Source organism: Enterobacter sp. D2, from assembly GCF_034427575.1.
In the GTDB taxonomy this organism is placed as follows: domain Bacteria; phylum Pseudomonadota; class Gammaproteobacteria; order Enterobacterales; family Enterobacteriaceae; genus Enterobacter; species Enterobacter cloacae_M.
On record NZ_JAXQPP010000001.1, the window covers coordinates 967,260 to 1,023,365 of the forward strand.

Genomic DNA, 56,106 nt, shown 5'->3' on the forward strand with positions numbered 1-56,106 from the left:
GGAGGCGCTGACGCTGCCGCCAGGGCTGTTCACCCGCAGGACGATCGCTTTCACTTTTGGATCCAGGCGAGCATCGCGGATTTGTGACGCGGTAGTATCGCCGCCCACGTTCCCCGGAGTCTCCTGGCCGTCCATGATGGCGCCGTTGGCAAACACCACCGCGACGCTGTTACCGCTGTCATCAGGCTTTTTCGTCGAGTAATCATACATGCTGATGGCGCTGTAATTTTTGTCCTCTTTGCTCCAGCCAAACTGTTTGCTAAGGGATTTTTCAATCTCGGCGCTGGTGCCCAGGGCATCAACCAGTTTGTTATCGAGCGCATATTTTGCGGTATCACCGTCAACCTTACGCAGGCCATCCAGCACGCCCTGTGCGCCCGGGAACGCCTGCTCAGGCGTAATCTGGCGGTTGGCGGCAACGGTGCCGAGATAGTTCTGCCACAGCTCGCCAATCCAGCGGCTGTCCGCTTCACGGGCGGCAGGAGACATGTCGTCGCGGATAAACGGCTCGACGGCGGATTTGTACGTGCCGACGCGGAAGACGTGGGTGGTAACCTTAAGCTTGTCGAGCAGGGACTTATAGTACAGGCCGTTGGTGGCAAAACCGTGCAGATCCACCGTACCCTGCGGAGAGAGCCAGATCTTATTGGCGAAGCTCGCCAGATAATATTGCCCCTGGCTGTAGCTGTCGCCCACGGCAATCACCGGCTTGCCGCTGTCGCGGAATTCGCGCAGCGCTTTACCGATGTACTGCATTGAAGGCTGATCGCCGCCGGCAAAATCTTTCAGATCCAGCACGATCCCAGTGATGTTCCGGTCGTCTTTGGCCTGGCGGATGGTATCGACGATATCGAACAGGGAGTTTTCCTGCAGACGGTCTGACGTCGCGCCAAACAGCTGGCGGCTGATTGCCCCCAGACGGTTGCTGGCGGACGGTTTATCAACGATAACGCCGGTGATATCGAGTAACAGGGCCCCGCGAGTCGAATGCTGCGCCTGATTCGCGTTGCTGATATGCATCCAGATGCCCGCGCAAACCAGAACCAGGAAGATGAAGAAGATGTTCATCACCAGGTTGCGGACGAAGTTGAGCAGTCTCCACGTCCATTTAAAGAAACCGGCAATGATTCGCCAAAGGGTTCGCATGTATTCTCCCTAACCAGAAAATGACTGTTTCCGTCGCCACTGGACGGTAATGTTGGGTTATCGTAATGACCCAACCGCCACTTGTCAGCAGGAATCGCCTGCCAGGCTGTAACAAAATCTGCGGTCGTGTTAATTTTGTGAGTAAATTTCAAGAAAGGAGTTAACCAATGGACGCACTCGAACTGCTTGTTAACCGCCGTAGCGCTTCCCGTCTGGCCGAACCTGCCCCGGCAGGCGAGCAGCTGGAGAACATTCTGCGTGCCGGCATGCGTGCCCCCGATCACGGCACGCTGCAGCCGTGGCACTTCTTTGTGATTGAAGGCGAAGGCCGCGATCGTTTCAGCCAACTGCTGGAGCAGGGCGCGATTGCCGCCGGGCAGGATGAGAAAGGTATCGACAAGGCGCGCAATGCCCCGTTCCGCGCCCCGATGATTATCGCCGTCGTGGCGAAATGCCAGGCTGACCATAAGGTGCCGGTCTGGGAACAGGAAATGTCCGCAGGCTGTGCGGTGATGGCGATGCAAATGGCCGCCGTCGCGCAGGGCTTTAACGGTATCTGGCGTACCGGTGCGCTGACCGAAAGCCCGGCGGTCCGTGACGGTTTTGGCTGCGGTGAGCATGACAAAATTGTCGGTTTCCTCTATCTCGGCACCCCGCAGCTTAAAGCCTCCAGCACCATCAGCATTCCGGACACCACGCCTTTCGTCAGCCATTTCTGATAACGCACCTAAACTGTCTGGATTCTGAGCATCTGCCGCAGAATTCAGACAGTCATACTTACCTCTTTATGGAATGAGCGCTACCATAGCGCGATTGAGATGACAGGAGACGTCCATGAGCGAGCAAACCATTCGTTTAACGCAGTACAGCCACGGAGCCGGTTGCGGTTGTAAAATTTCGCCGAAAGTGCTGGAGACCATCCTGCACAGTGAACAGGCGAAGTTTGTCGACCCGAACCTGCTTGTCGGCAACGAAACGCGTGACGATGCTGCAGTTTATGACTTAGGTAACGGCACCAGCATTATCAGTACTACCGACTTCTTTATGCCGATTGTCGACAACCCGTTCGACTTCGGGCGCATTGCGGCCACCAACGCCATCAGCGATATCTTCGCGATGGGCGGTAAGCCGATCATGGCGATTGCCATTCTGGGCTGGCCGATCAACACCATCCCGCCGGAAGTGGCCCGTGAAGTGATTGATGGCGGTCGTTTTGCCTGCCAGCAGGCGGGGATTGCGCTGGCCGGCGGTCACTCTATTGATGCGCCCGAACCGATCTTCGGCCTGGCCGTCACCGGCGTAGTGCCGACCGAACGCGTAAAGCGCAACAGCACCGCGCAGGCGGGCTGTAAATTGTTCCTTACCAAGCCGCTGGGTATTGGCGTGCTGACCACCGCCGAGAAAAAATCCCTGCTGAAACCGGAGCACAAAGGTCTGGCAACCGAAGTCATGTGCCAGATGAACCTCGCCGGTGCGGCGTTTGCCAATATCGACGGCGTGAAGGCGATGACCGACGTCACCGGTTTTGGTCTGCTGGGGCACCTCTCTGAAGTGTGTCAGGGCGCGGGCGTGCAGGCGCAGGTCTGGTATCAGGACGTGCCGAAGCTGCCGGGCGTGGAGGAGTATATTGCTCAGGGCGCGGTGCCGGGCGGTACCCAGCGCAACTTCGCCAGCTACGGTCACCTGATGGGCGAAATGCCTGCGGAGTGGCGCAACCTGCTGTGCGATCCGCAAACCTCCGGCGGCCTGCTGCTGGCGGTCACGCCGGAATCGGAAGCCGAGGTTCAGGCAACGGCCGCCGAGTTCGGCATCACCCTGACGGCAATCGGCGAGCTGGTGACCGCGCGCGGCGGTCGTCCGATGATTGAGATCCGTTAATTCGATGCGGTTGTTTATTGCCGAAAAGCCGAGCCTGGCCCGCGCCATCGCCGACGTGCTGCCTAAACCGCATCGCAAAGGTGACGGCTTTATCGAATGCGGTAACGGGCAGGTGGTCACCTGGTGTATTGGTCACCTGCTTGAGCAGGCGCAGCCGGACGTCTACGACAGCCGCTACGCCCGCTGGAATTTAAACGATCTGCCCATCGTGCCGGAAAAATGGCGCCTGCAGCCCCGACCTTCAGTCACCAAACAGCTCAACGTGATCAAGCGCTTCCTGCATGACGCCGCTGAAATCGTGCACGCAGGTGACCCGGACAGGGAAGGGCAGCTGCTGGTGGATGAGGTGCTGGACTATCTTGAACTGGCGCCGGAAAAGCGTCAGCAGGTGCAGCGCTGCCTGATCAACGACCTCAACCCGCAGGCGGTGGAGCGTGCGATCTCGCGCCTGCGCGCCAACAGCGAGTTTATTCCGCTGTGCGTCTCGGCGCTCGCCCGCGCGCGCGCCGACTGGCTGTACGGCATCAATATGACCCGCGCCTACACCATACTCGGGCGCAACGCGGGCTATCAGGGCGTGCTCTCCGTGGGGCGCGTGCAGACGCCGGTGCTGGGGCTGGTGGTGCGTCGCGATGAAGAGATTGAGAACTTCGTCGCCAAAGATTTTTTTGAAGTGAAAGCGCATATCGTCACGCCTGAAGACGAGCGCTTTACCGCCGTCTGGCAGCCGAGCGACGCCTGCGAATCTTACCAGGATGAAGAGGGGCGCTTGCTGCACCGTCCGCTGGCGGATCATGTGGTTAACCGCATTACCGGCCAGCCGGCTATCGTCACCAGCTATAACGATAAACGGGAATCAGAACCCGCGCCGCTGCCGTTCTCTCTGTCGGCCCTGCAGATTGAGGCCGCGAAGCGCTTTGGCCTCAGCGCGCAGAACGTGCTGGACATCTGCCAGAAGCTCTACGAAACCCATAAGCTCATCACCTACCCGCGTTCGGACAGCCGCTATCTGCCGGAAGAGCACTTTGCCGGTCGCCACTCGGTGATGAACGCCATCGGCGTGCACGCGCCGGATCTGCTCCCGCAGCCTGCGGTAAACCCGGACACCCATAACCGCTGCTGGGATGATAAAAAAGTCGATGCCCACCACGCGATTATCCCGACGGCCCGCGCCAGCATCGTCAACCTGACCGAGAACGAAGCGAAGGTCTATCACCTGATTGCCCGTCAGTACCTGATGCAGTTCTGCCCGGACGCGGTATTCCGCAAGTGCGTGATTGAGCTTGAGATTGCCAAAGGTAAGTTTGTCGCCAAAGCGCGTTTCCTCGCAGAAGCGGGCTGGCGTACGCTCCTCGGCAACAAAGAGCGTGATGAGGAGAACGACGGCACGCCGCTGCCGGTGGTCGCCAAAGATGACGAACTGCTGTGCGAGAAGGGCGAAGTGGTTGAACGTCAGACCCAGCCTCCGCGCCATTTCACCGATGCGACGCTGCTGTCGGCGATGACCGGGATCGCCCGGTTCGTTCAGGATAAAGATCTGAAGAAGATCCTGCGCGCCACCGACGGTCTGGGAACGGAAGCGACGCGAGCGGGGATCATCGAGCTGCTCTTTAAGCGCGGCTTCCTGGAGAAAAAGGGACGCTATATCCACTCAACGGAGCCGGGCCGGGCGCTAATCCACTCTCTGCCGGAGCTGGCCGCCAGGCCGGACATGACCGCGCACTGGGAATCGGTGCTGACGCAGATCAGCGAGAAGCAGTGCCGCTATCAGGACTTTATGCAGCCGCTGGTCGGGACGCTTTATCAGCTGATCGATCAGGCGCGCAGCACGCCGGTGAAAACGTTCAGAGGCATGGTTGCGCCCGGTGGCGGCGCGAAGAAACCGTTCAAGAAGAAAAAGAGCGCGGCCTGACACACGTTTTTCTCCCCTCTCCCGGTGGGAGAGGGCCGGGGTGAGGGCACCCGGCCGCACGCGATAAACCTTAAATCACGCCCTGACCAATCATCGCATCCGCCACCTTCACGAACCCGGCGATATTCGCCCCGCGCACGTAGTTGGTTTGCGACGCCTCGCCGCCGTACTCCACGCAGGCATGGTGAATATCCAGCATGATGTGGTGCAGGCGCGCATCCACTTTCTCCGCCTTCCAGCCGAGACGTGCGGCGTTTTGCGCCATCTCGAGGCCGGAGGTCGCCACGCCGCCCGCGTTAGCAGCCTTGCCCGGCGCAAACAGCACGCCCGCTTCCAAAAACAGGTCCGTCGCATCGATAGTGGTCGGCATATTTGCCCCTTCGGCCACCGCTTTTACGCCGTTGCTAATCAGGGTACGCGCGGCGTCCGCATCCAGCTCGTTCTGCGTGGCGCACGGCAGGGCGATATCCACCGGAACGCCCCACGGCTGTTTCCCTTCCAGGTAGGTCAGGCCAAACTCCCGGGCATAATCCGCCACGCGGCCATCGCGGCTGGCTTTGATTTCACACAGGCGCGCCAGCTTCTCTGCCGTGAAGCCCGCTTCATCCACCACCGTGCCGCTGGAATCAGAGGCGGTCACCACGCGAGCGCCAAGCTGCATCGCTTTCTCAATCGCGTACTGCGCCACGTTACCGGAGCCGGACACCGCGACGCGCATGCCTTCAAAGCCTAAACCGTGACGCTTGAGCATCGCCTCGGTGAAGTAAACCAGGCCGTATCCTGTCGCTTCCGGGCGGATCAGGCTCCCGCCAAACGACAGCCCCTTGCCGGTAAAGACGCAGGCGCTGTTGTTGGATAGCTTTTTCATCATCCCGGCCATAAAGCCCACTTCACGTCCGCCCACGCCGATATCACCGGCAGGAACGTCGGTATCCGGGCCGAGGTGGCGGTAGAGTTCGGTCATCAGCGCCTGGCAGAAGCGCATCACTTCCCCTTCGCTTTTGCCTTTCGGGTCGAAATCGCTGCCGCCTTTCCCGCCGCCCATCGGTAGCGTGGTGAGGGCGTTTTTAAAGGTCTGCTCGAAGCCGAGGAATTTCAGAATCGACAGGTTCACGGACGGATGAAAACGCATGCCGCCCTTAAACGGGCCAATCGCCGAGTTAAACTGAACGCGCCACGCGCGGTTAACCTGTACCTGGTTGCGATCGTCAACCCACGTCACGCGGAACTGGATCACGCGCTCTGGCTCGATCATGCGTTCAAGCAGAGACATCTGGCGATAACGCGGGTTTTGTTCAAGGAAGGGCCACAGGGTGGTCATAACTTCACGCACGGCCTGAGCGAACTCGCTTTGGTGCGGGTCGCGCTGCTGAACATGGGCAAGGAAACTTTCCAGAGAGCGTGTCTGATCCATAGATATAAGAACCTCTTATCGTATTTTATGTTTATTACTTATGCGATTTGTGTTGTTTTTTTGACTATACCACCCGTACCGCTTTGTGAGGCAAGCAGAAATTTATGACGAAAGGGAAATTAATGAGAGGGCGGGCGTCATAACGAAAAGCGATGAAGAGATAAATTAAAGGTTCGGCTCTGGTTTACCGTTATAGTCAATATCAGGACACAACAGGAAGACAAGTCGATGAACCGTTATGTGATGACCGCGTTATGTTTGATGTTTACCGCTGGCGCTCAGGCTGACCGCATTCGTCCGGATGTGGAAGTGAATGTGCCGCCGGAAGTGTTTAGCTCCAGCGGCCAGAATCAAACGGTGCAGCCCTGCAATCAGTGCTGTATCTATCAGAATCAGAACTACTCGGAAGGGGCCGTTGTGAAAGCGGACGGCATTCTGCTGCAGTGCCAGCGCGACGAGCGCGCCATCAGCACGAACCCGCTGGTCTGGCGTCGCGTAAAATAATAAACGCTTCCAGCAGCGGAATATCCGCGGGGGCTAAGGGGTAGCCAAACGCCTCTTCCGGCGTACACCACGCCAGCGCGCTGTGGTAGTGCGCCGTGATATCGCCGCGGAAAGCAGGAACGTGCCAGGCATGCAGGTTAATCAACCGCTGAGAGACTTCCCGCTGGTGGCTTGCCACGTATTGTCCCGGCAGGGCGTCAATGCCCAACTCTTCACGCAGCTCGCGGATAAGCGCTTCTGGCTGGGTTTCTCCGGCCTCGACTTTACCGCCTGCAAATTCCCACATTCCCGGCTGGTCGGCGTGGGCAGGGCGCTGCGCCAGTAAAATGTTGCCGTCTTTTTCGATGATGGCGGCAACGACATCGAGTGTTTTCAGCATGGTCGTCAATAATTAATAGCGAAAAAAGACATATTATCGTGCCCTTTCTCAGAGTCCAGTAAACAGGAGAATCAGGTGAAAGAGTCCCCCGCCTGGGTTGCCCCCCTCGAATCCCTTCCCGCCAGCCTTAAACCGATAGCCGCCATGCAGAAAAAGCATTTTGGCGCGGTACTGAATCCCACCCGCTGGTGGGGGCGAATGCCGCGTCTGTTCTGGCTGGTGGCGCTGTTTGTCGGCTTTCTGGAGCGTCGTCGCGCGCGCCTGACGCCCGCGCTGCGTTCGCTACTCATGACGCGGGTATCCCAGCTCTGTCACTGCGCTTTCTGCATTGATGCCAACAGCCTGCGTCTGGCCGAGCGCTGCGGCACGCTGGATAAGGTTCAGGCCGTGAGCGACTGGCAGGATTCCGCCTTGTTCACCGAGCAGGAGCGCGCGGCGCTGGCCTACGCCGAGGCGATGACCGCCACGCCGCCCCGGGCGGATGAGGCAGTCAGAACGGCGCTGAAACGCCACTTCACGGACGATGCCATTACCGAGATGACGGCGCTGATTGCGTTTCAGAATCTCTCCGCCCGTTTTAATGCCGCGCTGGATATTCCGGCGCAGGGGCTGTGCGCCACGTTTAGCGAGACTCCCCATGCTTGACCGTCACCTGCATCCGCGGGTAAAGCCCGTTCTGAATCGTCTGGTTTCCGTGCTGGATAAGCCGGGCATCACGCCCGACGGATTAACCCTGACCGGGTTTGCCATCGGCGTGCTGGCGCTGCCGTTTCTGGCCCTCGGCTGGTATCCGGCTGCGCTGGCTGCCATCGTGCTTAACCGCCTGCTGGATGGTCTGGACGGCGCGCTGGCGCGCAGGAGAGGGCTGACCGATGCGGGGGGATTTCTTGATATCGCGCTCGATTTTCTGTTCTACGCCCTGGTGCCGTTTGGCTTTGCGCTCGCGGCTCCCGCAGAGAATGCGCTGGGGGCCACCTGGCTGCTGTTTGCGTTTATCGGTACCGGCAGCAGCTTTCTGGCGTTTGCGGCGCTGGCGGCGAAGCACGACATCGACAACCCCGGCTATGTGCACAAGTCGTTTTATTACATCGGTGGGTTAACGGAAGGGACGGAGACCATCGCGCTGTTCGTGCTGTGCTGCCTGTTCCCGGCGCACTTTACGCTGTTCGCATGGGTATTCGGCGCGCTGTGCTGGCTGACCACCACAACGCGCGTCTGGAGCGGCTATGTGACGCTGAAGTCACTCAGCCCTTAGAGAGCGCTCTCTGGCCCGCGCTCTCCGGTGGTGACCGGGTTCTGCGGGTGACTGCTCCATTCGTACCAGCCGCCATCATAGACGGCGACATTCTTCCAGCCCATCGCCCGGGCGTACATAAAGGTTTCTGACGCGCGCCACCCGGTGCCGCAGTAAAACGCGACGTGCTGTTCCGGCAGAATATTCCAGCGCTTCCACTGGGCGGCGATATCGTCCGCGCTGCGCATGGTGCCATCCGGGTTATGGAAATCTTCCATATGGGTCGCGTCGCTGCCCGCATGACCCCAGCGGGCACCGGCAATTTCACCTTTTGGCTTGATGTAGCTGTAGCCGCTGGTTTCGCCGATGAACTCCGGCCACGAACGAATGCTGACCAGGGAGGCATCCTGACGGTGCAGCATCCCGCGCGCCTGTTCCATATCAACCATCAGCTGCGGCTGGCCGGGGATCGGCGCGCCAAAATCGAGGGCAGGCGCCACTTTGCCGGGCGTGCCGCGTTCAACCGGCAGGCCTGCATCGGACCACGCCTTCCAGCCGCCGTCGAGAATACGCACATCCTTCACGCCCGCATACAGCATGATCTGCGCCACGCGCGCGGCGGCGTAAACGTCACGGCCATACAGAATGACGGTGGTGTCGTGACGGATCCCGTGCTTCGCCAGCATCGCTTTCAGCTTGTCGTCGGAGACTTTATTCCACAGCGGCTCGCTTTCCACCTCGTTGGTGTCGATGTAGCCCGCGCCGGGAATGTGGTTTAGCAGGTAAAACTTCGGTGCGCCCCAGGCGGCTTCAATCACTTTCCAGTCACCCGCCGGCGCGGCGGTCACGGGTTTACCCTGCTGGAGGCGGTGGATCCACTGCGGGTAAACCAGCTGTTCAAAGTGAGGCAGGCGCTGAAGGCGGTCGGGCGTCTTCAGAGCGTCGCTGAGCAGCGAGACGTTGCGGTATCCGGCTTTCTCCAGGCGGGATTTCACCGCCAGGTTATTGTTCTCGTCGCCGTACAGGGCGATGGCCGTCGCGGGCGTAAGCTGATGCTGTTTTGCCCAGCTCGCAATCTGCTCGTCGCTCATTGCGCCCAGCCAGGCGGCAGCCAGGTTGAGTGCGGCGGGTTCATGCCCGGAGGGGCCGCTGAGGGTCTGCGGCCAGCCGTTATAGAACGCGCTGGGGCGGGTGTCGACAGGCGTGCCGTGCTGTGCCTGAAGCTGGGAGAGCGTCATCGCGTTGGCCAAATCAGCCGCCAGAGAGGAAAAGGACGCGAGGCCGCAGAGCAGGGCCAGCGCGGTCAGTTGAGAAACACGTTTCATCGAATAACCTGACGTCAGTAAAAGAGGGGGGCATTGTCGTCTCTCCCGAAACGGAAAACATTGCGTTAGCACATTATTGCCAGCGAGAAATGTCAATCAGCTCGCCGCCGGGCGGAATATCGTCCTCATCGTGCGTGACCAGCACCACCGGGATATTGCGCGCGCGGACGGCGTCAAAAACCCATGTCCGAAACGTCGTGCGCAGCGTTTTATCGAGGCGGCTGAACGGTTCGTCCAGCAGCAGCGCCTGCGGCTCTGCGAGCAGGGCCCGCAGCAGGCTGACCCGGGCACGCTCCCCGCCGGAGAGGGTGGCCGGATCGCTGGCGTAATGACCGCTCAGCCCGGCGGAATCCAGCGCCTGCTCGACCGCTTCCCGACGCGCTCTCCCGACGATCCGCGCAGGCAAGGCCAGCAGCAAATTTTGCCCGACGCTGAACTGTTCAAACAGCAGCGCATCCTGAAAGAGAATGCCCAGCCCGCGGGCTTCAACGGGAAGGCCGTCGCAGCGACGCGCGTCGAGCCACAGTTCGCCCCGCGCCTGGAAATCGTCTGACAGCGCGCCGACCATCCACGCAAAAAGGGTCGATTTGCCGCTGCCGGACGGCCCCATCAGGGTAACGATCTCCCCGCGAGGAACGCAAAAATTGACCTCGCGGAAAAGCGGTTCGATGGTGAGATCTTTAACCTTCAGCATTAACGTAATCCTTGACGGTAGCGGCCCGCGAGCCGGGATAACAGGGCGGCAAGACCGAACACCGTGCCCGTGACCAGCAGTAATCCCAGCGCCCGGTTAGCGAGGGTCGGGATGCTGCCCCCGCTGCTGAGCGCGACGGTTTCGGTGGTCAGCGTGGCGAAGCGCCCCGCGCCAAGCCAGAGCGTCGGCATGTATTGCGCCATGCTGACGGAAAAACCAATAGCAAAGGCCAGCAGAGCCGGGCGCACCAGCAGGGGGCATTTCAGCAGTAAGAATATTTTCGCCCGTCGCCAGCCGAGCGTTCTGGCGGTAAGAATAAGCCTGGGATCGATCCGCCGCCAGGCGGGCTGCAGAACCAGCAGCATCCACGGCAACACCCACAGCAGATGGCTCCAGAGCACGGCGGCATAGCGCCCGTCGAGCCCCAGACGCAATGCAATAAAGTATTGCCCGGTGACGAGCGGCAGCGCCGGAAGGGCGAGCGGTGACCACACCCACGCTGCGCCGCGCTGCGGTCCCCATTCCAGCCAGAGAAAAATGACGATGAGGGCGATCAGGCTCGACAGCAGGCCGAAGGAGAGGCTGGTCCCCACGGAACCCACGTCGCCCCCTTGCGCCAGCATCAGCAGTACCGCAGCGCACAGGATGCCGCACGCGGGCAGTAACCCGCTGAGTGCCCGCTCAGGCAGGACGCGCTGAGACCTTCGGCGCGTCCCCGCGAGTTCCGGAATTGTGCGACGCCATACCCTCCAGAGGACGTATCCGAGGGCGGCAAGCGCGACCAGCAGCAGAAGGAGAAGCAGGCACAACAGCGTTCCTTTTGCCTGCTGCTGCGCGTCGCCCTGGCTTAGCCACTGCCAGGCCAGCACGGCCAGGGTGGGCGGGTTGCCGGGCCCGAGAACGATCGCCACGTCCACGATCGAGAGCGACCATGCCAGCACCGCCAGCATCACCGCGCCGAGGACAGGCGCGATCGCCGGGAGGATCAGCCAGCTGAGCGTCTGATAACGCCCGTAGCCAAAGGTCTGCAGGACGATCTTCTGCTGCGCGAGCCGTTGTTCCGGCAGTACGGCGTAAATGGCCCACAGCACGAACGCGCTCTCTTTGACCGCGAGCGTCAGGCCCAGCCCGACGCCGTAGCGGTCAAACGGAGCCGTACAGAAGGTACAGAGCTGATAAAACAGACCGCCCTCGGCAAACAGCAGTAACGCGCTGGTGGCGAACGCCACATGGGGGATCGCCAATAGCCAGGGCAGCCGGGTCGTGAGGCGCCGCCAGCGTTGACCTGGCCACAAAAGGCAGACGAAGAAAAGGGCAATCAGCAACGCCCCCAGCGTGGCGATGAGCGTTGAGACCAGCGTGGCGACGGTCGCCTGCGGTAGCTGCGGATCGTTCAGCAGCCGCTGCCAGTTTGTCGCAGAAAGCGCCGGTGCGAACAGCATCACGCCGGCGGGCAGGATCGGCAGATAAATCACCGCCATCGCCAGCCAGACAAGCCCGCTCAGCGGGTGCCGTAACGACGCAGCCATTCCTGCTCCAGCGCGTTCACCCAGGCGGACTGCGGCTCTGCAAGCACCTGCGGCAGCCCCTGAGGCGTATGGGCCAGCAGCTGTTTCGCTTCCTCTTCGGGCAGCGTTTTCGCATCCAGGACGCTCGGGTCTCCCCAGATGGCCGGGTCGGCCTTGCGGATTTGCGCCTGCGGTGACAGCAGGAAATTAGCGACCACCTTTGCGCCCGCGCTCGCGCCGGCATTGGCCGGGATAGCCACAAAATGGATGTTGCCGAGCATCCCGCTCTGGAAACCAAAGCTGTAGCTGTCGGCGGGCAGTTCGCCGCTCGCCACTTTCTGCTGCGCATGCGCCGGGTTAAAGGTCAGCGACAGGTTCAGACTGCCGCTGGCAAGCAGGGCATCCATTCGGGCTGGCGAGAGAGGGAAATCTTTTCCTTCGCGCCACAGCAGCGGGTGCAGCTTATCGAGGTAAGCCCAGAGCGGCGCCGTAACCTCAGCAAACGTTGCATCGGGCGCTTTTTGTAAAGCCTCAGGGCGATCGGTGAGCGTCAGCAGCAGCTGCTCAAGAAATGCCGTGCCGGTAAAATCGGGTGGGCGGGGATAGCTGATCTTACCCGGGTGCTGCTGCGCGTAGGCCTGCAGCGCCTGCGGATCCACCTGCGGCGTCGGCATGCTGGCTTTGCGGGCGATAAAGGTTAGCTGCGCGCCGCCCCACGGGGATTCCGCCCCGTCGGTTGGAATCGCAAAATCTTCCATGACGGGTTTACGGGTATCGACATAGCGCCAGTTTGGCAACGTCTGCGCCCATCCGGTTTGCAGCAGGTTCGCCTCTTTTAACGTGCGGAAATTTTCGCCGTTGACCCACAGCAGGTCAACCGAGCCGTTGGCCTTACGCCCCGCGGCGGCTTCCGTCTGGATCCGTTTTACCGCATCGGCGGCGTCCTCCAGCGGGACAATTTTTAGGGTAATGGCGTAGTGCGTTTGCATCTCACCGCTGACCCACTCAAGGTAGCGGTTGACCGCCGGATCGCCGCCCCAGGCGTTAAACCAGACGGTCTGGCCTTTGGCCTGCTGTTGGATAGCGTGCCAGCTTTCGGCGGCACAGAGGGGGGCTGCCAGCAGCAGACCGGTCAGGAACGCGCAAAAACGCACACGGCGCATAATGCCTCACTTTTTAACAGACGGGAGATAACGGGAAAACAGCCGGCGCGTCGCCAGCGGCAATAACCCCAGTAGTGTAAAGGCGATTAGCATGCCCGGCGACAAAATATCGCGCAGCGACGCCACTTTCCCCAGCTCGCGTCCGGCGTTTAGAAAGACCACCGTCGCGGGCAGCATGGCGACCTGGCTGACCCACCAGTAGCGATATACGCCAATGCGGGTCAGCCCCATCAGCAAATTCACCAGGAAAAACGGGAACAGCGGCATCAGGCGCAGGGCAAAAAGATAGCCCGCGCCGTCATGCGCCATACCGGTGTTCACCGTTTTCATCTGCTGAGCAAACCGCCGCTGGACCCATTCGCGCAGCAGATAACGGCTGGCGAGCATCGCAAGCGTCGCCCCGAGCGTGGAGGCAAACGAGACCAGAAGGGTGCCTTCCCACAGGGGAAATAACGCTCCGCCCAGCAGGGTGAGGATAGCCGCACCGGGGATCGACAGGGCGGAGACCGCCACGTAGAGGGCAAAAAAGATCAGCGCGCTTCGCAGCGGCGCGTGGTCAACATGGGAGATGAGTGCCTGCTGGTGGGTTTTAATCCCGTCCAGGGAGAGTGTGCCTGGGGGAAGTATGACAAACGTCAGAATAAATGCGCCCAGAAGGGCGCACAGGAAAGCGAGTTTTCGAATGTTCACGCGTCATTACAGCTTGAATTTAGCCCACACCGGCGCGTGGTCAGACGGTTTTTCCATGCTGCGGATCTCGTAGTCGATCCCGGTTTCGATGCAGCGCTCTGCCAGCGGCGAACTGGCGAGCAGCAGGTCGATACGCAGGCCGCGGTTGTCGTCAAAGCCTTTTGAGCGGTAGTCAAACCACGAGAAGCGATCCTGCGTGTCCGGGTTGGCGGTACGGAAGGTATCCACCAGCCCCCAGTCCAGCAGGCGCTGCATCCACTCGCGCTCTTCCGGCAGGAAGGAGCATTTGCCGGTACGCAGCCAGCGTTTGCGGCTGTCTTCACCGATGCCAATATCCAGATCGGTCGGGCTGATATTCACATCACCCATGATCAGCACCGGATTGTCTTTGTTCAGTTCGGTGGTCAGATAGTCCTGCAGATCCTGATAAAACTTGGCTTTAGCCGGGAATTTGGTCGGATGGTCGCGGCTCTCGCCCTGGGGAAAGTAACCATTAATCACGGTGATGTTCCCCAGCGGGGAAGGCAGTTCCGCCATGATGATGCGGCGCTGTGCTTCTTCGTCATCGCCGGGAAACCCGCGGCGGACTGAAACTGGCGTCTCTTTGGTCAACAGCGCAACGCCGTAATGGCCTTTCTGCCCATGATAGAAGACGTTGTAGCCGAGCTTAGCCACCTCTTCGAGGGGGAACATGTCGTCGTGAACCTTGGTCTCCTGCAGACCGATCACATCTGGCTGATGTTGTTCAACGATAGCTTCAAGCTGATGAGGGCGGGCGCGCAGGCCGTTGATATTAAAAGAGACAAATTTCATAGTCGCTGCCAGTGCAAGGTGAATAGTGCATGGATGGTAGCAGAATTTGCGTCAACTGTTACCGGGTTCGGCCAATAACTGCGACAGATAATGCCGGTGGTGCAATATTTGCACCATTCTGACGCGCATCGCCCTCAAACAGGGCGTAAATGACCGATAAATTTCGCGAGCGATCACAATTCCAGAATTATATTTGGCCTGTGCATACTCTTTCTGATTTTCATGCGGCAAAGCGCCGCTTGTCGTAAAAATATTCACTTTTTATGCACTAAAAGTGAATAACTCCATATTGTAACTTATTGATATTCTGTTACCTCAACCCGTTTATGCAATTTTATCGCTGGCTGGCACGAAGGCTGCAATCTACATTCACAGTGCAAACACTCAATTATTTAACATTCAAATAACTTTTTATTTACCGGATGAGGTCGCTATGTCTCTGTCAATTACGCGTGAAAATTTCGATGAATGGATGATGCCGGTTTACGCTCCGGCGGCTTTTATTCCGGTTCGTGGGGAAGGCTCGCGCCTGTGGGATCAGCAGGGTAAAGAGTATATCGACTTTGCAGGTGGGATTGCGGTCAACGCGCTGGGGCATGCGCACCCTGCGCTGCGTCAGGCGCTGAATGACCAGGCGGCGAAGTTCTGGCATACCGGCAACGGCTTTACCAACGAGCCCGCGCTGCGCCTGGCCAAAAAACTGATCGACGCGACGTTTGCCGAAAAGGTCTTTTTCTGTAACTCGGGGGCGGAAGCCAACGAAGCGGCACTGAAGCTGGCGCGCAAATATGCGCACGATAAATTTGGTGCCCACAAGAGCGGCATCGTGGCGTTTAAAAACGCCTTCCACGGGCGCACGCTCTTTACCGTCAGCGCGGGCGGCCAGCCTTCCTACTCGCAGGATTTTGCCCCGCTGCCGCCGGATATTCGCCACGGTATCTATAACGATCTGCAGTCCGCCAGCGAGCTGATTAACGACACCACCTGCGCGGTGATCGTCGAGCCGATGCAGGGCGAGGGCGGCGTGCTTCCGGCGCAAAAAGCCTTCCTGCAGGGGCTGCGCGAGCTGTGCGATCGCCACAACGCGGTCCTGATTTTCGACGAAGTCCAGACCGGCGTGGGCCGCACCGGCGAGCTGTATGCCTATATGCACTACGGCGTGACGCCGGACGTGCTTTCGACCGCCAAAGCGCTCGGCGGCGGCTTCCCGATTGGCGCGACGCTGACCACCAATAAATTCGCCAGCGTGATGACCGTGGGCACCCATGGCACCACCTACGGCGGCAACCCGCTGGCCACCGCCGTTGCCGGGCAGGTTCTCGACATCATTAACACGCCTGAGGTGCTGAAAGGCGTTAAGCAGCGTCACGACTGGTTTGTCGAGCGCCTGAATGCCATCAACGGCAAAACGGGGCTGTTTAAAGAAATTCGCGGCCTGGGGCTGTTAATCGGCTGCGAGCTCACCGCCGAGTTTGCCGGAAAAGCTAAACTTATTTCACAGGAAGCGGCAAAAGTGGGCGTGATGGTGCTGATTGCCGGTGCCAACGTGGTGCGTTTTGCGCCCGCGCTGATCGTCAGCGAGGAAGAGGTGCAAAACGGTCTGGACCGTTTTGCGCTGGCGTGTGAAAAAGTGAAATCCGGGGTGTCATCATGATGGTCATCCGTCCCGTTGAGCGCGGCGATCTCGCCGGGCTCATTCAGCTTGCCGGTAAGACGGGAGGCGGGCTGACCTCGCTTCCTGCCGATGAAAAAACGCTGTCGGCGCGCATTGAGCGCGCCCTGCAAACCTGGCAGGGGACGTTGCCAAAAAGCGAACAGGGGTATGTGTTCGTGCTGGAAGACACCGACACGGGGACCGTGGCCGGGATCTGCGCCATTGAAGTGGCCGTCGGGCTTAACGACCCGTGGTACAACTACCGCGTCGGCACCATGGTTCACGCCTCGAAAGAGCTGAACGTTTATAACGCGCTGCCCACGCTGTTTCTCTGCAATGACCACACGGGCGCCAGCGAGCTGTGCACGCTGTTCCTCGACCCGGCGTGGCGCAAAGAGGGCAACGGCTATCTGCTCTCCAAATCGCGCTTTATGTTTATGGCCGCCTTCCGCGATCGCTTTAACGAAAAAGTGGTTGCTGAGATGCGCGGCGTGATCGACGACACCGGCTACTCGCCGTTCTGGGAGAGCCTGGGCGAGCGCTTCTTCTCGATGGAGTTCAGCCGGGCGGACTATCTCTGCGGCACCGGCCAGAAAGCCTTTATCGCCGAACTGATGCCGAAGCATCCTATCTATACCCATTTCCTCAGTCCGGAAGCGCAGGCGGTGATTGGCGAAGTCCATCCGCAGACCGCGCCTGCCCGCGCGGTGCTGGAGAAAGAGGGGTTCCGCTACCGGAACTATGTCGACATCTTTGACGGCGGCCCAACGCTTGAGTGCGATATCGATCGCGTGCGTGCGATCCGTAAAAGCCGTCTGGTTGAGGTCTCTGAAGGTCAGCCCGCGCCGGGTGACTGGCCCGCCTGTCTGGTGTCGAATGAAAATTACGCCAACTTCCGCGCCATGCTGGTGCGTACCAACCCGAAATGTGAACGTCTGGTGCTGACGGCTGCAGAACTGGATGCCCTGAAATGTAACGCCGGCGATACGGTTCGCCTGGTGCGTCTCTGCCCTGAGGAGAAAACAGCATGACATTATGGATTAACGGTGACTGGGTCACGGGCGAAGGCGAAGAGCGTGTAAAGAGCAATCCGGTTGGAAAAGAGGTGCTCTGGAAGGGGCATGACGCCAGCGCCGCGCAGGTAGAACAAGCCTGCCAGGCCGCGCGCCGCGCCTTTCCGGCGTGGGCAAAACAGCCTTTCGCCGTGCGCCAGGAAATTGTTGAAAAGTTTGCCGGGCTGCTGGAGGCAAACAAGGCCGAACTGACGCGCATCATCGCGTCTGAAACCAGTAAACCTCGCTGGGAAGCGACAACCGAAGTGACGGCGATGATCAACAAAATCGCCATTTCGGTGAAGGCGTACCACACCCGCACCGGCGAACAGCACACCGACATGCCGGATGGCGCGGCCACGCTGCGTCACCGTCCGCACGGCGTGCTGGCAGTGTTTGGCCCGTATAACTTCCCGGGACACCTGCCGAATGGCCATATTGTGCCTGCGCTGCTGGCGGGCAATACCGTCATCTTCAAACCGAGCGAGCTCACGCCACTCACCGGCGAGGCGGTGGTCAAACTCTGGGAACAGGCCGGCCTGCCGCCGGGCGTGCTGAACCTGGTGCAGGGCGGGCGGGAAACCGGTCAGGCGCTGAGCGCGCTGAGCGATATCGACGGTCTGCTGTTTACCGGCAGCGCCGGTACGGGCTATCAGCTGCACCGCCAGCTGGCAGGGCAGCCGGAGAAAATCCTGGCGCTGGAGATGGGCGGCAACAACCCGCTGATTGTGGAAGACCCTGATGATATCGACGCCGCGGTGCACCTGACGATTCAGTCCGCCTTTATTACCGCCGGACAGCGCTGTACCTGCTCCCGCCGCCTGCTGGTGAAGCGGGGCGCACAGGGGGATGCCTTCCTGAAACGTCTGGTTGAAGTGAGCGCGCGTCTGGTGCCTGCCGCATGGGATGCCGACCCGCAGCCGTTTATCGGCGGGCTGATTTCCGAACAGGCCGCGCTGAACGTGCTTAAGGCCTGGCAGGACCACGTCGCGCGCGGCGCGAAAACCCTGCTGGAGCCGAAGCCGGTTCAGCCGGGTACCTCGCTGCTGACGCCGGGCATTGTAGAGATGAGCGGCGCAAGCAACGTGCCGGATGAAGAGGTCTTTGGCCCGCTGCTGTGCGTCTGGCGTTACGACGATTTCGATGCGGCCATTGCGATGGCGAACAACACCCGCTACGGCCTGTCGAGCGGTCTGATTTCACCGCATCGCGAGAAGTTTGAACAACTGCTGCTGGAAGCGCGCGCCGGGATTGTGAACTGGAATAAACCGCTGACCGGGGCCGCGAGCACCGCGCCGTTCGGTGGTGTAGGCGCGTCGGGCAACCATCGCGCCAGCGCGTGGTATGCCGCCGATTACTGCGCGTGGCCGATGGCGAGCCTGGAAACCCCGGCGCTGACGCTGCCGGAGACGCTTAATCCGGGGCTGGATTTTACCGGAGGGGATCGTCATGAAAGCGCGTGAGGTTAACTTTGACGGGCTGGTGGGGCTGACGCACCACTATGCCGGTCTCTCTTTTGGTAATGAAGCCTCGACGAAGCACCGTTTTCAGGTCTCCAACCCGAAGCTGGCGGCGAAGCAGGGGCTGCTGAAGATGAAGGCGCTGGCGGATGCCGGTTTCCCGCAGGCGGTGATCCCGCCGCAGGAACGCCCGAACGTGGCTGTCCTTCGTCAGCTCGGCTTTAGCGGTACCGATGAGCAGGTCGTCGAAAAAGCGGGTACGCAGACGCCGCACCTGCTCTCCGCGGCAAGCTCCGCCTCCTCTATGTGGGTGGCAAACGCCGCGACCGTCGCGCCGTCAGCCGACACGCTGGATGGCAAAGTTCATCTGGCGGTGGCGAACCTGAACAATAAATTCCACCGCGCCACAGAAGCGGAAACCACCGAGCGTGTGCTGCGCGCCATTTTCAACCATGACGCCCATTTTGAGGTGCATCAGGCTCTGCCGCAGGTGGCGATGTTTGGCGACGAAGGCGCGGCCAACCATAACCGCCTGGGAGGCGACTATGGCGACCCGGGCCTGCAGCTGTTTATCTACGGGCGAGAAGAGGGGGGCCACGCCGCGCCAACCCGTTATCCTGCTCGTCAGACGCTGGCGGCCAGCCAGGCGGTTGCTCGCCTGAACCAGGTCAATCCTTCCCAGGTGGTTTTTGCCCAGCAAAACCCGCATGTGATTGACCAGGGCGTGTTCCATAACGACGTGATTGCCGTTTCTAACCGCCAGGTGCTGTTCTGCCACGAGCAGGCGTTTGCCCATCAGGAGAAGCTGCTCGCCACGCTGCATGAGCGCGTGCGCGGCTTCACGCCAATCCAGGTGCCAACGGAGGCGGTGAGCGTGCAGGACGCGGTTGAAACCTATCTGTTCAACAGCCAGCTGCTGAGCCGTGACGATGGCAGCATGATGCTGGTCCTGCCGCAGGAATCACGGGATCACAAAGGCGTGTGGCGCTACCTGACGGAGCTGGTGAAGGCCGATAACCCGATTGACGAACTGCGCGTGTTTGACCTGCGCGAAAGCATGGCCAACGGCGGCGGGCCAGCCTGTTTACGTCTGCGCGTGGTCTTGACTCAGGACGAAATGCAGGCGGTGAACCCCGCGGTCATGATGAACGATACGCTCTTTACGCGGCTGAATGACTGGGTCGATCGCTACTATCGCGATCGTCTGACGCAGGCGGATCTGGTTGACCCGCAGCTTCTGCGTGAAGGACGCGAGGCGCTGGACGCGTTATCGACAATCCTGCAGCTGGGATCGGTTTACCCGTTCCAGCGCTAAAGGAGTGGATATGGAAAATTTACTGGCGCTGACCCTGGCCGATGAGACGCCGGAACAGAAAGAGGGGGACGGCCCCTCATTTCGCTGGCGGTGGCTGGGGCGCGGGGTGCTTGAGCTGACGCCGACCGTAAAAAGCGATCTCTCGCTGCTGCTTTCAACGGGTATCCACGGGAATGAAACCGCGCCCGTTGAGATTGTTGATCTGCTGCTGCGTGCGCTGTATCGCAATGAGATCGAACTAAAGTGCCGCGTGCTGGTGGTGCTCGGCAATCCCCCTGCGCTGGCGCAAAACAAACGGTATCTGGTGAGCGACATTAACCGCATGTTCGGCGGCCGCTGGTCGCAGTTTCCGCAGAGCGATGAAACGGCGCGGGCAGAGTGGCTGGAGAACGTCGTGACCGCGTTTTTTGCCGCCGCGGGGCCGGCGCGCTGGCATCTGGATCTGCACACGGCAATCCGCGCGTCTTACCACGTACGCTTCGGCGTTCTGCCGCAGCGCAGTCAGCCGTGGGATGAAGCGTTCCTGAGCTGGCTAGGTGACGCCGGGCTGGAGGCGCTGGTATTTCATCAGTCGCCGGGCGGAACCTTTACCCATTTCACCTGTGAACGTTTCGCTGCGCTGGCCTGCACGCTGGAGCTGGGAAAAGCGCTACCGTTCGGCCAGAACGATCTGACCCGCTTTGCGCCTACGCATCTCGCCCTTCGGGCGCTGCTGGGAGGAACGGCTCCCGAGCACGCGCATGAGCCCGTTGAGCGGTATCGGGTCGTACAGCAGATCACGCGCCGCAGCGATGCTTTCCAGCTCCACATGGCCGCGCACACCCTGAACTTCACCCCGTTCCGCAAAGGGGCGCTGCTGGCAGAGGATGGCGAGGAACGTTACGAGGTGCAGAACACCACCGAGTATGTCTTGTTCCCTAACCCCACCGTCGCGTTTGGCCTGCGGGCCGGGCTGATGCTGGAAAAAATATCCTGAACCTCTCCCCTCTCATCATCCGGGAGGGGGGGTAAAAAACTTTTCTTAACGATTAAAGCGCTTGCGCTTATTTTGCAGAATATTCCTGGTGAATTGCTTTATTATTGATCTGCACTTCGCTATACTTTTGCTAAATCTCTTTAAAATCATCGAATTGAACATTTTTTGTTGCAACTCTCCACGCTTTATCCTTATTTCCTCCACATTTGGCGAAAATTTGTTTTTTACACTTTCATTGTTTTACCGTTGCTCTGACTAATTGACGATAAACCCCGTAAAGTTAATCTCGTCAACACGGCATAGCGCCGAAGAATAACTGAAAGAAAGGAAATAAATTATGCGTAAGTTTACTGCACTGTTTGTTGCTTCTACCCTGGCTCTGGGCGCTACCAGCATGGCGTTCGCCGCAGATACTGCGACCACTACGACTGCCGCGCCTGCTGAAGGCAAAATGATGATGCATCATAAAGGTCCGGGTATGCACAACGAGATGATGATGTTTAAGGATCTCAACCTGACGGATGCGCAGAAGCAGCAGATCCGCGACATCAGAAAAGGTGAACGCGACCAGATGAAACGTCCTCCGCTTGAAGAGCGCCGTGCGATGCATGACATCATCGCCAGCGACAGCTTCGATAAGGCGAAAGCCGAAGCGCAGATCGACAAAATGGCCGAGCAGCACAAAGCCCGCATGCTGGCTCACATGGAAACCCAGAACAAGATCTACAACATTCTGACCCCGGAACAGAAAAAACAATTTAATGCGAATTTTGAGAAGCGTCTGACAGAACGTCCGGCGATGGAAGGTAAAATGCCAGCACCAACCGAATAATCGGTTCACACTCTTAAGACCGCCGGGATCCTGTCCACAAAAGCGCAACCGCTGTGGACAGGACCGGCGGTTTTTCTTTCCTGCCCTCTTGCCTGCCGCCGCCAGCGCGGTATCCTCCTGTAGTCGCTTCAGAGAATGTTTGCAGAGTCATGGCGTTAGAATTTTTATTAACGTTCCGCTAAGGCCTGCCCGCTCTGCTGCCGATACTGTTTCTGTGAATACCCAACGATAACAAACAAGACAGCAACGATAGCGATATCCTTGCCCTGGCACGGGTTGTGCCATTCAGGAGTGGTGATGGAGTTCTTTGATATCCGTAAGATGCCGGTCAGCCTCTGGCGCAATGGTGCTGGCGAAACGCGTGAGATTTGCTGCTTCCCTCCCGCGACGCGCGATTTTCACTGGCGCGCCAGTATCGCGACGATTGCCAGCAACGGCGAATTCTCCTCGTTTCCCGGTGTTGACCGGGTGATTACCTTGCTGGAAGGGGGAGAGGTGACGCTGGACGCGGGTCAGGCGTTCTCCCATACCCTCAAGCATCATCAGCCCTACAGTTTTGCCGGCGATTTGCCGGTGAAAGCGCTGCTTTCAGATGGGCGGATGGCGATGGACTTTAATATCATGACCCGGCGCGACTGCTGCCGGGCGAAGGTGCGCGTTGCTGACCGAACCTTTACCACCTTTGGCTCACGCGGGGGCGTGGTGTTCGTGCTAAGCGGGGCGTGGCAGCTGGGCGATAAATTGCTGACGGCCGATCAGGGTGCCAGCTGGGAGGAGGGTACCCATACGCTGCGTCTGCTGGAGGCTCAGGGTACCTTATTGTTCAGCGAAATCACGTGGCTGCCGGGTCATTGAGCACAATGATCTCAAACTTTCCTGCCAGGACCGGTTTACAGAGAATTTTGTAGCCATCGTGGTCAAATCCGGCGGGCGTGCGCAGCAGGGTTGCCGCGTCGTTGAGGTCGTCGACAGCGCCCAGCCAGAGCCAGTTATTGACGATGTGATACTGGGTCATGGCCTCGCCCACTTCTTTTAGCGCAACGGCGCTCTCCCAGGGCCAGCAGTTTACGCTGATGGCCGCCAGACCGGTGAGAAGCCGGGCGTGATGCGCCTCAACGCTCTCTTTCCCGCAGCAGGCACCGGCGCAGCGCTTCAGCGCGGATCGAAAACAGGCGCGTCCGCGGGTAGTTGCCTCCAGACCTAAAAGGCTGTAGCAAAGCTGTAAATCGTCCGCCAGCGTCTGCAGCGCCTGGAGCGCGGCGCGTTTATTGGCGAACAGCCCATAGAGATTCGGGGCATGAGAAAAATCGACGTCGCGCGCGTAGACGACCTGCGGCTTGCCATCGTTTATCTGCAGCGAGCAGAGCTGACGGTTGCGGCGCAGGCGCTTATTGAACAACGGCTGTTGTTCTTTGATCAACCGCGCCTCCAGCAGCAGCGCGCCCATTTCTCCCGCCGTCTGGAACCAGGTAATGCGTCGCGACTGGCGCAGCATGGCGGCCTCGTCCGGCGTACGCAGATGGGATAACACCCGGCTGCGAATGTTAACGCTCTTGCCGATATAGAGCGGCAGGGTGTCGCTTTCACCGTGAAAGATGTACACGCCCGGCTGTTTAGGCAGCGCCTCAAGCCAGGGGCGAAGGTGTTCGGGATATTCGTAGATAGCCGCCGCTTCAAACTCAAGACGCGGGGCGGATTGACGCCTGCTCACATACTGCTCCATATACTGTTCAGGTATACAGTGTAGCAGGAGTGTGGTGGTTAAAAAAGAGCCGGGTGGCGGCTACGCCTTACCCGGCCAGGACGTGCGGCCTGATGCCCTCACCCCAACCCTCTCCCACGGGAGAGGGCGCAAACATTAAAAGCGGTAACCTGGTTACCGCTTTGCTTTATTTTTTCCAGAAGTCGTCAAACACCGTAATTGGCGTATGGCGCTTGTGCTCGGTTTTCAGATACCAGCCTTCGATGATTTTCGCGGTACCTTCATCCAGCTTTTTGCCTTCCAGATAATCATCAATGTTGTCATAGGTGACGCCAAGGGCCGCTTCATCCGGCAGGGAAGGGCGATCGTCTTCAAGGTCCGCTGTCGGCGCTTTCTTATACAGATGCTCAGGACAGCCCAGCGCGGCCAGCAGCTGCTTACCCTGACGCTTGTTAAGACGGAAGATAGGGTTAATATCGGTGCCGCCGTCGCCGTATTTGGTGAAGAAACCGGTGATCGCTTCTGCCGCGTGGTCGGTGCCGACGACAACGCCTTTGGTCATCCCGGCGATGCTGTACTGCGCTTTCATGCGTTCGCGGGCTTTCTCGTTGCCGCGAACAAAATCGCTCAGCTCAATGCCCGCTTCGCGAAGCGCCTGCTCGCTTGCCAGCACCGAGCCCTTAATATTAACGGTCAGCACGCGGTCAGGCTGAATGAAGGCAATGGCATCCTGGCAATCTTGCTCGTCCGCCTGTACGCCATAAGGAAGACGCACCGCGATAAACTGCAGTTTCTCATCGCCCGTCTCTTCGCGAAGCTCTGAAATCGCCATCTGGCAGAGTTTACCGGTCAGGGTAGAGTCCTGGCCGCCGCTGATGCCCAGCACCAGGGATTTCAGGAACGCGTTCTTTTTTAAGTACGATTTTAAAAAATCCACGCTGCGGCGGATCTCTTCATGTGCATCTACCGTAGGCTTCGCGCCCAGTGCCTGAATAATCTCTTGTTGCAGAGCCATCACGCCCTCCATATGCAGTACATAAACAGAATGTGTTAGCTGTTAAAACTAACCCTTTGGGCGAGAAACGACAAGGATCACAGTTTCGAGTGCGCTAATTTGCGCCGATTTAGCAGGTTATCGTTGTTTTATTAGAATTTTCCGAAATTCGTCTGGCGTAATCCACAAAGTTGAACAATAGTACTTTTTATCCCATGCTTAGATAACACGCTGATAAACAAGAGGACGGAATATGAACAAGAACGTAGCAGGAATTCTTAGCGCAGCGGCGGTACTGACTATGCTGGCAGGGTGTACGGCTTACGATCGCACCAAGGATCAGTTTACGCAGCCCGTAGTAAAAGACGTTAAAAAAGGCATGACCCGTTCGCAGGTAGCTGCGATTGCCGGTAAACCTTCTTCTGAAGTGACCATGATTCATGCGAAAGGGACCTGCCAGACCTATATCCTGGGTCAACGTGATGGTAAGGCAGAAACCTACTTCGTCGCCCTGGATGATACCGGTCATGTGATCAACTCCGGCTATCAGACCTGTGCTGAATACGACACCGATCCGCAGGCACCTAAGGCGCAGTAACCCTGCTTGCCTGAGGATGTTAACAAACCGGCCCATGGGCCGGTTTTTTTATGCATCAGAAAATCTTATTTCTTTGCGCGAATTATTTGCCCGAAATGTGAAGGGAGTCAACAAGCCAGGTCAATGAGAGACAATTTGAGTCTATCCAGAATTATCCCCTGTCTGTACCATTGCGTATACTCACTCCAACGATAAACAACAGTACGCAAGCTACCTGTCTGCCGGGACAGCGAGTCGAGTGATAACGCGATGGCAGGTAGTTATATAAGAGGGAAATCACGATGGAAAAGAAACATATCTACCTGTTCTGCTCAGCGGGCATGTCAACGTCGCTTCTGGTGTCAAAGATGCGTGCGCAGGCTGAAAAGTATGAAGTCCCTGTGGTGATTGAAGCGTTTCCAGAGACGCTGGCGGGCGAAAAAGGCCAGACAGCCGATGTTGTTTTACTGGGGCCGCAAATTGCCTATATGTTGCCCGAAATTCAACGACTGTTACCCAATAAACCGGTCGAAGTGATCGATTCGGGGCTTTACGGCAAAATTGATGGTTTAGGTGTTCTTAAAGCTGCTGTGGCAGCCATTAAAAAAGCTGCTAATTAATTTTTATTTTTCCCGTCAAAGAGTTATTTCACACACAATACGCCGTAACATGCGTTACGGCATTTAAGGGTATTTTCCTATGAGTAAAGTCATCGCTTCACTTGAAAAGGTACTCCTTCCTTTTGCTGTTAAAATAGGAAAGCAGCCTCACGTTAATGCCATCAAAAACGGCTTTATTAAATTAATGCCGTTAACGCTGGCTGGGGCCATGTTCGTTTTAATTAACAACGTTTTTCTGAGCTTTGGTGAAGGTTCCTTCTTTTATTCATTAGGAATTCGGTTAGACGCATCCACTATTGAAACCCTTAATGGTTTTAAAGCCATTGGCGGCAACGTCTATAACGGTACGTTAGGGATTATGTCGCTGATGGCGCCTTTCTTTATTGGGATGGCACTGGCAGAAGAGCGTAAAGTGGATCCGCTGGCTGCCGGGTTATTATCCGTCGCCGCCTTTATGACCGTAACGCCTTACAGCGTGGGTGAAGCCTACGCCGTTGGCGCCAACTGGCTGGGCGGGGCCAACATCATCTCCGGTATTGTTATCGGCCTGGTGGTGGCAGAAATGTTCACCTTTATTATCCGTCGCAACTGGGTTATCCGCCTGCCGGATAGCGTACCGGCTTCCGTTTCTCGTTCATTTTCCGCGTTGATTCCAGGCTTCATTATTCTCTCCATCATGGGGATTATCGCCTGGGCGCTCTCCCACTGGGGCACTAACTTCCACCAGATCATCATGGACTCTATCTCTACGCCGCTGGCGTCGATGGGTGGCGTGGTCGGTTGGGCGTATGTGATTTTCACTTCTCTGCTGTGGTTCTTTGGCGTGCATGGTTCACTGGCACTGGCCGCGCTGGACAGCGGGATTATGACCCCCTGGGCACTGGAAAACGTTGCGCTTTACCAGCAGTACGGCTCCGTTGACGCGGCGCTGGCAGCGGGTAAAACCTTCCATGTGTGGGCGAAGCCGATGCTTGACTCCTATATCTTCCTGGGCGGTACCGGGGCGACCTTGGGTCTGATCATCGCGGTCTTTATTGTCTCTCGTCGTGCTGACTACCGTCAGGTCGCGAAGCTGGCGCTGCCATCAGGCATTTTCCAGATTAACGAACCGATTCTGTTCGGTCTGCCAATCATCATGAACCCGGTAATGTTCATTCCGTTCATCCTGATTCAGCCGCTGCTGGCCGCGATCACCCTGACGGCGTATTACATGGGCATCATTCCACCGGTCACCAACATTGCACCGTGGACCATGCCGGCGGGTCTGGGCGCCTTCTTCAACACCAACGGCAGCGTCGCAGCCTTCCTGCTGGCGATATTCAACCTCGGGATTGCCACCCTGCTGTACATGCCGTTCGTGGCGATTGCCAACAAAGCCGCCACCATTATTGATGAAGAAGAGAGCGAAGAGGATATTGCCCTCTCACTGAAATTCTAAGATTGACCGGCGCGGGGAAGCCCGCGCCAGCCACAAGGAGCTTAAACATGTTAGATTTGGATAGTATTGTCGCAGACGAAGCCGTCGAGAACGATCTCGAAGAAGTGGTGATGGGGCTTATCATCAACTCCGGACAGGCCCGCAGCCTGGCCTATGCCGCACTGAAGCAGGCCAAGCAGGGGGATTTCGCCGCGGCGAAAACCATGATGGACCAGTCCCGCACGGCGCTCAACGAAGCGCACCTGGTGCAGACAAAGCTGATTGAAGGCGATCAGGGTGAAGGGAAGATGAAGGTCAGCCTGGTGCTGGTCCACGCGCAGGATCACCTGATGACCTCGATGCTGGCGCGTGAGCTGGTGGCGGAGCTCATCGAGCTTCACGAGAAAATGCACTGAGTCGGATTTCGCAGCAGGAGGTCAGCACGATGGAAATTAAAACCGCACTTGAACAGCAGCTGTTTAATGGCAAAAATTTTCACGTGGTTATCTACAACAAGACGGAGAGCGCCAGCGGTCTGCACCAGCATGACTACTACGAGTTCACGATTGTTCTGACCGGCCGCTACTACCAGGAGATCAACGGTAAGCGCGTCCTGCTTGAGCGAGGGGATTTTGTCTTCCTGCCGATGGGGTCTTATCACCAGAGCTTTTACGAATTTGGTGCCACCCGTATTCTGAACGTGGGCGTCAGCAGACGCTTCTTTGAGAAGCACTATCTGCCGCTGGTGCCGTTCTGCTTTGTGGCCTCCCAGGTCTATCGGGTCAAAAACGAGTTTATGACCTGGATTGAAACGGTTATCGCCTCGCTTAACTTCCGCGACAATGAATTTGATGAGTTTATTGAAACGGTGACCTTCTACGTGATGAACCGGCTGCGCCATCATCGTGAGGAGCAGCAGGTGACGGATGATATTCCACAGTGGCTGCGCAGCACCGTTGAGCTGATGCATGATAAAGGCCAGTTCAGCGAAAATGCGCTGGAAAATATGGTGTCACTGTCGGGGAAATCCCAGGAATATCTGACCCGCGCGACGCAGCGCTATTATCGTAAAACACCCGTGCAAATTATTAATGAAATCCGCATTAATTTTGCAAAGAAACAGCTGGAAATTACCAACTACTCTGTCACCGATATTGCTTACGAGTCAGGATACAGTAGTCCAAGCCTATTTATTAAGACCTTTAAAAAATTGACTTCATTCACACCGAACAGTTACCGGAAGAATTTAACGGTAATTAATTAACTTTCGGCGGATTACCCGCCACAAATATTGCTTTAATGGCTTGCCCAAATAGCGGGAAGAGTACGCTATACCTTGCAGGCGATTAACCTGATACGCTAAGGGAGATATTATGCAGAAGAAATTAAAAGTCGTAACCATTGGTGGCGGCAGCAGCTATACCCCGGAATTACTTGAAGGTTTTCTGAAACGTTATCATGAATTACCTGTCAGCGAATTATGGCTGGTTGACGTTGAGGAAGGTCAGGAAAAGCTGAATATTATTTTCGACCTGTGCCAGCGCATGGTGGAGAAAGCGGGCGTGCCTCTGACCGTGCATAAAACCCTCGATCGCCGTCTGGCGCTGAAAGATGCGGATTTCGTCACCACCCAGCTGCGCGTGGGCCAGCTGAAGGCGCGCGAGCTGGACGAACGTATCCCGCTGAGCCACGGCTATCTCGGGCAGGAGACCAACGGCGCGGGCGGTCTGTTCAAAGGCCTGCGTACCATCCCGGTGATTTTCGACATCGTCAAAGACGTGCAGGAGATCTGCCCGAACGCGTGGGTGATTAACTTCACCAACCCGGCCGGGATGGTGACCGAGGCGGTCTATCGGCATACGAACTTCAAACGTTTTATCGGCGTCTGTAACATTCCGATCGGCATGAAGATGTTTATCCGCGACGTGCTGGCGCTGACCGACAGCGACGATCTCTCCATCGACCTGTTCGGCCTGAACCACATGGTATTCATTAAAGACGTGATCGTGAACGGTAAATCACGGTTTGCCGAACTGCTCGACGGCGTGGCTTCCGGTCGCCTGACGGCGGCATCGGTGAAAAACATCTTTGACCTGCCGTTCAGCGAAGGGTTGATCCGCTCGCTGAACCTGCTGCCGTGCTCGTACCTGCTTTACTACTTCAAGCAGAAAGAGATGCTGGCCATCGAAATGGGAGAGTACTATAAGGGCGGCGCGCGCGCGCAGATCGTTCAGAAAGTCGAGAAGCAGCTGTTCGATTTGTATAAAGATCCGAACCTGAACGTCAAACCGAAAGAGCTGGAGCAGCGCGGCGGGGCCTACTACTCCGATGCGGCGTGCGAGGTGATTAACGCCATCTACAACGACAAGCAGGCGGAGCACTATGTCAATGTGCCGCACCACGGCCATATCGACAATATCCCGGCTGACTGGGCCGTTGAAATGACCTGCATCCTGGGGCGCGAGGGGGCTAAACCGCATCCTCGTATCACCCACTTCGATGACAAGGTCATGGGCCTGATTCATACCATCAAAGGCTTTGAAGTGGCAGCAAGCAATGCGGCGCTAAGCGGCGAACTCAATGACGTGCTGCTGGCGTTGAACCTTAGCCCGCTGGTGCATTCCGACCGCGACGCGGAACAGTTGGCCAGCGAGATGATCCTGGCGCATGAGAAATGGTTGCCAAACTTTGCCGCTACGATCGAGAAGCTGAAGTTCAAACAGCAATAAGAGGACGCACAATGGAAAACCTGCTGATCGTTAATGCTGATGATTTTGGCCTCTCGAAAGGCCAGAACTACGGCATTATTGAAGCCTGTCGCCGGGGTGTGGTGACCTCTACCACGGCGCTGGTTAATGGTGAGGCGGTTGAACACGCGGCGCAGCTGAGCCGCGAGGTGCCTGAGCTGGGCGTCGGCATGCATTTTGTATTGACGCTCGGGATGCCGCTTTCTCCAATGCCGGGCCTGACGCGCGACGGCCAGCTGGGCAAATGGATTTGGGAACTGGCGGAGCAGGGTGCTCTGCCGCTCGAAGAGATTGCCCGCGAGCTGGAGAGTCAGTTCAACCGCTTTGTTGATGTGTTTGGTAGGGCGCCGACGCACATCGATAGCCATCACCACGTGCATATGATCCCGGCGATTTTCCCGATTGTCGCTGATTTCGCAAAGCGCAACGGCGTCGCGATGCGCGTGGATCGGGAGGTGCGCGGATTGCCGGACTGCGCTGTCACCACCACTGAGGGATTCAGCAGCGCATTTTACGGAGAAGAGATCAGCGACGCGCTGTTCCTGACGGTGCTGGATGATTCCGCCGCGCGAGGGGAACGGTCGCTGGAGGTCATGGCGCATCCTGCCTTTGTCGATAAAACCGTGCATAAAAGCGCCTACTGCTGGCCGCGCCTGGCGGAGCTGGATGTCCTGACGTCGCCGTCGTTGAAATACGCGATTGCCGAGCGAGGGTATCGTTTGGGGACGTTCGGGGATCTTTGAAATAAAGCCCGGTGGCGGCTTTGCCTTACCGGGCCTACAAAACCAATCGAATGTAGGCCGGGTAAGCGCAAGCGCCACCCGGCTTTTTTTACGCCGGTATCTGGTCAATCTTGCTGCTTCGCGACCAGACGCGGTGCGCGGCGAGCAAATCAAACAGCTTCGTCATAAAGGCATCGTCAACGTTATCGCCCTCGACAATCCCGTCCTCACCCTGATCGGCTACCTTCAGCTGCGCCTTAAACCGTCGCGCGTCGCCGGACAGCGCGATCGGTTTCAGGTGCTTATAGGCTTCGAGCAGATAATACACCGCGTCGCCGTTGGTCAGCAGGCTGGCAAGATCTCCGCCCGGAACAATTACCGCATCGACTGTGAGCGATGGCGCCCCGGCAAAGGTTGCCGCCACCGGCAGCACGGAGCCGTCATCGGCGGTCACTTCCCCCATGCGGGAATAAAGCAGTTTCGCATGCACGCCCTGGGTCTTCAGCGCCTGCATAATCCCCAGCACGTCGCTGGCGCGGGTTTTGTCGTTCAGCAGGATGGCGACCACGCGGCCTTTAATTGACCCACCCGGCACGGCATACAGGCTCAGCGACGGATCTTTCTTCACGCCGTTAACCTCTTTCGGCGGGGCAATGTTGCGCTGCTCATCGGTCAGCGTAATGCCCAGGTTATCCGCAACGCTCTGGGCGAGCTGAATATCAATGCGCGCCAGCTGATCGACCACACGCTCGCGGATGTAGGTACGCACCACTTTGCTCAGCTCAAAGCTGAAGCCGCCGATGATGTGCTGCTGCTCAATCGGCGTCTGGCTGTTCCAGAACAGGCGAGGGTGGGCGTAATACTCGCCGAACGACGGGCTGCGCTCGCGGATTTTATTGCCGTCGATACGCTCCTGATACGATTCGAATCCACCGCGTTTCGGCCCCGGCGGCGTTTCGCGCGGCCAGTTATCGTTGATAGAGTTCGGCTCATAGTTCGCCGGGTTGGTATCAATATCCTGACGGTGCATCCCGTCGCGCTGGAAGTTGTGGTACGGGCAGGTTGGGCGGTTAATCGGGATTTCGTGGAAGTTCGGCCCGCCAAGACGGCTGATCTGCGTATCGGTGTACGAGAACAACCGTCCCTGCAGGAGCGGATCGTTGGTGAAGTCCAGCCCCGGCACGATATGCCCGGGGTGGAATGCGGCCTGCTCGTTTTCGGCGAAGAAGTTATCCGGGTTGCGGTTGAGCACCATTTTGCCCACCAGCTGTACCGGCACCAGCTCTTCCGGAATCAGCTTCGTCGGGTCAAGCAGGTCGAAATCGAACTTAAATTCGTCCTCTTCCGGTATGAGCTGCAGGCCCAGTTCGTATTCCGGGAAATCGCCCGCTTCAATGGACTCCCACAGCTCGCGGCGATGGAAGTCCGGGTCGCGCCCGGTCAGCTTCTGCGCCTCGTCCCACACCAGCGAGGCTTTGCCCGCCACCGGCTTCCAGTGGAAGCGCACAAACGTGGCTTTGCCCTCGGCATTGATCAGACGGAAGGTATGGATACCAAACCCTTCCATCGTGCGATAGCTGCGCGGAATGCCGCGGTCTGACATCGCCCACATCACGTTGTGTAAGGTTTCAGGCTGCAGTGAGACGTAGTCCCAGAAGGTGTCGTGCGCACTTTGTCCCTGCGGTATGGCCCAGTGGGGCTCCGGTTTTACCGCATGGACAAAGTCAGGAAATTTATGCGCGTCCTGAATGAAGAACACCGGGGTGTTATTGCCCACCAGATCGAAAATACCCTCTTCGGTATAAAACTTGGTGGCAAAGCCGCGGATATCCCGAACCGTATCTGCCGAACCGGCGCCGCCCTGCACGGTGGAGAAGCGCACAAACACCGGGGTGATTTTATCCGGATCGGAGAGGAAATCCGCTTTGGTGATGTCTTTCAGACTCTTGTAGGGCTGGAAGTAGCCGTGCGCAGCGGAACCTCGCGCGTGGACGATGCGTTCCGGAATTCGCTCATGGTCGAAATGGGTGATTTTTTCCCGCAGGATAAAGTCTTCCAGCAGGGTTGGCCCGCGCGCGCCTGCGCGAAGGGAGTTCTGATCGTCAGCAATGCGCACGCCCTGATTGGTGGTGAGCGCAAAGCCTTCGCCGCCTTTACGGTGCGGCTCAAGAGATTTCAGCTTCTCGTTTCCCGTGTCCGGCGATTTCATGCTTCCCGGTGCGGTAGGCTGTTCGCCCGGTGCGGAGGGGCCAGGGGAGGGGCGATGAGAGCCGTCAGCAGGGGCAAGAGAGTCCATACCCGGTTGAGATTCTTCAGTGCCATGAATCGGTGATTGATGTGTTTTATCTTTGTTCGACATTGCACGCTTCTCCTTTATCCATTGCTAAAAACCCTATTAAGGATAGAACAATGTCGCGAGATGGCTCGTGAACTAAGAGTTTTCACATGCCGCCATTGACGAAAGGAGCCTTCAGGCCCACTTGGGGCGCGACGGAAGGCAGCAGGATCGGCTATCATAGAATTTTCCTGCTTCAAGAATTTGCTTTAGTGAACCAGCCGCTTATGAAACCTCTTCGTCAACAAAACCGCCAGGTTATTAGCTATGTGCCCCGCGTTGAGCCCGCGCCGCCAGACCACGCCCTGAAAGTGGAGGGTTTTCGCGATGTCTGGCAACTTCGGGGGAAATACGTGGCCTTCGTGCTGATCGGCGAACATTTCCGCCGCTCGCCCACGTTTACGGTGCCGGAGTCAGCGCAGCGGTGGGCGATGCAGATCCGCCAGGATGAAGAGGTCGAAGAATAACAGCCATAAAAAAACCGCCATCAGGCGGTTTTTTTATTTCTACCGAGATTAACGATGCGCCAGCTCGGCGTCGTCTTCACTTTCCAGAATCGCTTTGTCGGTCTGCTTCAGCCACTGGCTGGTCAGCGTACCGGCGGTCATGGAGCCGCTTACGTTCAGCGCGGTACGGCCCATGTCGATCAGCGGCTCAACGGAGATCAGCAGCGCGACCAGCGTCACGGGCAGACCCAGCGCGGGCAGCACAATCAGCGCGGCGAAGGTTGCGCCACCGCCAACGCCCGCAACGCCTGCGGAGCTTACGGTAACAATCCCGACCAGCGTGGCGATCCAGACCGGATCCAGCGGGTTAATCCCAACGGTAGGGGCAACCATAACCGCCAGCATCGCCGGGTACAGACCCGCACAGCCGTTCTGACCAATGGTGGCACCAAAGGAGGCAGAGAAGCTGGCGATGGATTCAGGCACGCCCAGACGACGGGTTTGCGCTTCAACGTTCAGCGGAATAGACGCGGCGCTGGAACGGCTGGTGAAGGCAAAGGTCAGCACCGGCCAGACTTTACGGAAGTATTTCAGCGGGCTGACGCCGTTTACGCCCAGCAGGATGCCGTGCACCACGAACATAATGCCCAGGCCCAGATAAGAGGCGACAACGAAGCTGCCCAGCTTGATGATGTCCTGCAGGTTAGAGCCGGCAACCACTTTGGTCATCAGTGCCAGCACGCCGTAAGGCGTCAGCTGCATAACCAGACGCACCAGCTTCATCACCCAGCTTTGCAGGGTGTCGATCGCGGTCAGCACGCGTTCGCCTTTAGGCGCGTCGTCTTTCAGCAGCTTCAGCGCCGCTACGCCCAGGAACGCGGCGAAAATAACCACGCTGATGATCGAGGTTGGGCTCGCACCGGTCAGGTCAGCAAACGGGTTCTTCGGAATGAAGGAGAGCACCATCTGCGGCACGGTCAGGTCAGCCACTTTACCAACGTAGTTGGTTTGAATCGCGGTAAGACGCGCCGTTTCAGCGGTACCCTGAACCAGGCCTTCTGCGGTCAGGCCAAACAGGTTGGTGACCAGCACACCCACCAGCGCGGCAATCAGCGTGGTGAACAGCAGCGTACCAATGGTCAGGAAGCTGATTTTTCCCAGCTGAGTCGCGTTATGCAGGCGAGCAACGGCGCTCAGAATAGAGGCGAACACCAGCGGCATAACGATCATCTGCAGCAGCTGAACATAGCCGTTACCGACGATGTTGAACCACTGAATGGAATCTTTCAGAACTGGATTATCGGAGCCATAAATTGCCTGTAATGCCAGACCAAATACGACACCCATGGCCAGACCAACCAGCACTTTTTTCGCCAGGCTCCACTGTTTGTGGCGCGCCTGCGCAAGAAGCAATAGCAATACAACGAACACAACGACGTTCGCGATGAGTGGAAAATTCATCCCCGTTCTCCTGATTTATTATTGGGTCGGTTTTTACCGATCCTGTTGGCGGAAGGTTAGCAGAAGTGTGATGTAGCGCTTATATCCAAATGGAATGGGTTATGACAAATGGGATAATTTTGTCGGTTTACTGTTCAATCTGGTGATGAATAAAGCGATTGAACTGAAATTGCAGCGAATTAATCATCTGGGATGACCAGCGAACTGCACTGTTTTCGGGCAAGGTTTGCGGCATCCAGACGGCGTAAGCAAACAGCGCCATGCACAATACGCGCTCAAGCTGGTTGCCTTTCTGCGGTGCGAGGATCGGAAAACGGAAACGCCAGCGGCAGGGCCAAAGCAGCGGTACGCCCGCAGGCGTCAGCATATCGGCGAGAATATGGCTTAAATAGCCCAGCACCATCCCCTGGATGGCATCGGCGGGGACTATCCAGCTTTCGGGCACCTTCAAATAGAAAAGCGTCAGCAGGCCAAACACGGCCAGCAGGCTGTGCGTGAAACCCCGGTGGCCGAACGCGCGGGCGATGGGTTTCGATACCCACTTCAGGCGTTGTCCGAGGAAAGATTTGGGATGGTCAATGTCGGGCAGCAGGCAGGTCAATACGGCAGAAGGGACAATATGCCACCAGTCCCCCTGTGCCAGCACGGGGGTGAGTTCAGCGTTTTTGGCAAATACCGCGCACGCAATAGAAAAAAGCAGGTGGCCTTCCGCCGTCATGATAAAACCCACAAAACTGTCAATTCATACAGTATAGGGTTTTTATACAGTAGGCGGAAGAGGTGACGGTGTAACTGTTTGTCACAAACCAGAGAAGGGCGTTAACCGCCCTGCAGGTGATGCGCCCTGAGTTCTGCCAGTGAGTTAAGCTTCACGTCGGCAAGGGCAAACCGGGGGTCGTGACGGCCTTCTTCTGCGGGCACCACGATGGAGCGCATCCGTGCAGCCTTCGACGCCACCATACCGTTAACGGAATCTTCCAGCGCAACGCAGTTGAGGGGATCCAGGCCGAGCTTAGCGGCGCAGTCCAGATAGACCTGCGGGTGCGGCTTGCTGTAAGGCAATTTTTCAGCGGACGCCAGCGCGTCGAAACTGTCGCGCAGTTCAAACATCGTGAGCACTTTTTCCAGCATGTGCAGCGGTGAAGCCGAGGCCAGTCCGACCTTCAGCCCCTGGGCTTTACACAGCGCGACGGCCTCACGTACGCCGGGCAGCAGCGGCCTGTTCTCTTCCACCAGAGAAATGGCGCGGCTGATAATGCGTGCGGTCACCTCATCGCGACTGGGACCTACCCACGGCTGTTGGGCAAACCACAGATCCACCACCATATCGATGCGCAGGCCCAAGGTATCGGGAAGTTCATTACGGCGGCTGATATCCACGCCGAGGCTGGCCATAACGTCCAGTTCGGCGCGATCCCACAGCGGTTCGGAATCGATCAGTAATCCATCCATGTCAAAAATTGCGGCAAGAATTTGGCGCGGTGTCGACATCACAACGTCTCCTTATCCAGGGTGTTCGACAGATGATACGTGCTAAGCACAATCTGCAATTTAGCATATTGCTTTTAAAGAGCGGGCGAAATTGATGACCAGCAGGTAGACTTAGGCACAAATAACGCGTCTTTATGAAGAGGAACTGATGACGTATCAACAAGCTGGACGCATTGCGGTCTTAAAACGTATTGCTGGCTGGGTAATTTTTATTCCTGCCGTCATTTCTACGCTGATTTCTGTACTCAAATTTATGTACGATCACAGCGAAAAACAGCCGGGTATCAATGCGGTAATGCTTGATTTCGCTCATGTCATGATTGAGATGATGCGTTTTAATACGCCATTTTTGAATGTCTTCTGGTTTAACTCACCCACTCCGGATTTTCATCAACAGCTGAATATCGGCTTTTGGGTGATATATGCCCTGATCTTTGTCGCGCTGGCACTGCAGGCCTCTGGTGCGAGAATGAGTCGCCAGACGCGCTTTTTACGCGAAGGCGTTGAGGATCAGTTGATTCTGGAGCAGGCCAAGGGCCCGGAAGGAATGAGTCGTGAGCAGATTGAATCCCGCATCGTTGTGCCGCGTCACACCATTTTCCTGCAAATTTTCCCGCTCTATATCCTTCCCGTGATTATCATTGTGGCGGGATACTTCTTCTTCTCACTGCTCGGTTTTCTGTAAGCGATAAGGGTGGCGGCAAGGCCACCCTTTCTCTTCTCAGGCGGCAAGCATACGCTCGAGTGCCCGCTGCGCGTTAACAAGGTGTTCTCCGCCAAAAAGAATGGCACGGTTCATCAGCGTATAAAGCTGATACACCGGCTGGCGGTCGAGGAAACCGGGCGGCAGGGGGGAAACAGACTGGTATCCGTCGTATATTTGCGGCGGCTGCTCAGGATGAAGCGGCAACATGGCAAGATCGCACTCTCTGTCACCCCAGTAGCAGGCCGGGTCAAAGATGTACGGGCCGTTGGGACCCAGCGCGCAGTTATTGGACCACAAATCGCCGTGAAGCAGCGACGCCTGAGGCTGGTGGGATGCCAGACGCTGTTGAACGTGCTCGACGATGGCGTCGATATTGCCAAATTCCAGCCCTTTTTCGGCGGCCAGCTCAAGCTGCCAGCCAATGCGCTGCTCGGCAAAAAATGTCGACCAGCGACGCTGCCAGGCATTGGGCTGTGGCGTGGTGGAGAGATCGTTGTCAAAGTCGAGACCAAACTGCGGCTGGTCGCTCCATTGATGCAGGCGCGCTAGCTGTTGGCCGAGGATGAACGCATTATGGGCATCCAGCGGCCGGGCGGGGAGATACTCCATCACCAGGAAGCTGTAGTCGCGGTCGCTCCCCACGGCCAGAACCTGCGGGACCGTGACCGTTTTACTGCGCGACAACAGCCCCAGCTGGTCGGCTTCGGCGGTAAATATCGGAAGCAGCTCTCGCTCATCGCACTTAACGAAAAGATCGCGCCCTGCGTAGCGTAAATGCCACGCGGCGTGGATTTCACCGCCTGGCAGTTCGTTACGCAGTTCAATTTCACCTTCACCCAGCTGCTCACGTAAAAGATGACTGATAGCCTGCCACATGTTGTCTCTCCCATGTTGTCTGCCAGATCATAAAGTTAGCGCATAACTGCGGTAAAAAAATACGAACTAACGCACACCTGAGCGGTTTAAATTCATACAGCGCACTTATTGTTCTTTTTTCCGCCAGCTTTCCCAGGTATCCACGTCAATCTCGGCAGGCTTATCGGTCACGCTCTCCACCAGACTGGCGGCCAGCGCATGAACCTCTTCCTGGCTCAGGGCGCCGATCAGACCAAATGTCAGGGTGCCTAAATCATGAATATTGCCCTCGTCATCCGTCAGGGTGAGGAGAAAATTAGCCCGGGTGAAAGCATTGTTGAGCTCATTTAGCTCGGTCAGCGATGCTTCATGAAGGTTGATGGTCACGACGTAACGTGTGATGTCACCACTGCTCATAATTCACCTCATTGTTATCATGAAAGTTTTCTTAGCATAGTCGATAGTTTGCGTTTGGCGACTCAGCGAGGACATTCCCCTCCGTAAAGACGAAGGGGAACAGGGGTTAATTTCGGGACAGGTAATCGACGATTTTTTGCGTATCGGCAAGCGAACAGAGACGCGTGCCCTGGTTGATGGTGGCGGCGCTACCCGCCGCCACGCCGTAGCGTGTCATTTCGAGCAGAGACGCACCCTGCGCCAGTTTTAGCGTCATCGCGCCCACCATGCTATCGCCCGCGCCAACCGTGCTCTGGCTCTTCATCGGCGGTGGGACAACCTGAACGGACGATGATTCATCAACTGCCAGCGCCCCCTGAGGGCCAAGGGAGACGACTACGCGCCGCGCTTTGCCGCTGCGCACCAGCTCCTGCGCGGCGGTGCGCACATCGTCAGGCTGCGTCAGTTCACGGTTGACCAGCGCGCTTAACTCTTTCTGGTTGGGTTTGACCAGCTCCAGATTGCCCGGCACCAGCGCCGCCTGCAGGGCCTCGCCGCTGCTGTCGACAATGCAGCGGATGCCGCGATGCTGCGCGGCCTGAATCAGCGCCGTTAATTTTTCCGTGCTTACGCCGGGCGGCAGGCTGCCGCTTATCACCAGCAGTGCGCCGCTCTCTATCGTCAGCACTTTCTCTTCAAGCTGACGAAACTCGTCATCGCTGAGTTTCGCGCCCGGCATGACAAAACGGTACTGTTCGCCGCTGGATCCTACGTGGACATGCAGGTTTTGCCGCGTCCAGTCTTTGGCCTCAACGGTTTCAACGGCCACCTGTTCATCAGCCAGCAGAGAGACCAGGTGTTCACCGGTGGCACCGCCTGCGGGAAAAATTGCCGTGGCTTTGCCGCCGAGATGTGTAATGGCGCGCGCCACGTTGATCCCGCCGCCGCCGGGCTCAAAGACCGGGGCGCTACAGCGCAATTTACCTTCCGGGTAAATCTGCGGCGTCAGGGTGGCGGAATCCAGGGAAGGGGAGAGCGTCAGAGTATAAATAGAAACCATCATTACCTCCTTTTAGCATGGGCTCTTATTAGCCTGGCACCTTTTGTCAGGAAGGCAATGTAAATAACAGTATGATTTTAAATATGAATACTGACAAAAAGTGAGGCGGGGGATATATAAACTAAAACGCTTTTTGAGATCGTTCTTATTCAAAAAATGAAATAAGAAAACATTGCTATGTTATTTGCGGCTTTTTATAATTTGTTACCTTTCTCTGGACGCCTTGTCATTGATCCTCAAGAAAGATTCCGGGACCGTGTGGTCTCTTTTTTTGTTGTACGGACTCCTTAATAAAATGAAGCTTTTAAAGACAGTGCCCGCTGCACTGATGCTGGCGGGTGGCGTGTTTGCGGCTATGAACGCGACCGCTGATGATACCGTTTTTACTGTCATGGACGATCCTTCCACCGCGAAAAAACCGTTTGAAGGTAACCTGAACGCCGGGTACCTGGCACAATCCGGTAACACGAAAAGCTCTTCTCTGACGGCGGACAGTACGCTTACCTGGTACGGCAACACCACCGCCTGGTCTCTGTGGGGTAATGCCAGCAACACTTCCGCTAATGACGAACGTTCTTCCGAGAAATATGCGGTAGGCGGACGTAGCCGTTACAACATGACCGACTATGACTACCTGTTTGGACAGGCAAGCTGGTTAACTGACCGTTACAACGGTTATCGCCAGCGCGATGTGTTCACCGCCGGTTATGGTCGCCAGTTCCTGAACGGTCCGGTACACAGCCTCCGTTTTGAATTCGGTCCTGGTGTGCGTTATGACGAGTACACCAATGGCGATACCAAAACCCAACCCCTCGGTTACGCTTCCGGTACCTATGCCTGGCAGATGACTGACAACACCAAATTTACCCAGGGTGTTTCTGTATTTGGTGCCGACGACACGACGCTTAACTCTGAGACGGCGCTGAACGTGGCTATTAACGAACACTTTGGTCTGAAAGTGGCCTACAACGTGACCTGGAACTCTTCACCACCAGAATCTGCGCCGGATCATACCGACCGCAGAACCACGGTTTCACTGGGTTATAGAATGTAATAAAAGCGGGCCGATGATAAGGTCGGCCCGTTTATTGTCTGTGGCTTTTTGACGTCCCTTCTGATGACCTGTCTTCGCCCCTAGCCCCAAATCATTGCCGCCCAACGGAGTAGCAGCATTGCGCCGCAGATGGCAATCAGCACCAGCACCATTTTCCAGTGTTTTACGGCAAATCGTTTTGTTGGCATAACCTAATCCTTGTTTGTTGATATCCACAGTCTACCAAACAGGGCCGAAATATGCCCCTTCTTGGGATCGATTAGGTTATGCCAGCGCAGGGGTCGCCTCAGAACCAGTGGAATCGTTCGGCGAGAATCAACAATAAACCTGTGGCGGAAAGGACATTCAATATCACAACCGTTCTGCTGGATACGTTCATGGTATGCACCTTTGGGTTTAAAGACCTGTTCAAGAGTAGCCCAGCATCTTCGAAATGCGAGCGCAGGGGAGAAGCAACCTGCAAATTCGTGCGAAAGCGCCAGCCCATCAATCTGGCCGCAGAGGGTGCAATCTCCTTTCCGTTAGTGTTAACATTACGTCGCTTGCCGTAAATCCACATTAATCTGAATTCGGCTGGTGAATGATGACGAACCAATTTGACGATTGTTGGTCAGATGGTGTCGTAATCTATTGTCAAATCACGATTATTTTCTTTGTATATGCTCTTATGTGTGGGGCATCACTGCAAATAAGGATATAAAATGCCTGTAATTACTCTTCCTGATGGCAGCCAACGCCATTTCGACCGTGCTGTTAGCCCAATGGATGTAGCCCTGGACATTGGTCCTGGTCTCGCGAAAGCGACTATCGCTGGCCGCGTTAACGGTGAGCTGGTGGATGCTTCCGATCTGATCGAAAACGATGCGACGCTTGCAATCATCACCGCGAAAGACGAAGAAGGTCTGGAGATCATTCGTCACTCCTGCGCGCACCTGTTAGGCCATGCCATCAAACAGCTGTGGCCAAACACCAAAATGGCGATCGGTCCGGTTATCGACAACGGTTTCTACTATGACGTTGACCTTGACCACACCCTGACTCAGGAAGATATCGACGCGCTCGAAAAACGCATGCACGAGCTCGCCGAAACGAACTATGACGTCATCAAGAAGAAAGTCAGCTGGCACGAAGCGCGTGAAACCTTCGTGAAGCGCGGCGAGAGCTATAAAGTCTCTATTCTTGACGAAAACATTTCGCATGATGACAAGCCTGGCTTGTACCATCACGAAGAATACGTCGACATGTGCCGTGGACCGCACGTGCCGAACATGCGCTTCTGTCATCACTTTAAGCTGATGAAGATCGCGGGCGCCTACTGGCGTGGCGACAGCAACAACAAGATGTTGCAGCGTATTTATGGTACCGCGTGGGCTGATAAAAAAGCCCTGAACGCATACCTGCTGCGCCTGGAAGAGGCGGCGAAGCGTGACCACCGTAAAATCGGTAAGCAGCTTGACCTGTACCACATGCAGGAAGAAGCGCCGGGTATGGTGTTCTGGCATAACGACGGCTGGACTATCTTCCGTGAACTGGAAACTTTCGTACGCTCCAAGCTGAAAGAGTACCAGTATCAGGAAGTGAAAGGCCCGTTCATGATGGACCGTGTGCTGTGGGAAAAAACCGGCCACTGGGACAACTACAAAGATGCGATGTTCACCACCTCGTCTGAGAACCGTGAATACTGCATCAAGCCAATGAACTGCCCGGGCCACGTTCAGATCTTCAACCAGGGTCTGAAATCCTACCGTGACCTGCCGCTGCGTATGGCGGAGTTCGGTAGCTGCCACCGTAACGAGCCATCAGGTGCGCTGCACGGTCTGATGCGTGTTCGTGGCTTTACTCAGGATGATGCGCATATCTTCTGTACTGAAGATCAGGTTCGTGACGAAGTTAACGCCTGTATTCGTATGGTCTACGATATGTACAGCACCTTTGGCTTCGAGAAGATCGTCGTCAAACTCTCAACGCGTCCGGAAAAACGTATCGGTAGCGATGAGACATGGGATCGCGCAGAAGCGGATCTCGCCGTGGCGCTGGAAGAGAACGGCATTCCGTTCGAATACCAGCTGGGCGAGGGCGCATTCTACGGTCCGAAAATTGAATTTACCCTGTATGACTGCCTCGATCGCGCATGGCAGTGCGGTACTGTACAGCTGGACTTCTCCCTGCCGCAGCGTTTAAGCGCCTCTTATGTTGGCGAAGACAACGAGCGTCAGGTACCGGTAATGATTCACCGTGCAATTCTCGGTTCTCTGGAGCGCTTCATCGGCATCCTGACCGAAGAGTTTGCTGGCTTCTTCCCAACCTGGCTTGCGCCAGTGCAGGTCGTGGTGATGAACATTACCGATTCTCAGGCGGATTACGTTAAAGAATTGACGCAGAAACTACAAAATGCGGGCATTCGCGTAAAAGCAGACTTGAGAAATGAGAAGATTGGCTTTAAAATCCGCGAGCACACTTTACGTCGTGTCCCGTATATGTTGGTCTGTGGTGATAAAGAGGTGGAAGCAGGCAAAGTCGCCGTTCGCACCCGCCGTGGTAAAGACCTGGGCAGCCTGGACGTAAGTGAAGTGATTGAGAAGCTGCAACAAGAGATTCGCAGCCGCAGTCTTCAACAACTGGAGGAATAAGGTATTAAAGGCGGAAAACGAGTTCAAACGGCACGTCCGAATCGTATCAATGGCGAGATTCGCGCCCAGGAAGTTCGCTTAACAGATCTTGAAGGTGAACCACTGGGGATTGTGAGTCTGAGAGAAGCGATCGAAAAAGCTGAAGAAGCTGGAGTAGATTTAGTTGAAATCAGCCCTAACGCCGAACCGCCAGTTTGTCGTATCATGGACTACGGCAAGTTCCTTTATGAAAAGAGTAAGTCTTCTAAGGAACAGAAGAAGAAGCAAAAAGTTATCCAGGTTAAGGAAATCAAATTCCGTCCTGGTACCGACGATGGCGATTATCAGGTAAAACTCCGCAGCCTGATTCGCTTTCTGGAAGATGGCGATAAGGCCAAGATCACACTGCGTTTCCGCGGTCGTGAGATGGCCCACCAACAGATTGGTATGGAAGTGCTTAACCGCGTCCGTGACGATCTGAGTGAACTGGCAGTAGTCGAATCCTTCCCTACGAAGATCGAAGGCCGCCAGATGATCATGGTGCTCGCTCCTAAGAAGAAACAGTAAGGCCTTCAAGCAGCAAAATCTGTGGAGCCTTCGGGTTTCATAGGTTTTGTTCGCCTATGTTTCGTTTATTTAACAATGCGAAGTGGAAGTTATTAAGATGCCAAAAATTAAGACCGTACGCGGTGCTGCTAAGCGCTTCAAAAAAACCGGTGGTGGTGGATTTAAGCGTAAGCACGCAAACCTGCGTCATATTCTGACCAAAAAATCTACTAAGCGTAAACGTCACCTGCGTCCAAAAGGCCTCGTTTCTAAAGGCGATCTGGGTCTGGTTATCGCGTGCCTGCCGTACGCATAAGCCGTTAACGTTTAATTTTTTTACTAAGAATATAGATACAGGAGAGCACATATGGCTCGCGTAAAACGTGGTGTAATTGCACGTGCACGTCACAAGAAAATTTTGAAACAAGCTAAAGGCTACTACGGTGCGCGTTCACGCGTTTACCGCGTTGCCTTCCAGGCTGTTATCAAAGCAGGTCAGTACGCTTACCGTGACCGTCGTCAGCGTAAGCGTCAGTTCCGTCAACTGTGGATTGCGCGTATCAACGCAGCAGCACGTCAGAACGGTATTTCTTACAGCAAATTCATCAACGGCCTGAAAAAAGCTTCTGTTGAAATCGACCGTAAGATCCTGGCTGACATCGCAGTATTCGACAAAGTAGCGTTCACCGCTCTGGTCGAAAAAGCGAAAGCAGCACTGGCATAAGCCAGTTGAAAGAGGGGGCTTTGCTCCCTCTTTTCATTTAACACCATCAGAAGATTGACATTTATCCGTCCAGGCTTTTCAATAAGGTCTTAACGGTTTTTACCAGACAAGGTAACGCAAGCATGAATGCTGCTATTTTCCGCTTCTTCTTTTACTTTAGCACCTGATTTCAGGAGGCTAGCGCGTGAAAGATGAAACGAAAAACAGCGCCAGATAAGCCTCCCGATGGAGGCTTTTTTTGTGCCTGAATTTGAGAGAATAACTCCACCAAATCGGTGTCTGCACCGACATAATGAGGAAAATCATGTCACATCTCGCAGAGCTGGTTGCCAGTGCAACAGCCGCCATTAATCAGGCCTCAGATGTTGCCGCGTTAGACAATGTCCGCGTCGAATATCTTGGGAAGAAAGGGCACCTGACCCTTCAGATGACAACCCTGCGTGAGCTGCCGGCAGAAGAACGCCCGGCAGCGGGTGCGGTGATTAACGAAGCCAAAGAGCAGGTACAGCAGGCGCTGAACGCGCGCAAAGCCGAGCTGGAAAGCGCGGTGCTGAATGCGCGTCTGGCCGCAGAGACGATCGACGTTTCTCTGCCGGGTCGCCGTATCGAAAACGGTGGTCTGCATCCGGTTACCCGCACCATCGATCGCATTGAAAGTTTCTTCGGTGAGCTCGGCTTTACCGTGGCGACTGGCCCGGAAATCGAAGATGATTACCATAACTTCGACGCCCTGAACATTCCTGGCCATCATCCGGCACGCGCTGACCACGACACTTTCTGGTTCGACGCTACGCGTCTGCTGCGTACTCAGACCTCCGGCGTTCAGATCCGTACCATGAAAGATCAGGAGCCGCCAATCCGCATTATCGCGCCGGGCCGCGTCTATCGTAACGACTACGATCAGACCCACACTCCAATGTTCCACCAGATGGAAGGTCTGATTGTTGATAAAAACATCAGCTTCACCAACCTGAAGGGCACGCTGCACGATTTCCTGAACAACTTCTTTGAGGAAGATCTGCAGGTTCGTTTCCGCCCGTCCTACTTCCCGTTTACCGAACCGTCTGCGGAAGTTGACGTGATGGGTAAAAACGGCAAATGGCTGGAAGTGCTGGGCTGCGGCATGGTGCATCCAAACGTACTGCGCAACGTGGGTATCGATCCGGAAGTATACTCCGGCTTTGCTTTCGGTATGGGTATGGAGCGTCTGACTATGCTGCGCTACGGCGTGACCGACTTACGTGCATTCTTCGAAAACGATCTGCGTTTCCTCAAACAGTTTAAATAAGGGCAGGACAGAACAATGAAATTCAGTGAACTGTGGTTACGCGAGTGGGTGAACACCATGCTGGACAGCGACGCGCTTTCTAACCAGATCACCATGGCGGGTCTGGAAGTGGACGGTGTTGAGCCGGTTTCCGGAGCCTTCAACGGCGTGGTCGTCGGCGAAGTAGTCGAGTGCGGTCAGCACCCTAACGCTGACAAACTGCGCGTAACAAAAGTAAACGTGGGCGGTGACCGTCTGCTGGATATCGTCTGCGGTGCGCCAAACTGCCGTCAGGGCCTGAAGGTGGCCGTGGCGACCGTCGGCGCAGTGCTGCCGGGCGATTTCAAAATCAAAGCGGCTAAGCTGCGCGGCGAGCCGTCTGAAGGCATGCTGTGCTCCTTCTCCGAGCTGGGTATTTCCGATGACCACAACGGCATCATTGAGCTGCCGCTGGATGCGCCAGTCGGCACCGATATCCGTGAATACCTGAAGCTTGATGACAACACCATTGAAATCAGCGTCACGCCAAACCGTGCCGACTGCTTAGGGATCATCGGCGTGGCGCGCGACGTGGCCGTGCTGAACCAGACCGAACTGAACGCGCCAGAAATCGCGCCGGTTAAAGCGACCATCAGCGACGTGCTGCCTATTCAGGTTGACGCTGCGGATGCTTGCCCGCGCTACCTCGGTCGCGTGGTGAAAGGCATCAACGTGAAAGCGCCAACCCCGCTGTGGATGAAAGAGAAGCTGCGCCGCTGCGGTATTCGCTCTATCGACGCAGTGGTCGACGTGACCAACTACGTTCTGCTGGAGCTGGGCCAGCCAATGCACGCGTTCGATAAAGACCGTATCGACGGCGGCATCGTTGTGCGCATGGCGAAAGAGGGCGAAACCCTGGTTCTGCTGGACGGCAGCGAAGCCAAACTGAACGCCGACACCCTGGTGATTGCGGACCACAGCAAAGCGCTGGCAATGGGCGGTATCTTCGGTGGCGAGCACTCAGGCGTCAACGACGAGACGCAAAACGTCCTGCTGGAATGCGCGTTCTTCAGCCCGCTCTCCATCACCGGTCGCGCACGCCGTCACGGCCTGCATACCGATGCCTCTCACCGCTACGAGCGCGGCGTTGACCCTGCTCTGCAGTATAAAGCGATGGAACGTGCGACCCGCCTGCTGATCGACATCTGCGGCGGCGAAGCGGGCCCGGTTATTGACGTCACCAACGAAGCGACCCTGCCGAAGCGTGCGACCATCACCCTGCGCCGCAGCAAGCTGGATCGCCTGATTGGCCATCACGTTGCCGATGCGCAGGTAACCGACATCCTGAAACGTCTGGGCTGTGAAGTAACCGAAGGGCAGGACGAGTGGAAAGCCGTTGCGCCATCATGGCGTTTCGACATGGAAATTGAAGAAGATCTGGTGGAAGAAGTGGCCCGCGTTTACGGCTACAACAACATCCCTGACGAGCCTGTCCAGGCGGGTCTGGTAATGGGCACCCACCGTGAAGCCGACCTGTCTCTGAAGCGTGTGAAAACCATGCTGAACGACAAAGGCTACCAGGAAGTGATCACCTACAGCTTCGTTGATCCAAAGCTGCAGCAGCTGATCCACCCGGGTCAGGAGGCGCTGATCCTGCCAAGCCCAATCTCCAGCGAAATGTCCGCGATGCGTCTGTCTCTGTGGACGGGCCTGCTGGGCACTGTCGTTTATAACCAGAATCGCCAGCAAAACCGCGTGCGAATTTTCGAAAGCGGTTTGCGCTTTGTACCGGATAATCAGGCAAATTTAGGCATCCGTCAGGATCTCATGCTGGCTGGCGCCATCAGCGGCAACCGCTATGAAGAGCACTGGGACCTGGCAAAAGGCACGGTTGATTTCTACGATATGAAGGGCGATCTGGAAGCGATTCTGGATCTGACCGGTAAATTATCTGAAATTGAATTCCGCGCAGAAGCTATCCCGGCCCTGCATCCTGGCCAGAGCGCAGCTATCTATTTAGACGGCAAACGCGTTGGTTTTATTGGGGTTGTTCACCCTGAGCTGGAGCGTAAGCTGGACCTGAACGGCCGTACCATCGTGTTCGAGCTGGAATGGAACCCGGTGGCTGACCGCGTTATTCCTCAGGCTCAGGACGTCTCCCGCTTCCCGGCAAACCGCCGTGATATCGCGGTTGTGGTCGCGGAAAATGTGCCTGCAGCAGATATTTTGGCCGAATGTAAGAAAGTTGGCGTAAATCAGGTAGTTGGCGTAAACTTATTTGACGTGTACCGCGGCAAGGGCGTAGCAGAAGGTTTCAAGAGCCTTGCTATTAGCCTTATCCTTCAGGATACCAGCCGTACACTCGAAGAAGAGGAGATTGCCGCTACCGTCGCCAAATGTGTAGAGGCATTAAAAGAGCGATTCCAGGCATCATTGAGGGATTGAACCTATGGCGCTTACAAAAGCTGAAATGTCAGAATATCTGTTTGATAAGCTTGGGCTTAGCAAACGGGATGCCAAAGAGCTGGTAGAGCTGTTTTTCGAAGAGATCCGTCGTGCTCTGGAAAATGGTGAGCAGGTAAAACTCTCCGGTTTTGGCAATTTTGATTTGCGAGACAAAAACCAACGTCCGGGCCGCAACCCGAAGACGGGGGAAGATATTCCCATTACAGCCCGCCGCGTGGTGACCTTCAGACCCGGCCAGAAGTTAAAAAGCCGTGTCGAAAACGCAACGCCCAAAGCAGAGTAATATGAACTAACTAAAAAGGCCGCCCACGCGGCCTTTTTTCTTTGCGCTCTCCGGCAAACCCGCCGTAAAATCAATTACATCTCACGCTACTAAAACCGTACACATGCTTGATTATGCCCATCGCCAGCACTGTTCCGATAAGCGTCGCCTGTTTTTGCTGGTGCTGTTGCTCATTGTCGCCGCAGGCGTAAGCCTCTGCGCGGGCGACAGATGGATCGGGCCTGAAAGCTGGTGGGGGCCGGACGGGCAGCTCTTCGTCTGGCAAATTCGCATGCCGCGCACCGTCGCGGTGGTTTTGGTCGGCGCCGCGCTGGCGCTGTGCGGTACCATAATGCAGGCGTTGTTTGATAACCCTCTGGCGGAGCCCGGGCTGCTCGGCGTGTCAAACGGCGCAGGCGTAGGCCTGATTGCGGCGGTAATGCTCGGCGGAGGTGAACTCTCCGGATGGAGTATTAGCCTGAGCGCTATCCTCGGCGCGCTGCTGATCACCGCGATCCTTCTTCGTTTCGCCAGACGGCACTTATCGACCAGCCGTCTGCTGCTTGCCGGCGTGGCGCTGGGGATTATCTGCAGCGCGCTGATGACCTGGGCGGTCTACTTCTCAACATCCTTTGACCTGCGTCAGCTGATGTACTGGATGATGGGCGGTTTTGGAGGCGTTGACTGGCACCAGGGCTGGCTGATGGTGCTGCTGGTACCGGTTATCGTGTGGGCTACCCTGCAGGCGCAGCCGCTGAATATGCTCGCGCTGGGTGAAACCTCTGCCCGCCAGCTCGGCATGCCGATTGGGTTCTGGCGTAATGTGCTGGTAATAGCCATTGGCTGGCTGGTCGGCGTCAGCGTGGCTCTGGCGGGCGCGATCGGCTTCATCGGGCTGGTTATTCCGCACATGCTGCGCCTGTGTGGCCTCACGGACCATCGGACCCTGCTTCCGGCCTCGGCGGTTGCCGGGGCCGTCACGCTGCTGGTGGCCGATATCATCGCCCGGCTTGCCCTGACGGCCGCAGAGCTGCCGATTGGCGTGGTGACCGCTACGCTGGGCGCGCCGGTGTTTATCTGGCTACTATTAAAAGCTGGACGTTAAATCAACAAGCCGTAAGACAACCTGAGGGAATGCTATGCAGTCAGATATCCTGAATACTGAAGTGACCACCATTGATGGCGATAACACCACGCTGGAAGGCTACAAAGGCAACGTGCTGCTTATCGTCAACGTGGCATCGAAATGTGGCCTGACGCCGCAGTACGAGCAGCTGGAAAACATTCAGAAGGCCTGGGAGAAAGACGGTTTCACCGTGCTGGGCTTCCCGTGCAATCAGTTCCTGGGGCAGGAGCCGGGCAGCGAAGAGGAGATTAAAACCTTCTGCAGCACTACCTATGGCGTGACGTTCCCGATGTTCAGCAAAATCGATGTCAACGGCGAAGACCGCCATCCGCTGTATGCGAAGCTGATCGCTGCCGCGCCGAAGGCCGTTGCGCCGGAAGGAAGCGGTTTTTATGAACGCATGGCCAGCAAAGGCCGCGCGCCGCTTTACCCGGACGATATCCTGTGGAATTTTGAAAAATTCCTGATTGGCCGCGACGGCCAGGTCGTTCAGCGTTTTTCGCCGGATATGACCCCTGAGGATCCGATCGTTATGGAATCGATCAAGCTGGCGCTGGCGAAATAATGTCGTTGCTGATGCAACTCACGGACGTTGCCGAGAGGGGACGTCTGGAGCCGATAACCGGTACCATCAATGCGGGAGAAATTCTGCATCTTGTCGGGCCAAACGGAGCAGGGAAGAGCACGCTGCTGGCACGGATGGCAGGCATGACCGACGGAGAAGGGCAGATAACGCTGCTGGAGCATACGCTCGCCGACTGGTCACCGGTCTCGCTGGCGCATCGGCGCAGTTACCTCGTGCAGCAGCAGGTGCCGCCCTTTGCGATGCCGGTCTGGCACTATCTGATGCTGCATTTGCACGACAAACAACAGACGGCACTGCTGACGGACGTTGCCGCGGCCCTGGGGCTGGAAGATAAACTGTCCCGGCATGCCAGCCAGCTTTCCGGCGGAGAGTGGCAGCGGGTACGTCTGGCGGCGGTCATTCTTCAGATCCACCCGGCAGGTAATCCTCACGGGCGAATGCTGCTTCTCGATGAACCCATGAGCGGTCTGGACGTGGCGCAGCAGGCGGCACTGGATACGCTGTTAAGCACCCTGAGACGAAAAGGTATCGCCGTGGTGATGAGCAGTCATGACCTCAACCACACCCTGCGTCATGCCCACCGGGTGTGGCTGCTGTCGCAGGGAAAGATGATCGCCAGCGGCGCGCGGGATCGGGTGCTTACGCCGCCCCATCTTGCCCGCGCGTACAACATGTCGTTCCGCAGGCTGGATATTGAGGGACATAAGATGCTGATTTCTACCGGGCAGAAGTAACCGTTTCTTGCCTCTTAGCACAATTGCACGCTAAATTACGAAAAGAACAAAAAAAGCAGAGGATTCGTCTGAAAATGCGATTCTGGTTTCTCCTGATGGCCACACTTTTTCTTGCGGGATGCAGTAGCCATCGTGCGCCGCCGCCTAACCCACGGCTTTCAGATTCGATCACCGTCATTGCCAGCCTTAACGATCAGCTGAGCAACTGGCGCGGTACGCCTTATCGCTACGGCGGCATGAGCCGCGGCGGCGTGGATTGCTCCGGCTTCGTTCTGATGACGTTCCGCGACAAGTTTGATTTACAGCTTCCGCGCGAAACGCGCAAGCAGGCCGAAATTGGCACTGAAATTGATAAAGACGATCTTCTGCCCGGGGACCTGGTTTTCTTCAAAACCGGATCGGGTGAAAGCGGTCTTCATGTGGGGATATATGATACAGACAATCAGTTCATTCACGCCTCGACAAGCCGCGGCGTGATGCGCTCTTCTCTAGATAATGTTTACTGGCGTAAAAATTTCTGGCAGGCTCGACGTATATAGTCTTTGTCAGACACTTCTCTTATGACGGCATGGTATCTAATAAATCATGCCGTTTTTTCTCAAATAAGATGCTTAAAGTTAAATTTATCTAAAATTAGCAAATCCTGCATGTGTCTGTTTTATCTAAAACTGGCTATTATTCGGCAACCAGGATAAAATTATTTTAGATTCAGGGATAAATCTGAAAATAAATACGGAACTAATGAAATTAATCTTATTAAAATCAAGACAGTGGAATTGTGTCGGCAATTGCTCCAGGATGTCCTCTCTCATCTTTAATGTGGAGCGAGTGCAATGATTATTACGCTAGATAATGCTTACCAGTCTGAACTGCTGCTTCTGCCCGCTCGTAATAGCGCAGGGGAGCTTAAAGGTTTAGAGGTTCTGGTTAACTTTACTGGCGTCGGCAGCGATGTGCGGATCCCCACTGAGCTCGTTATCCCTCGGCTTTCAGCAGCTGAAGAGTTAGTGCTGTTTAACGAAAAATTGCAATTGCTTGATACCTGTAAACTGTTTTTTATTCAGCATCAGTTAATTGCATGGATCAATATTACACCTGCAATAGTTGAATTTTTATTAAGTAATGGAAACGCTGTTTCAATTCTTGAGCGTTATCCGTTTCTTGAGTTTACTGTTAATGAGAATTATCCAGGTTTAAATAACGGCAAGGACGATCTGCAGCTGGCGAGAATGGCAATCCATTTCCCGTTGGTGCTGGCAAACTTTGGCGCAGGCGCCGCCTCGCTCAAAGCGGTCTATGATGGATTATTTAAACGGGTTATCCTCGATAAAGGATTCATTCAGCAGCGCGCACCGGAGCTCTCTTTTGAGCCTTTTATGCGCGCCATCCTCTGGCAAATCACACCGCACTGCCAGTCAGTGATCGTCTCGGGCATTGACGACCACGGCCTGTTGCAACGCGTTTTATCCTTCAATTTTGGCGCCATGCAGGGCGCACTCTGGCCAGCCGTCTCTGCGGAGCACGTTACATCGCTGGTTCAGCAGCGATAACCCTTGCTTTCGCCCGTGTTTAAGTCCGGGTAAACCCTCTACACTAAAAGCAGGAGGACTTATGACCCTGTCTTTTACTGCTCACTGGCATGACGAGTTGCCTGGCTTTTACACCGCACTCAAACCAACACCGTTACAAAATTCACGCCTTATCTGGCATAACGATTTGCTGGCAGAAGAGCTGGCCATTCCGCCTGAGCTGTTTCAGCCTTCAAAAGGCGCAGGCGTCTGGGGCGGTGAAACGCTTCTCGCCGGTATGCAGCCTCTGGCCCAGGTTTATAGCGGACATCAGTTTGGCGTCTGGGCGGGACAGCTGGGCGACGGCAGGGGGATCCTGCTCGGCGAACAACGGCTTCCTAACGGGGGAACGGTTGACTGGCACCTGAAAGGCGCGGGCCTTACTCCCTGGTCGCGAATGGGCGACGGACGCGCGGTACTGCGTTCAACGATTCGCGAGTGCCTGGCGTCCGAAGCGATGCATGCCCTGGGGATTCCCACTACGCGCGCGCTGTCGATTGTCACCAGCGATACGCCGGTAGCGCGCGAAACGGTGGAAAAAGGGGCGATGCTGATGCGTATTGCGCAAAGCCATTTGCGCTTTGGTCATTTTGAGCACTTTTACTATCGCCGCGAGCCGGAAAAGGTGCGCCAGCTGGCTGACTTTGCCATTCGTCACCACTGGGCGCATTTGCAGGACGAGGCGGATAAATACGTTCTCTGGTTCAGGGATGTGGTTGCTCGTACCGCGAGCCTGATTGCCCGCTGGCAAACGGTGGGCTTTGCGCATGGCGTCATGAATACGGACAACATGTCGATCCTCGGGCTGACCTTTGATTACGGTCCGTTTGGTTTCCTGGACGATTATCAGCCTGGCTATATCTGCAACCACTCCGACTATCAGGGACGCTACAGCTTTGACAATCAGCCCGCGGTTGGCCTGTGGAACCTGCAGCGGCTTGCGCAAACCCTGTCGCCGTTCATCGACGTAGATGCCCTTAATGATGCGCTCGACAGCTATCAGGACATATTGCTGCGAGAATACGGCACGCTGATGCGCAACAAGCTGGGGCTGGTGACGCAGGAGAGGGGCGATAACGACATCCTCAACGGTCTGTTTGCCCTCATGGCGCGTGAGGGCAGCGATTATACCCGCACCTTCCGGATGCTAGGACAGACGGAGCAGCACAGCGCCGCCTCGCCGCTGCGCGATGAGTTTATTGACAGACAGGCGTTTGACGACTGGTTTGCATCGTACCGCGCGCGGCTGCGGCAGGAACAGGTGGATGACGCCACTCGCCAGACGCAGATGAACGCGACGAATCCAGCGATGGTGTTGCGCAACTGGCTGGCGCAGCGGGCGATTGAACAGGCAGAGCAGGGTGAATACGACGAGCTACACCGCCTGCATGTGGCGCTGCGCACGCCGTTTGCCGACCGGGATGATGACTACGTCAGCCGCCCGCCTGACTGGGGCAAGCGGCTGGAGGTCAGCTGCTCAAGTTAGAGATTTTGCCGGGTGGCGGCGTCGCCTTACCCGGCAAAAATTACTGCGCAACCCAGCCGCCATCCATATTCCACGCGGCGCCGCGAACGTCCACGGCGCCCTCGCTGCACAAAAACAGCGCCAGTTCACCCAGCTGCTCCGGGGTGACAAACTCGCCCGAAGGCTGTTTCTCTGCCAGAAGCCTATCGCGAGCCTGCTCCGGCGGGACGCCCTCAGCGATACGCTGGTCGATTTGCTGTTGCACCAGCGGCGTCAGCACCCAGCCGGGGCAGATGGTGTTGGCGGTAATACCGGTGCGGGCGGTTTCCAGCGCCAGCGATTTCGTAAAGCCCACTACGCCATGCTTGGCGGCCACGTAGGCTGACTTCTCTTTTGACGCGACCAGCCCGTGAACGGAGGCGATATTGATGATGCGCCCCCAGTTTTTCTCGCGCATGGCGGGCAGCGCCAGCCGGCTGGTGTGAAACACCGACGAGAGATTAATGGCGATAATGTCGTTCCATTTCTCCACCGGAAACGCATCAACCGGGGCGACATGCTGTATCCCGGCGTTGTTGACAAGAATGTCCACGCCGCCAAACTGCGATTCGGCGTAGCGCATCATGGCTTCAATTTGCAGCACGTCACGCAGGTCCGCATCGTGATAGCCCGGCTTTTTGCCCAGCTGCGCAATCTCTTCTCTTGCTGATTCGCTGTCGCCGAAACCGTTGAGGATCAGCTGCGCCCCGGCCTTCGCCAGCACGCGGGCGATCCCAAGTCCAATGCCGCTGGTCGAGCCCGTCACCAGCGCGGTCTTACCGTTCAGATTCATCTTTCTCTCCTTACACAATGCCGGTCAGATAGAACACGGCAATGACAAAAAGCACTGCCAGACTTTTAATGAGGGTGATAGCGAAAATGCCGCCGTAGGCCTGACGATGGCTCAGGCCGGTAATCGCCAGCAGGGTAATCACCGCGCCGTTATGGGGCAGCGTATCCATCCCGCCGCTCGCCATCGAGGCCACGCGGTGCAGCACCTCAAGAGGGATATTGGCGGCGTGGGCGGCGGCGACAAACGAGTCGGACATGGCGGCGAGGGCAATACTCATCCCGCCGGACGCCGAGCCGGTGATCCCCGCAAGCACCGTCACGCTGATGGCTTCATTCAGCAGCGGATTCGGGATGGCCGCCAGCGCTTTGGATAACACCAGGAACCCGGGCAGGGCGGCGATAACCGCGCCGAAACCGTATTCCGAGGCGGTATTCATCGCCGCCAGAATGGCACCGCTCACCGCGGTCCGGCTGCCTTCAGCCAGACGCCCCCGGATATTGCGAAAGCCAAAAATCAGCACCAGCACGATACCGGAGATCAGCGCCGCCTCGACGGCCCAGATGGCGGTGATCTTGCCCACCTCGGTCACAATAGGTTTCGCCAGGCCTGGCAGAGTCAGCTCGTGGGTCGTGCCGTACCAGCCGGGGATCCAGCGGGTAAACAGCAGGTTCAGTATGCCCACGACAAGCAGCGGGGAGATAGCAATCAGCGGATGCGGGAGGTTAATGTTATCCGGCGTCTCGGGTTCATTTTTCAGATCCGTGCCGTAGCCTTCGTTGTTATTGAACGCCTTACGACGCTGGCGTTCCAGCCAGAGCAGGCCAAAGATGACAATAAACAGAGAGCCGATAAGCCCCAGCCACGGCGCTGCCCAGGCGTTCGTGCCAAAGAAGCTGGTGGGGATGATATTCTGGATCTGCGGCGTGCCGGGCAGGGCGTCCATGGTAAACGAAAACGCCCCCAGCGCCACGGTGGCCGGGATCAGCCGCTTAGGGATGCCGCTCTGGCGGAACAGCTCCGCGGCAAAAGGGTAAACCGCAAACGCCACCACGAACAGCGACACGCCGCCGTAGGTTAACAGCGCGCACACCAGGACGATCACCGGAATAGCGTGGCGACGACCGAGGATCTGAATCGCGGCGGCGACGATGGAGCGTGAGAAACCGGAAAGCTCAATCAGCTTGCCGAAAACGGCCCCCAGCAGGAATACCGGGAAGTAGAGCTTGACGAAGCCGACCATTTTTTCCATAAACAGACCGGTAAACGTCGGGCCGACGGCACCCGGATCGGTCAGCAGCACGGCGCCGAGCGCCGCAATCGGCGCAAACAAAATAACGCTGTATCCGCGATAGGCCGCCAGCATCAGCAGCGCCAGCGCCGCCAGGGCAATTAACACACTCATTACGAATC

At 56.8% G+C, this 56,106-nt stretch carries 59 protein-coding genes and 1 other annotated feature (1 of these 60 cut by a window edge); of the genes, 37 read left to right on the forward strand and 22 right to left on the reverse strand.

Going from position 1 to position 56,106, the window contains the following annotated elements:
- A protein-coding gene (gene sppA, locus SPG90_RS04690; protein WP_045353656.1) for a signal peptide peptidase SppA crosses the window boundary here: on the reverse strand, positions 1-1,146 show its 5' portion. Its footprint begins 711 nt before the window's first position; 1,146 of the gene's 1,857 nt are visible here — the first part of the coding sequence; it begins with the start codon at positions 1,144-1,146; its stop codon lies off the left edge, out of view.
- A 167-nt stretch (positions 1,147-1,313) separates the two neighbouring features.
- Between sppA and SPG90_RS04695 the strand changes: the two genes are divergently transcribed.
- From SPG90_RS04695 to SPG90_RS04705, 3 genes are all read left to right on the forward strand, one after another.
- Entirely contained in the window at positions 1,314-1,865 is a 552-nt protein-coding gene (locus SPG90_RS04695) for an NAD(P)H nitroreductase (protein WP_045401546.1), read from the forward strand.
- Between the two features lie 115 nt (positions 1,866-1,980).
- Positions 1,981-3,024: a selenide, water dikinase SelD gene (gene selD, locus SPG90_RS04700; protein WP_047174036.1), complete on the forward strand. Its 1,044-nt coding sequence runs from the start codon at positions 1,981-1,983 to the stop codon at positions 3,022-3,024.
- Positions 3,025-3,028: 4 nt separating this feature from the next.
- A complete protein-coding gene (locus tag SPG90_RS04705; protein ID WP_047174037.1) occupies positions 3,029-4,936 on the forward strand; it encodes a DNA topoisomerase III in 1,908 nt (635 codons plus the stop codon).
- A 70-nt stretch (positions 4,937-5,006) separates the two neighbouring features.
- Here the strand turns inward: SPG90_RS04705 and gdhA are convergent, their stop codons facing one another.
- Complete coding sequence (gene gdhA, locus SPG90_RS04710) at positions 5,007-6,350, reverse strand: NADP-specific glutamate dehydrogenase (RefSeq protein WP_126303159.1); 1,344 nt, start codon at positions 6,348-6,350, stop codon at positions 5,007-5,009.
- 228 nt (positions 6,351-6,578) lie between these two features.
- On the opposite strand from gdhA, the gene SPG90_RS04715 reads away from it, so the two are divergent.
- Positions 6,579-6,854: a DUF1496 domain-containing protein gene (locus SPG90_RS04715; protein WP_023311264.1), complete on the forward strand. Its 276-nt coding sequence runs from the start codon at positions 6,579-6,581 to the stop codon at positions 6,852-6,854.
- Here SPG90_RS04715 and SPG90_RS04720 read toward each other — a convergent pair.
- Entirely contained in the window at positions 6,817-7,233 is a 417-nt protein-coding gene (locus tag SPG90_RS04720; RefSeq protein WP_047174039.1) for a pyrimidine (deoxy)nucleoside triphosphate diphosphatase, read from the reverse strand. The two genes, SPG90_RS04715 and SPG90_RS04720, sit on opposite strands and share 38 nt — an antisense overlap.
- A 75-nt stretch (positions 7,234-7,308) precedes the next feature.
- On the opposite strand from SPG90_RS04720, the gene SPG90_RS04725 reads away from it, so the two are divergent.
- A complete protein-coding gene (locus SPG90_RS04725; protein WP_047174040.1) occupies positions 7,309-7,878 on the forward strand; it encodes a carboxymuconolactone decarboxylase family protein in 570 nt (189 codons plus the stop codon).
- The gene (locus SPG90_RS04730) at positions 7,871-8,488 is read left to right on the forward strand and encodes a CDP-alcohol phosphatidyltransferase family protein (RefSeq protein ID WP_322407985.1); all 618 of its coding nucleotides are present in this window, start codon (positions 7,871-7,873) and stop codon (positions 8,486-8,488) included. Before SPG90_RS04725 ends, SPG90_RS04730 begins: the two co-directional genes overlap by 8 nt.
- On the opposite strand, the gene SPG90_RS04735 is transcribed toward SPG90_RS04730, so the two are convergent.
- The 6 genes from SPG90_RS04735 to xthA all read right to left on the reverse strand — a co-directional run bounded on the left by SPG90_RS04735 (position 8,485) and on the right by xthA (position 14,660).
- Positions 8,485-9,792, reverse strand: coding sequence for a sulfurtransferase (locus SPG90_RS04735; protein ID WP_126303161.1), 1,308 nt, complete (start codon positions 9,790-9,792; stop codon positions 8,485-8,487). The two genes, SPG90_RS04730 and SPG90_RS04735, sit on opposite strands and share 4 nt — an antisense overlap.
- Before the next feature lie 73 nt (positions 9,793-9,865).
- The gene (locus tag SPG90_RS04740) at positions 9,866-10,486 is read right to left on the reverse strand and encodes an ATP-binding cassette domain-containing protein (RefSeq protein WP_047174043.1); all 621 of its coding nucleotides are present in this window, start codon (positions 10,484-10,486) and stop codon (positions 9,866-9,868) included.
- Complete coding sequence (locus SPG90_RS04745) at positions 10,486-12,015, reverse strand: thiamine ABC transporter permease (RefSeq protein WP_047174044.1); 1,530 nt, start codon at positions 12,013-12,015, stop codon at positions 10,486-10,488. The genes SPG90_RS04740 and SPG90_RS04745 overlap by 1 nt, the downstream gene beginning before the upstream one ends.
- Positions 11,988-13,148 carry an ABC transporter substrate-binding protein gene (locus tag SPG90_RS04750; protein WP_416208402.1) on the reverse strand — a complete coding sequence of 387 codons (1,161 nt, stop codon included), beginning with the start codon at positions 13,146-13,148 and terminating at the stop codon, positions 11,988-11,990. The genes SPG90_RS04745 and SPG90_RS04750 overlap by 28 nt, the downstream gene beginning before the upstream one ends.
- Positions 13,149-13,163: 15 nt before the next feature.
- Positions 13,164-13,847, reverse strand: a complete 684-nt coding sequence (locus SPG90_RS04755; protein WP_126303163.1) for a TVP38/TMEM64 family protein — start codon at positions 13,845-13,847, stop codon at positions 13,164-13,166.
- A gap of 6 nt (positions 13,848-13,853) precedes the next feature.
- Complete coding sequence (xthA, locus tag SPG90_RS04760; protein WP_045401521.1) at positions 13,854-14,660, reverse strand: exodeoxyribonuclease III; 807 nt, start codon at positions 14,658-14,660, stop codon at positions 13,854-13,856.
- Positions 14,661-15,093: 433 nt separating this feature from the next.
- On the opposite strand from xthA, the gene SPG90_RS04765 reads away from it, so the two are divergent.
- From SPG90_RS04765 to ves, 7 genes are all read left to right on the forward strand, one after another.
- A complete protein-coding gene (locus SPG90_RS04765; RefSeq protein ID WP_126303164.1) occupies positions 15,094-16,314 on the forward strand; it encodes an aspartate aminotransferase family protein in 1,221 nt (406 codons plus the stop codon).
- Positions 16,311-17,345: an arginine N-succinyltransferase gene (gene astA, locus SPG90_RS04770; protein ID WP_045401518.1), complete on the forward strand. Its 1,035-nt coding sequence runs from the start codon at positions 16,311-16,313 to the stop codon at positions 17,343-17,345. The genes SPG90_RS04765 and astA overlap by 4 nt, the downstream gene beginning before the upstream one ends.
- Positions 17,342-18,829 (forward strand): succinylglutamate-semialdehyde dehydrogenase, encoded by a 1,488-nt coding sequence (gene astD / locus SPG90_RS04775; RefSeq protein WP_126303165.1) that lies wholly within the window; start codon positions 17,342-17,344, stop codon positions 18,827-18,829. Before astA ends, astD begins: the two co-directional genes overlap by 4 nt.
- Entirely contained in the window at positions 18,816-20,141 is a 1,326-nt protein-coding gene (gene astB, locus SPG90_RS04780; protein WP_045353676.1) for an N-succinylarginine dihydrolase, read from the forward strand. Before astD ends, astB begins: the two co-directional genes overlap by 14 nt.
- Positions 20,142-20,151: 10 nt before the next feature.
- Entirely contained in the window at positions 20,152-21,117 is a 966-nt protein-coding gene (gene astE / locus SPG90_RS04785; protein ID WP_045401509.1) for a succinylglutamate desuccinylase, read from the forward strand.
- Between the two features lie 337 nt (positions 21,118-21,454).
- Complete coding sequence (spy, locus tag SPG90_RS04790) at positions 21,455-21,949, forward strand: ATP-independent periplasmic protein-refolding chaperone Spy (RefSeq protein WP_023311279.1); 495 nt, start codon at positions 21,455-21,457, stop codon at positions 21,947-21,949.
- Positions 21,950-22,246: 297 nt separating this feature from the next.
- Positions 22,247-22,804 (forward strand): environmental stress-induced protein Ves, encoded by a 558-nt coding sequence (gene ves / locus SPG90_RS04795; protein ID WP_023311280.1) that lies wholly within the window; start codon positions 22,247-22,249, stop codon positions 22,802-22,804.
- Here the strand turns inward: ves and cho are convergent.
- Positions 22,782-23,660 carry an excinuclease Cho gene (gene cho / locus SPG90_RS04800; RefSeq protein ID WP_023311281.1) on the reverse strand — a complete coding sequence of 293 codons (879 nt, stop codon included), beginning with the start codon at positions 23,658-23,660 and terminating at the stop codon, positions 22,782-22,784. The two genes, ves and cho, sit on opposite strands and share 23 nt — an antisense overlap.
- A gap of 178 nt (positions 23,661-23,838) precedes the next feature.
- Entirely contained in the window at positions 23,839-24,666 is an 828-nt protein-coding gene (nadE, locus tag SPG90_RS04805; RefSeq protein WP_023311282.1) for an ammonia-dependent NAD(+) synthetase, read from the reverse strand.
- Between the two features lie 232 nt (positions 24,667-24,898).
- On the opposite strand from nadE, the gene osmE reads away from it, so the two are divergent.
- The 7 genes from osmE to chbG all read left to right on the forward strand — a co-directional run bounded on the left by osmE (position 24,899) and on the right by chbG (position 30,749).
- Positions 24,899-25,243 carry an osmotically-inducible lipoprotein OsmE gene (gene osmE, locus SPG90_RS04810; protein WP_010430142.1) on the forward strand — a complete coding sequence of 115 codons (345 nt, stop codon included), beginning with the start codon at positions 24,899-24,901 and terminating at the stop codon, positions 25,241-25,243.
- A gap of 281 nt (positions 25,244-25,524) precedes the next feature.
- The gene (gene chbB, locus SPG90_RS04815) at positions 25,525-25,842 is read left to right on the forward strand and encodes a PTS N,N'-diacetylchitobiose transporter subunit IIB (protein WP_008500676.1); all 318 of its coding nucleotides are present in this window, start codon (positions 25,525-25,527) and stop codon (positions 25,840-25,842) included.
- Positions 25,843-25,921: 79 nt separating this feature from the next.
- On the forward strand, positions 25,922-27,280 hold the full coding sequence (gene chbC, locus SPG90_RS04820) for a PTS N,N'-diacetylchitobiose transporter subunit IIC (RefSeq protein WP_023311283.1): 1,359 nt from the start codon (positions 25,922-25,924) through the stop codon (positions 27,278-27,280).
- Between the two features lie 47 nt (positions 27,281-27,327).
- The gene (gene chbA, locus SPG90_RS04825) at positions 27,328-27,675 is read left to right on the forward strand and encodes a PTS N,N'-diacetylchitobiose transporter subunit IIA (RefSeq protein ID WP_023311284.1); all 348 of its coding nucleotides are present in this window, start codon (positions 27,328-27,330) and stop codon (positions 27,673-27,675) included.
- 5 nt (positions 27,676-27,680) lie between these two features.
- The gene (gene chbR, locus SPG90_RS04830) at positions 27,681-28,523 is read left to right on the forward strand and encodes a transcriptional regulator ChbR (RefSeq protein ID WP_071789366.1); all 843 of its coding nucleotides are present in this window, start codon (positions 27,681-27,683) and stop codon (positions 28,521-28,523) included.
- A gap of 109 nt (positions 28,524-28,632) precedes the next feature.
- On the forward strand, positions 28,633-29,988 hold the full coding sequence (locus SPG90_RS04835) for a 6-phospho-beta-glucosidase (protein ID WP_248162123.1): 1,356 nt from the start codon (positions 28,633-28,635) through the stop codon (positions 29,986-29,988).
- Positions 29,989-29,999: 11 nt separating this feature from the next.
- Entirely contained in the window at positions 30,000-30,749 is a 750-nt protein-coding gene (chbG, locus tag SPG90_RS04840; RefSeq protein WP_126303168.1) for a chitin disaccharide deacetylase, read from the forward strand.
- 88 nt (positions 30,750-30,837) lie between these two features.
- Here chbG and katE read toward each other — a convergent pair whose 3' ends face one another.
- Complete coding sequence (gene katE / locus SPG90_RS04845; RefSeq protein WP_163353701.1) at positions 30,838-33,087, reverse strand: catalase HPII; 2,250 nt, start codon at positions 33,085-33,087, stop codon at positions 30,838-30,840.
- Positions 33,088-33,275: 188 nt separating this feature from the next.
- Between katE and cedA the strand changes: the two genes are divergently transcribed.
- Entirely contained in the window at positions 33,276-33,530 is a 255-nt protein-coding gene (gene cedA, locus SPG90_RS04850; RefSeq protein ID WP_071845469.1) for a cell division activator CedA, read from the forward strand.
- A 48-nt stretch (positions 33,531-33,578) separates the two neighbouring features.
- Here the strand turns inward: cedA and tcyP are convergent, their stop codons facing one another.
- The 3 genes from tcyP to hxpB all read right to left on the reverse strand — a co-directional run bounded on the left by tcyP (position 33,579) and on the right by hxpB (position 36,461).
- Positions 33,579-34,970, reverse strand: a complete 1,392-nt coding sequence (gene tcyP, locus SPG90_RS04855) for a cystine/sulfocysteine:cation symporter (protein ID WP_008500667.1) — start codon at positions 34,968-34,970, stop codon at positions 33,579-33,581.
- Between the two features lie 127 nt (positions 34,971-35,097).
- Positions 35,098-35,688: a metal-dependent hydrolase gene (locus SPG90_RS04860; protein WP_014883483.1), complete on the reverse strand. Its 591-nt coding sequence runs from the start codon at positions 35,686-35,688 to the stop codon at positions 35,098-35,100.
- Positions 35,689-35,789: 101 nt separating this feature from the next.
- The gene (gene hxpB, locus SPG90_RS04865) at positions 35,790-36,461 is read right to left on the reverse strand and encodes a hexitol phosphatase HxpB (RefSeq protein ID WP_174259722.1); all 672 of its coding nucleotides are present in this window, start codon (positions 36,459-36,461) and stop codon (positions 35,790-35,792) included.
- Positions 36,462-36,609: 148 nt separating this feature from the next.
- Between hxpB and SPG90_RS04870 the strand changes: the two genes are divergently transcribed.
- Complete coding sequence (locus SPG90_RS04870; RefSeq protein WP_023311291.1) at positions 36,610-37,146, forward strand: YniB family protein; 537 nt, start codon at positions 36,610-36,612, stop codon at positions 37,144-37,146.
- Between the two features lie 36 nt (positions 37,147-37,182).
- Here the strand turns inward: SPG90_RS04870 and SPG90_RS04875 are convergent, their stop codons facing one another.
- The 3 genes from SPG90_RS04875 to pfkB form a co-directional block, all read right to left on the reverse strand.
- Complete coding sequence (locus SPG90_RS04875; protein ID WP_047174057.1) at positions 37,183-38,043, reverse strand: fructosamine kinase family protein; 861 nt, start codon at positions 38,041-38,043, stop codon at positions 37,183-37,185.
- A gap of 105 nt (positions 38,044-38,148) precedes the next feature.
- Complete coding sequence (ghoS, locus tag SPG90_RS04880) at positions 38,149-38,439, reverse strand: type V toxin-antitoxin system endoribonuclease antitoxin GhoS (RefSeq protein ID WP_033145271.1); 291 nt, start codon at positions 38,437-38,439, stop codon at positions 38,149-38,151.
- A gap of 106 nt (positions 38,440-38,545) precedes the next feature.
- Positions 38,546-39,478, reverse strand: a complete 933-nt coding sequence (gene pfkB / locus SPG90_RS04885; RefSeq protein WP_023311294.1) for a 6-phosphofructokinase II — start codon at positions 39,476-39,478, stop codon at positions 38,546-38,548.
- A 295-nt stretch (positions 39,479-39,773) separates the two neighbouring features.
- Here pfkB and SPG90_RS04890 point away from each other — a divergent pair, with 295 nt between their 5' ends.
- Positions 39,774-40,532, forward strand: coding sequence for a DUF481 domain-containing protein (locus tag SPG90_RS04890; RefSeq protein WP_029740435.1), 759 nt, complete (start codon positions 39,774-39,776; stop codon positions 40,530-40,532).
- 80 nt (positions 40,533-40,612) lie between these two features.
- Here the strand turns inward: SPG90_RS04890 and yniD are convergent, their stop codons facing one another.
- Both yniD and yncL read right to left on the reverse strand, forming a co-directional pair.
- Positions 40,613-40,720, reverse strand: a complete 108-nt coding sequence (gene yniD, locus SPG90_RS04895) for a small membrane protein YniD (protein WP_008500658.1) — start codon at positions 40,718-40,720, stop codon at positions 40,613-40,615.
- Between the two features lie 98 nt (positions 40,721-40,818).
- Entirely contained in the window at positions 40,819-41,091 is a 273-nt protein-coding gene (yncL, locus tag SPG90_RS04900; protein ID WP_080298627.1) for a stress response membrane protein YncL, read from the reverse strand.
- A 142-nt stretch (positions 41,092-41,233) separates the two neighbouring features.
- On the opposite strand from yncL, the gene thrS reads away from it, so the two are divergent.
- The 14 genes from thrS to selO all read left to right on the forward strand — a co-directional run bounded on the left by thrS (position 41,234) and on the right by selO (position 53,885).
- Positions 41,234-43,162 carry a threonine--tRNA ligase gene (gene thrS / locus SPG90_RS04905; RefSeq protein ID WP_008500657.1) on the forward strand — a complete coding sequence of 643 codons (1,929 nt, stop codon included), beginning with the start codon at positions 41,234-41,236 and terminating at the stop codon, positions 43,160-43,162.
- 3 nt (positions 43,163-43,165) lie between these two features.
- Positions 43,166-43,708, forward strand: a complete 543-nt coding sequence (infC, locus tag SPG90_RS04910) for a translation initiation factor IF-3 (RefSeq protein ID WP_014069901.1) — start codon at positions 43,166-43,168, stop codon at positions 43,706-43,708.
- Positions 43,709-43,805: 97 nt separating this feature from the next.
- A complete protein-coding gene (gene rpmI / locus SPG90_RS04915; RefSeq protein ID WP_003030583.1) occupies positions 43,806-44,003 on the forward strand; it encodes a 50S ribosomal protein L35 in 198 nt (65 codons plus the stop codon).
- A 51-nt stretch (positions 44,004-44,054) separates the two neighbouring features.
- Positions 44,055-44,411, forward strand: a complete 357-nt coding sequence (gene rplT / locus SPG90_RS04920) for a 50S ribosomal protein L20 (protein WP_000124850.1) — start codon at positions 44,055-44,057, stop codon at positions 44,409-44,411.
- Positions 44,412-44,528: 117 nt separating this feature from the next.
- Positions 44,529-44,653, forward strand: a sequence feature (Phe leader region).
- Positions 44,534-44,578 (forward strand): pheST operon leader peptide PheM, encoded by a 45-nt coding sequence (pheM, locus tag SPG90_RS04925; protein ID WP_001386830.1) that lies wholly within the window; start codon positions 44,534-44,536, stop codon positions 44,576-44,578. (Overlaps the previous feature by 45 nt.)
- 62 nt (positions 44,654-44,715) lie before the next feature.
- Entirely contained in the window at positions 44,716-45,699 is a 984-nt protein-coding gene (pheS, locus tag SPG90_RS04930) for a phenylalanine--tRNA ligase subunit alpha (RefSeq protein WP_033145275.1), read from the forward strand.
- A gap of 15 nt (positions 45,700-45,714) precedes the next feature.
- Positions 45,715-48,102 (forward strand): phenylalanine--tRNA ligase subunit beta, encoded by a 2,388-nt coding sequence (gene pheT / locus SPG90_RS04935; RefSeq protein ID WP_239632305.1) that lies wholly within the window; start codon positions 45,715-45,717, stop codon positions 48,100-48,102.
- Between the two features lie 4 nt (positions 48,103-48,106).
- Positions 48,107-48,406, forward strand: a complete 300-nt coding sequence (gene ihfA / locus SPG90_RS04940) for an integration host factor subunit alpha (protein ID WP_003857805.1) — start codon at positions 48,107-48,109, stop codon at positions 48,404-48,406.
- A 103-nt stretch (positions 48,407-48,509) separates the two neighbouring features.
- Entirely contained in the window at positions 48,510-49,490 is a 981-nt protein-coding gene (gene btuC / locus SPG90_RS04945; RefSeq protein WP_047174058.1) for a vitamin B12 ABC transporter permease BtuC, read from the forward strand.
- Positions 49,491-49,524: 34 nt separating this feature from the next.
- Positions 49,525-50,076 (forward strand): glutathione peroxidase, encoded by a 552-nt coding sequence (locus SPG90_RS04950; RefSeq protein ID WP_023311298.1) that lies wholly within the window; start codon positions 49,525-49,527, stop codon positions 50,074-50,076.
- Positions 50,076-50,831: a vitamin B12 ABC transporter ATP-binding protein BtuD gene (gene btuD / locus SPG90_RS04955; protein WP_163353704.1), complete on the forward strand. Its 756-nt coding sequence runs from the start codon at positions 50,076-50,078 to the stop codon at positions 50,829-50,831. The genes SPG90_RS04950 and btuD overlap by 1 nt, the downstream gene beginning before the upstream one ends.
- Before the next feature lie 74 nt (positions 50,832-50,905).
- Positions 50,906-51,370, forward strand: a complete 465-nt coding sequence (locus SPG90_RS04960) for a C40 family peptidase (protein ID WP_023335377.1) — start codon at positions 50,906-50,908, stop codon at positions 51,368-51,370.
- A 294-nt stretch (positions 51,371-51,664) separates the two neighbouring features.
- Positions 51,665-52,381, forward strand: a complete 717-nt coding sequence (locus tag SPG90_RS04965; protein WP_032657851.1) for an EAL domain-containing protein — start codon at positions 51,665-51,667, stop codon at positions 52,379-52,381.
- 61 nt (positions 52,382-52,442) lie between these two features.
- Positions 52,443-53,885 carry a protein adenylyltransferase SelO gene (selO, locus tag SPG90_RS04970; protein ID WP_163353705.1) on the forward strand — a complete coding sequence of 481 codons (1,443 nt, stop codon included), beginning with the start codon at positions 52,443-52,445 and terminating at the stop codon, positions 53,883-53,885.
- A 40-nt stretch (positions 53,886-53,925) separates the two neighbouring features.
- Here selO and SPG90_RS04975 read toward each other — a convergent pair whose 3' ends face one another.
- Both SPG90_RS04975 and SPG90_RS04980 read right to left on the reverse strand, forming a co-directional pair.
- The gene (locus tag SPG90_RS04975) at positions 53,926-54,696 is read right to left on the reverse strand and encodes a 3-hydroxybutyrate dehydrogenase (protein ID WP_322407989.1); all 771 of its coding nucleotides are present in this window, start codon (positions 54,694-54,696) and stop codon (positions 53,926-53,928) included.
- A gap of 10 nt (positions 54,697-54,706) precedes the next feature.
- Positions 54,707-56,098 (reverse strand): GntP family permease, encoded by a 1,392-nt coding sequence (locus tag SPG90_RS04980; protein ID WP_163353706.1) that lies wholly within the window; start codon positions 56,096-56,098, stop codon positions 54,707-54,709.
- Between the last annotated feature and the right edge of the window lie 8 nt (positions 56,099-56,106).

Coding starts and splice junctions, on each gene's coding strand:
- SPG90_RS04695 (WP_045401546.1), top strand. CDS start 1,314: ATGGACGCACTCGAACTGCTTGTTAACCGCCGTAGCGCTTCCCGTCTG.
- selD (WP_047174036.1), top strand. CDS start 1,981: ATGAGCGAGCAAACCATTCGTTTAACGCAGTACAGCCACGGAGCCGGT.
- SPG90_RS04705 (WP_047174037.1), top strand. CDS start 3,029: ATGCGGTTGTTTATTGCCGAAAAGCCGAGCCTGGCCCGCGCCATCGCC.
- gdhA (WP_126303159.1), bottom strand. CDS start 6,350: ATGGATCAGACACGCTCTCTGGAAAGTTTCCTTGCCCATGTTCAGCAG.
- SPG90_RS04715 (WP_023311264.1), top strand. CDS start 6,579: ATGAACCGTTATGTGATGACCGCGTTATGTTTGATGTTTACCGCTGGC.
- SPG90_RS04720 (WP_047174039.1), bottom strand. CDS start 7,233: ATGCTGAAAACACTCGATGTCGTTGCCGCCATCATCGAAAAAGACGGC.
- SPG90_RS04730 (WP_322407985.1), top strand. CDS start 7,871: ATGCTTGACCGTCACCTGCATCCGCGGGTAAAGCCCGTTCTGAATCGT.
- SPG90_RS04735 (WP_126303161.1), bottom strand. CDS start 9,792: ATGAAACGTGTTTCTCAACTGACCGCGCTGGCCCTGCTCTGCGGCCTC.
- SPG90_RS04740 (WP_047174043.1), bottom strand. CDS start 10,486: ATGCTGAAGGTTAAAGATCTCACCATCGAACCGCTTTTCCGCGAGGTC.
- SPG90_RS04745 (WP_047174044.1), bottom strand. CDS start 12,015: ATGGCTGCGTCGTTACGGCACCCGCTGAGCGGGCTTGTCTGGCTGGCG.
- xthA (WP_045401521.1), bottom strand. CDS start 14,660: ATGAAATTTGTCTCTTTTAATATCAACGGCCTGCGCGCCCGCCCTCAT.
- SPG90_RS04765 (WP_126303164.1), top strand. CDS start 15,094: ATGTCTCTGTCAATTACGCGTGAAAATTTCGATGAATGGATGATGCCG.
- astA (WP_045401518.1), top strand. CDS start 16,311: ATGATGGTCATCCGTCCCGTTGAGCGCGGCGATCTCGCCGGGCTCATT.
- astD (WP_126303165.1), top strand. CDS start 17,342: ATGACATTATGGATTAACGGTGACTGGGTCACGGGCGAAGGCGAAGAG.
- astB (WP_045353676.1), top strand. CDS start 18,816: ATGAAAGCGCGTGAGGTTAACTTTGACGGGCTGGTGGGGCTGACGCAC.
- astE (WP_045401509.1), top strand. CDS start 20,152: ATGGAAAATTTACTGGCGCTGACCCTGGCCGATGAGACGCCGGAACAG.
- spy (WP_023311279.1), top strand. CDS start 21,455: ATGCGTAAGTTTACTGCACTGTTTGTTGCTTCTACCCTGGCTCTGGGC.
- ves (WP_023311280.1), top strand. CDS start 22,247: ATGGAGTTCTTTGATATCCGTAAGATGCCGGTCAGCCTCTGGCGCAAT.
- nadE (WP_023311282.1), bottom strand. CDS start 24,666: ATGGCTCTGCAACAAGAGATTATTCAGGCACTGGGCGCGAAGCCTACG.
- osmE (WP_010430142.1), top strand. CDS start 24,899: ATGAACAAGAACGTAGCAGGAATTCTTAGCGCAGCGGCGGTACTGACT.
- chbB (WP_008500676.1), top strand. CDS start 25,525: ATGGAAAAGAAACATATCTACCTGTTCTGCTCAGCGGGCATGTCAACG.
- chbC (WP_023311283.1), top strand. CDS start 25,922: ATGAGTAAAGTCATCGCTTCACTTGAAAAGGTACTCCTTCCTTTTGCT.
- chbA (WP_023311284.1), top strand. CDS start 27,328: ATGTTAGATTTGGATAGTATTGTCGCAGACGAAGCCGTCGAGAACGAT.
- SPG90_RS04835 (WP_248162123.1), top strand. CDS start 28,633: ATGCAGAAGAAATTAAAAGTCGTAACCATTGGTGGCGGCAGCAGCTAT.
- chbG (WP_126303168.1), top strand. CDS start 30,000: ATGGAAAACCTGCTGATCGTTAATGCTGATGATTTTGGCCTCTCGAAA.
- katE (WP_163353701.1), bottom strand. CDS start 33,087: ATGTCGAACAAAGATAAAACACATCAATCACCGATTCATGGCACTGAA.
- tcyP (WP_008500667.1), bottom strand. CDS start 34,970: ATGAATTTTCCACTCATCGCGAACGTCGTTGTGTTCGTTGTATTGCTA.
- SPG90_RS04860 (WP_014883483.1), bottom strand. CDS start 35,688: ATGACGGCGGAAGGCCACCTGCTTTTTTCTATTGCGTGCGCGGTATTT.
- hxpB (WP_174259722.1), bottom strand. CDS start 36,461: ATGTCGACACCGCGCCAAATTCTTGCCGCAATTTTTGACATGGATGGA.
- SPG90_RS04870 (WP_023311291.1), top strand. CDS start 36,610: ATGACGTATCAACAAGCTGGACGCATTGCGGTCTTAAAACGTATTGCT.
- SPG90_RS04875 (WP_047174057.1), bottom strand. CDS start 38,043: ATGTGGCAGGCTATCAGTCATCTTTTACGTGAGCAGCTGGGTGAAGGT.
- ghoS (WP_033145271.1), bottom strand. CDS start 38,439: ATGAGCAGTGGTGACATCACACGTTACGTCGTGACCATCAACCTTCAT.
- pfkB (WP_023311294.1), bottom strand. CDS start 39,478: ATGGTTTCTATTTATACTCTGACGCTCTCCCCTTCCCTGGATTCCGCC.
- SPG90_RS04890 (WP_029740435.1), top strand. CDS start 39,774: ATGAAGCTTTTAAAGACAGTGCCCGCTGCACTGATGCTGGCGGGTGGC.
- yniD (WP_008500658.1), bottom strand. CDS start 40,720: ATGCCAACAAAACGATTTGCCGTAAAACACTGGAAAATGGTGCTGGTG.
- yncL (WP_080298627.1), bottom strand. CDS start 41,091: ATGTGGATTTACGGCAAGCGACGTAATGTTAACACTAACGGAAAGGAG.
- thrS (WP_008500657.1), top strand. CDS start 41,234: ATGCCTGTAATTACTCTTCCTGATGGCAGCCAACGCCATTTCGACCGT.
- rpmI (WP_003030583.1), top strand. CDS start 43,806: ATGCCAAAAATTAAGACCGTACGCGGTGCTGCTAAGCGCTTCAAAAAA.
- rplT (WP_000124850.1), top strand. CDS start 44,055: ATGGCTCGCGTAAAACGTGGTGTAATTGCACGTGCACGTCACAAGAAA.
- pheS (WP_033145275.1), top strand. CDS start 44,716: ATGTCACATCTCGCAGAGCTGGTTGCCAGTGCAACAGCCGCCATTAAT.
- pheT (WP_239632305.1), top strand. CDS start 45,715: ATGAAATTCAGTGAACTGTGGTTACGCGAGTGGGTGAACACCATGCTG.
- ihfA (WP_003857805.1), top strand. CDS start 48,107: ATGGCGCTTACAAAAGCTGAAATGTCAGAATATCTGTTTGATAAGCTT.
- btuC (WP_047174058.1), top strand. CDS start 48,510: ATGCTTGATTATGCCCATCGCCAGCACTGTTCCGATAAGCGTCGCCTG.
- SPG90_RS04950 (WP_023311298.1), top strand. CDS start 49,525: ATGCAGTCAGATATCCTGAATACTGAAGTGACCACCATTGATGGCGAT.
- btuD (WP_163353704.1), top strand. CDS start 50,076: ATGTCGTTGCTGATGCAACTCACGGACGTTGCCGAGAGGGGACGTCTG.
- SPG90_RS04960 (WP_023335377.1), top strand. CDS start 50,906: ATGCGATTCTGGTTTCTCCTGATGGCCACACTTTTTCTTGCGGGATGC.
- SPG90_RS04965 (WP_032657851.1), top strand. CDS start 51,665: ATGATTATTACGCTAGATAATGCTTACCAGTCTGAACTGCTGCTTCTG.
- selO (WP_163353705.1), top strand. CDS start 52,443: ATGACCCTGTCTTTTACTGCTCACTGGCATGACGAGTTGCCTGGCTTT.
- SPG90_RS04975 (WP_322407989.1), bottom strand. CDS start 54,696: ATGAATCTGAACGGTAAGACCGCGCTGGTGACGGGCTCGACCAGCGGC.
- SPG90_RS04980 (WP_163353706.1), bottom strand. CDS start 56,098: ATGAGTGTGTTAATTGCCCTGGCGGCGCTGGCGCTGCTGATGCTGGCG.